Here is a 57,671-nt window from a genome sequence, read left to right as displayed (position 1 = left end):
TGCCCATGGCCATCATGCTGTGGCCCACCAATGAGGAAAGCATCGTCTTCATCACCTTCCTCGGCTCCTTCTTTCCCATTCTCATCAACACCCTGCACGGCATGGCCACCGTCGACGAAGTGCTGGTGCGCGCCGCCCGCTGCCTCGGCGCGCGGGAGACGGCGACCTTCCGGGAAGTCTATTTCCCCTCCGCCTTGCCGCAGATCTTCACCGGCCTCACCGTGGGCATGGGCGTGGCCTGGGTGTCGCTGATCGCGGCCGAGATGATCTCGGGCCAGTTCGGCATCGGCTATTTCACCTGGGAGGCCTATTCCCTGGTGCAATATTCCGACATTGCGCTGGGCATGATCTGCATCGGCGTGCTGGGCCTTGGCTCCTCGCTGGCCTTGCGGGCATTGGGCCGGCTGGTGACGCCCTGGGCCGCGCGCCGGTGAGCGCCCCTTCCCTTCGAGCGGCCGGCGCACGCGGCGGCCTTTTCAGACCCAGCTTCCAGAGGATGCCGTCATGAGCGCCACCGCACAGAAGGGCCTGATCGAGGTCGCCAACTTCTGCCTCAGCTATGACACGCTGGAGGGCTCCGTCATCGCGGTGGAGGAGGCGGACCTGGTGGTGCGGCCGGGTGAGTTCGTTTCCATCATCGGGCCATCGGGCTGCGGCAAGTCGACCTTGCTGAACGCGGTGGCGGGCTTCCTGAAGCCCACGCGCGGCTCCGTCACCGTGGATGGCGAGGCGGTGAAGGGGCCGGGCGCCGACCGGGGCATGGTGTTCCAGCAATATTCGCTGTTTCCCTGGAAGACCGTGCGGGAAAACGTGGAATTCGGCCTGAAGATGCGCGGCATGGGCCATTCCGAGCGCCAGCGGGCCGCGCGCACGCTTCTGGGGCTGGCCGGCCTCACCGCCTTCGAGGACCAGTATCCCGACCGCCTGTCGGGGGGCATGAAGCAGCGGGTGGGCATCGTGCGCGCGCTCGCCACCGGCCCGCGCGTGCTGCTGCTGGACGAGCCGTTCGGCGCGCTCGATGCCCAGACGCGGCAGATCATGCAGCAGATCCTCACCAATCTCTGGCAGCGGCTGGAAATCTCGGTCCTGTTCGTGACCCACGACATCGACGAGGCCATTTTCCTCTCCGACCGCATCTATGTGATGACCGCCCGTCCCGGCGCCATCAAGGCGGAGGTCACCGTGCCCCTGCCGCGCCCGCGCGATGCCGCCGTGATGGTCTCGCCCGACTTCCTGGCGCTCCGGTCGGAACTCGCCGCCCTCATTCGCGAGGAGAGCCTCAAAGCCATGGGCGGGGAGCTAAACGAGGACGCGCTGAAGGGCTTCGCCATCGACCTCCATGGCGGCACGCTGCCCGATATGCTGTGAGGGTTTTGGGACCGCCCACGGGATGCCGCCGCCGCCTTCGGGCGCGGCGGCATTGTCGTGTCGCGGTCCTGCGCGCGATGGGCAGGGGATTTGGTGAGGCACCGCCGGGCGACAACCATGGTCCGATGAGAGCCAAGTCTTTTTGAAATTAGTTGTCGCGATTTTCATCCCTTGCCTGCCAATAACGCTTCAAGCCTTTAGCATCCAGATGAAACAAACCCTGGATGCGCTCATGGCCTATGTCGTCACCGACAATTGCATTCGCTGCAAATTCATGGATTGCGTCGCAGTCTGCCCCGTGGATTGCTTCTATGAAGGCGAGAACATGCTCGTCATCAATCCCGACGAGTGTATCGACTGCGGGGTGTGCGAGCCGGAATGCCCGGCCGAGGCCATCCTCGCCGATACCGATCCCGCCGCCGAGAAGTGGCTCGCGGTGAATGCCCGCTATGCGGCCCTCTGGCCGAACATCTCGGAAAAGAAGGAGCCGCCGGAGGACGCGCAGGCCTGGATGGGCCGCGCCGACAAGTTCGAGACCGTCTTCTCCGAGGCGCCCGGCGCCGGCGACTGACCCCTTTCAAACGGACCCGACCCACATGAGCAACATCGCCCAGGAGACCGTCCTCGACGTCCGCCACTGGACCGACCGTCTCTTCAGCTTCACCACCACCCGCGACACCGCCTTCCGCTTCAAGCCGGGGCAGTTCACCATGATCGGCCTGGAGGTGGGCGAAAAGCCCTTGCTGCGAGCCTATTCGCTGGCCAGCGCCACCCATGAGGAGCATCTGGAATTCTTCTCCATCAAGGTGCCGGACGGCCCGCTCACCTCGCGCCTGCAGGGGGTGAAGGTGGGCGATCCCATCCTGGTGGGCCGCCGCCCGACGGGCACACTGCTCCTGGACAATCTCAAGCCCGGCAAGCGGCTCTATCTGCTCTCCACAGGCACCGGCCTTGCGCCCTTCGTGTCCATCATCAAGGACCCGGAGACCTATGAGCGCTTCGAGACCGTGATCCTGGTCCATGGCTGCCGGGAGGTGGCGGAGCTGGCCTATGGCGAGGCGGTGGTGGAGGGTGTGCGCACCCACGAATTCCTGGGCGAGCTGGCGGCCGAGAAGCTGCTTTATTATCCCACCGTCACCCGCGAGCCGTTCCGCAATCGCGGCCGCCTCACCGACCTCATGGAGAACGGCACCCTCTTCGCCGATCTCGGCCTGCCGGATCTCGACGTGGAACACGACCGGGCCATGCTGTGCGGCAGCCCGCACATGCTCGCCGACACCCGCGCGCTGTTGGAGGCCCGGTCGTTTGAGGAGGGGGCGGGGCATACGCCCAACCATTTCGTGGTGGAGAAGGCCTTCGCCGAGCGCTGAGGCCGGACCGAAGCCCGGTTTGCGAAGGGGCTCGCCCACCATACGAGACGTCATACCCAGGCTTGTCCCGGGTATCCACGCAGATCCGCAAACACAAGCTTAAGGGAGCCCCGTGGATGGCCGGGACAAGCCCGGCCATGACGGTGCACTTTGACCTGGGCGGGCCTCCGATGCCTTCGGCGCCTTCGTCTCAATTCGAAGCGACGGCGGCCCCTAAACCGCCACCAGCAGCGGTTTCATGGGGCGGATCTCCTCGTCGGCCGCCGTCCAGTCCCGCCACATAAAAATGGCGAAGGGGGCGGGGGTGTCGAGCACCGTCAGGGGGGCGTGCCAGGTGTCGGCCTTCAGCGTGATGCCCTGGCCGGGGCCAGGCAGGAAGGCGCGGGCGACGGCAAGGTCCGGCCCGCCATCGGCTGTGTGGGGCGCCACCAGCACCAGCCAGCGGCAGGGCGCCAGGGGCACGAAGCTCTGGGACGAGAAGACGTGCCGCTCGATCTCAACCAGCGGCACCGGCCGGCCCATCACGGGCGCCGCCAGGATGAGCGAGAGGCTTGGCGGCGCGGCCGGGCGCAGATTGGCCAGCGCCCGGTCAAAATAGGTGCGCCGCCCGGGCTCGGTGGGCACCTCCAGCACATCGCCAAAGGGCGCGAACGCCTCGGCCGTCAGCGGGGCGGCGGCAAGCGGCGTGCTCACGACGCCGGCGCCGTCCCGGCCACCGCCAGCACCGCATGGAGGAGCACATTGGCGCCGGCGGCGCAGTCCGCAGGCGTCGCGTCCTCCAGCTCGTTATGGCTCACTCCGTCCTTGCAGGGCACGAAGATCATGGCCGTGGGCACCATTGTGGCGAGGTGAAAGGCATCATGCCCCGCGCCCGAAACCACGGGCATATGGGAGAGGCCCAGCCCTTCGGCCGCCGCGCGCACGGCGCTTGTCATGTCCGGCGCGAAATGGGTGGGGTCCTTGCGCCAGATGGTGTCGAGCTGGATCTCCACCTTCCGCCGCGCCGCGATCTCCTGCACCTTCGCCATCAGGCCCTGATGCAGCTTTTCCAGGATGTCGGCGTCGGGGGTGCGGAATTCGGCCGGGAAGGTGAGGTCACCGGCAATCACGTTCCGCGAGGGCGTGTCCACCACCACGTCGCCGATGGTGCCCACCGCGTTCGGACCCAGCTCCAAGGCCAGCGCCTCGATGGCGAGCACGATCTCGGAGAAGGCGGCGAGCGCGTCTTTGCGCAGGCGCATGGGGGTGGAGCCGGCATGGCTGGCAAAGCCGACGATGCGGCCCTCATACCAGATGATGCCTTGCCCGTGCTCCACCACGCCGATGGTCTTGCCTTCCGCCTCCAGAATTGGCCCCTGCTCGATATGCACTTCCAGGAAGCCCGAAAGCTTCTGCGCGCCCACGGGGTCGGCGCCCCGATAGCCGATGGCATCCAGCGCTTCGCCGACGCTCACACCCTGCGCGTCGGTGCGGGCGAGGAGCTCTTCCACCGGCATGTCGCCCGCATAGCCGCCCGAGCCCAGCATGGCCGGAGCAAAGCGGGAGCCTTCCTCATTGGTCCAGTTGCACACGCACAGCGGGGTCTCGGTGACAATGCCGGCGTCGTTCAGGGTGCGCACCACTTCCAGCGCGGCGAGCGCGCCGAGCACGCCATCGAACTTGCCGCCGGTGGGCTGGGTGTCCAGGTGCGAGCCGATGCCCAGCGGCGCCTTGCTGGCGTCGCGGCCGGGGCGCACGGCGAACATGTTGCCGAGGCCGTCCACGGTCACCGTGCAGCCGGCCTCTTCCAGGGCGGCGCGATACCAGTCGCGCACCTGCCGGTCTTCCTCCGAAAGGGTGAGGCGCCGCACGCCGCCCTTGGGCGTGCCACCGAAGCGGGCGGTGTCGATGATGTCCCGCCACAGGCGGTCGGCATTGATGGACAGATTCGGCAGATGGGCGCTCATGCGGGGATCATAGCCTTTTCTTCCGCCAGCACGCAGCGGACCATGCGGCCCGGCCCCAGCTCCACCTTGGGCGGAAGGGCCTCCCGGCAGCGGGGCTGCACGAAGGCGCAGCGGGGCGCGAAGGAGCAGGCCGTGGGGGCCTTGTCGAGCGAAGGCGGGGTGCCGGGAATGGTCTCCAGCCGCGCGCCGCGCTTGGCCCCATGCACGGTGGAGGCGAGGAGCCCGCGCGGATAGGGGTGCTCGGGTGTCCGCACGATCTGCGAGAGGCTGCCCGTCTCCACGATCTGGCCGGCATACATGACCGCCACCTTGTCGCAGATCTCGATGGCCACCCCGATGTCATGGGTGACGAAGATCACCGACATGCCCAGCTCCCGCTGCAATTCGCGCAGCAGGAGGAGGATCTGGATCTGCACGGTGGCATCGAGCGCGGTGGTGGGCTCGTCCGCCAGGAGGATCTTGGGGCGGCAGGCCAGCGCCAGGGCAATCATGGCGCGCTGGCGCATGCCGCCGGACATTTCGTGGGGATAGGCGTCCAGCCGCCGCTTGGCGGAGGGAATGCGCACCAGCTCCAGCATTTCCAGCGCCCGGGCCAGGCCCGCCGCGCGGCTCGCGCCCTCGTGGCGCATGACGGATTCCGCGATCTGGTGGCCGATCGTATAGACCGGGTCGAGGGCCAGCGCCGGCTCCTGGAAGATCATGGACACCGTGCGGCCGCGAAAGGCGGAGAGGCTCGCCTCGTCCATGGCCAGCACGTCGTGCCCGGCGACCTTCACCTGCCCGGTGATGGTGGTCTTCTTTTTCGGCAGAAGGCGCATGAGCGCGCGCATGGTCACGCTCTTGCCGGAGCCGGACTCCCCCAGCAGGCCCAGAACCTCGCCTTCCTTGAGGGAGAGCGAGACGCCGTTCACCGCATGCACGGTGCGTTCGCCGGAAAAGCGGATGGTCAGGTCGCGCACATCCACCAAGGGGGCGGCGGTGTCCGGAATGGCAGCGTCCGGGGTGGCTTTCATGCGGGCAACTCCGGCATCTCGTCGTGGAAGTCGGTCTCGCGCTGGAAGGCGCAGCCCAGGCGAACGAGCAATGCCTCGGCGAAAGGCTTGCCCACCACCTGCATGCCGATGGGCAGGCCGGTGGCGGAAAAGCCGCAGGGCAGGCTCACCGCCGGCAGGCCGAGATAATTGACCGGCCGGGTGAAGCGGGTGATGCGCTGGATCATGGCCTCCGCGCCCACCGATCCGCCCACGTCCGTCTCGGCGATGGTGGGGGCGGGGGTGGGGGTGGCCGGGGCGATCCAGGCATCGACGCCCGCCACCGCTTCCAGATGGGCGGCCAGCGCCGGCCCGCGCCAGCGCAGCGCCTCCAGATAGGTGACGGCGGGCACGGCGAAGCCGTTTTCCAGCCGGGCACGGGCCTGCGCCCCATAATCGTGCGGCCGCTCCCGCACCCAGTGGGCATGGAAGGCCGCGGCCTCCGCATTCAGCACCAGTTGCGAGGCGGCGGACAGGCGCGCCTGGTCGGGCAAGGTGACCTCGACGATGCGGGCGCCGGCGCGCTTCAAGGTGGCGATGGTGTCTTCCAGCACCCGCGCCACGTCGGCGTCGAGATCGTCCACATAGAAGGAGGCGGGCACGCCGATGGTGAGGTCGCGCAGCGACCCGTCGATCTCAGCGAGATAATCGGGCACGGGCGCGGTGGACGTGGTGGGGTCCAGCGGATCGGCCCCGGCCATCAAAGCCAGCAGCCGGGCGCAATCCTCCACGGTGCGGGCCATGGGGCCGACCGTGTCGAGGGATTGGGAGAGCGGCATGGCCCCGGCGCGGCTGACAAGGCCCGTGGTGGTCTTGATGCCGGACACCCCGCAGAAATGGGCGGGCATGCGGATGGAGCCACCAGTATCGGAGCCGAGCGCGGCAAAGGTCAGCCGCGCCGCCACCGCCGCGCCGGAGCCGGAGGAGGAGCCCCCCGTCACATGGTCGGTGTTCCAGGGGTTCCGGGCCGGGCCGAAATGCACGTTATGGCCGGTCGGGCCATAGGCGAATTCCACCATGTGCAAGGCGCCGAGCCGCACCGAGCCGGCATCCTTCAGCCGCTGCAAGGCGGTGGAGGTGGTGGGGGCGACAAAATCCCGCCGGATGGCGGAGCCGCAGGTCACCACATGGCCTGCGTCGTAATACATGTCCTTGTGGGCCATCGGCACGCCGTGGAGCGGCCCCGTCGCCACGCCCTTGGCCAGGGCGGCGTCCGCCGCATCGGCGGCGGCGAGTGCCGTTTCCGGCTCGATGGAGATGAAGGCATTCAGCACCGGCTGGAGGCGCTCGATGCGGGCAAGGCAGGCCTGCGTCACCTCGCGGGAGGAGACCTCCTTGGCGGCGATGGCCTCGGCCACGGCGGAGAGCGTCATCAGCGCCGGGTCGGTGTCCTGCATGGGGGCGAGCGAGCGGGTGAGGGAGGGGTTCACTTTCCATCCTCCGCGCGGGCGGTGTCTTGCACCAGCTGGAAGGTTGCGGGCTCCAAATCCAGCGGCAGCGTGCCGGCGATCACCGAGAAGCCCTTGAAGGCGGGGGTGAGGGCGGTGGCGATGCGAAGGGCGGTGGCCTCGGTGAGATCGAGCCCGGCGGTGCGGGCGGTGGCGGCGGCATCCGCCGCCAGAAGTCCGTCTTTCATGCAACCTCTCCCAAGGCGGGCGCGCGGCTGTGGCCGGAGCCGGGAATGACCATGTGGCAGGCGGCCATATGCTCGCCCCCCGCCACCGGCGCGAGGGCCGGGCAGACTGCGCTGCACACGTTTTCCGCCGAGGCGCAGCGCGTATGGAACCGGCAGCCCGAGGGCGGGTCAATGGGATTGGGCGGATCGCCGGTGATGGGCGGCACCTGGGTGCGTGCGTCCGGGTCCATGGCCGGCATGGCGGCGAGCAGCGCCTGCGTATAGGGATGGGCGGGGCCGTCCCACACCTCGTCCACGGGGCCAAGCTCCACCACCTGGCCCAGATACATCACCAGCACCCGGTCCGAGATGTAGCGGACCACGTTCAAGTCGTGGCTGATGAAGAGGTAGGTGAGGCCGAACTCGCGCTTCAGATCGGTGAGAAGGTTCAGGACCTGCGCCTCCACCGACTTGTCCAGCGCCGAGACCGCCTCGTCCAGGATCACGAGCCGCGGCTTCAAAGCGAGGGCGCGGGCAATGTTCACCCGCTGGCGCTGGCCGCCGGAGACCTCATGGGGATAGCGGTTGGCGAAGACTTCCGGCCGCAGGCCCACCTTGCCCATCAATTCGCGGGCGAGCGCCCGGGCCTCCTTGTCGGCGACGCCGTGCACCTTGGGGCCAAACGCGATGGAATCCTCGATCGTCAGGCGCGGATTGAGCGAGGCATAGCTGTCCTGGAACACCATCTGCAGGCCGCGCCGGAAGTCGCGCATGGAGATCTGCTCGCCCACCAGCTGGCCGTCGAACAGGATGTCGCCGCTGGTGCGCGGCATCAGGTGCATGATGAGGCGGGCGGTGGTGGACTTGCCGCACCCGCTCTCGCCCACGATGCCCACGGTCTCGCCCTTGGCGATGGAGAAGGACACCCCGTCCACCGCCCGCACCGTCTTCTTGGGCTGAAACAGCCCGCCGCCGATGGGGAAGAGCTTGGCAAGGTCGGTGACGGTCAGGAGCGGCTGGGCGGCGCCGCCGAGATCGGGAATGGGCTCGATGGTGCTCAATTGCGGATGTCCATGGCGCTGCGCAGCCCGTCGCTGAGCATGTTGAAGCAGATGGAGACGGCGAAGATCATCACGCCCGGCAGCGCCGCCACGCCCGGATTGACATAGATGGCGGTGCGCAGCGTGTTGAGCATGAGGCCCCATTCCGGCTCCGGCGGCTTGGTGCCGAGGCCGAGGAAGGACAGGCCCGAGGCCAGAATCATGGAGACCGAGATCAGCCCCGTCGCATAGACGAAGATGGGCCCGAGCACGTTGCCCAGCATGTGCACGCGCATGATGGTCAGGGCATTGGCCCCCGAGGCGCGCGCCGCATCCACGAAATCGAGGCTGCGCACGGAGGTGGTTACGCTTTCCGCCACGCGGGTGATCTGTGGGATGAACACCACGGTGAGCGAGACGATGGAATTGACGATGCCCGCACCCAGCACGCCGGAAATGGCGATGGCCAGCAGCACCGAGGGGAAGGCGTAGAACACGTCGATGGTGCGCATGATCACCGTGTTCACCTTGCCGCCCGCATAGCCGGCCACAAGCCCGAGCCCGGTGCCGATGCAGAAGGCCAAGAGCACCGGCAGGATGCCGATGAGCAGCGACAGGCGCCCGCCATAGATGAGGCGGGAGAGCATGTCGCGGCCCAGCTCGTCGGTGCCGAGCGGGTAATTAGGCGTGCCGATGGGCTTCAGGCGGCGGATCATGGAGCCCTGATAGGGATCGGCAAGGCCCAGATAGGGGGCGAAGATGGCGGCCAGCAGGATGGCCAGCAGGATGGCGGCGCACACCATGCTCACCTTGTCCCGCGACAGGCGGCGCAGCACGGTGGCCCAATAGCCCCGCGCATTCTGGACCGGTGCGGCCTCGGCGGCGTCGGAAACGGCGCTCATTGCCTCAGCTCCGCTTGATGCGCGGATCGATGGACGCCTGGGCGATATCGACCACGAGGTTGAGGAAGACGAAGAACAGCGCCAGCACCAATATGGTGCCCTGGAGCAAGGGCAGGTCCCGCTGGAAGATGGCGGAGTTCAAGAGGAAGCCCGTGCCCGGCCAGGAGAACACCGTCTCGATCAGGATCGAGCCGCCCAGGAGATAGCCGAGCTGGAGCCCCATCACCGCAATCGCGGTGGGGGCGGCGTTCTTCACCACATGGCGGAACACCATTGTCTCCTTCAGGCCCTTGGAGCGCAGCGCCTCCACGAAGTCCTGGGAGAGGATGTCACCGGTGAGCGCGCGCACCGTGCGCGTGACGATGCCCATGGGGATGACCGACATGGTGACCGCCGGCAGGATGAGATGGCGGATATGCGCCCAGTCCCATTCCCAGCCGGCCGATCCGCCGGGACCGGCACCCACCGCCGGCAGCCAGTTCAGCCAGACCGAGAAGATGATGACGAGCACCATGCCCAGCCAGTAATGGGGCACGGACACGCCGGCCACCGCGATGGAGGTGGCGGCCTTGTCGATCCAGGTGTTGCGGAAATAGCCGGCGACGAGGCCGAAGAAGACGCCCAGCACGAAGCCGATGATGGAGGCGGTGCAGGCCAGGATGAAGGTGTTGGAGACCGCCCGCATCACCTCGGAGAAGACCGGGCGGCCGGTGGCGATGGAGGTGCCGAGATTGCCGTGCAGGGCTTTCCAGAGCCAGAGCGCGAACTGGACGGGCAGCGGCTGGTCGAAGCCGTAGGCGGCCCGCAATTGCGCGGCTAGTTCCGCCGAGGCGTCGGGCGGCAGGACCGCCACCAGCGGATCGCCCGGCGTCAGATGCACCAGCAGGAAGCACACCAGCGCGACGGAGATGACGATGGGGATCACATAGATGATCCGCCTCAGGATATAGACCAGCACGACGCGATCCTGCCTGGAGAAAAGAGGCGCGGGGCCGGGGAGGGTCCCGCGACTGAACGGCGAGGGCGGAGAGGGCGGCCGGACGGGCCGCCCTCCATCAGGTCACTTCTCGAAATAGACCGGCGAGAAGTCCACGAACCAGCTCTTGGGCTGCACGAAGCCCTTCAGCTTCGGGCTGAGCGCGCGCGGGCCGACATCGTGGGCCACATAGAGGAAGGCCGCATCGTCCACGGAGGCGGCGTGGAGCTCGGCCAGCGCCGCGTCACGCCCGGCCGGGTCGAAGGTGGACCGGGCCTTCTTCACCAGTGCGTCGAACTCGGGATTGTTGATATAGCCCCAGTTGTTGGAGACCGGCGGTGCCATGGAGGACTGGAGGAAGCGCACCATGGCGAAGAAGGGGTCCATGGCCGCATAGGTCACGTTGGTGGCGTTGGAGCCGTTGGCGGACGGGTCCTTGGCGCCCTTGCGCCAGTTGGTGAAGAGCGTGTTCCACTCGATCACGTCCAGCTGCACGTCGAAATAGCATTCGGCGAGCGCCTGCTGGAGATACTCGTTCATGGGCAGAGGCAGCATCTGGCCGGAGCCGGAGGCCGAGGTCTGGATCTTCACGGGCAGCTTCTTGTTGGGGCCGAAGCCGGCCTCCTGCATCAGCTTCTGGCCCGCCTTCACGTCATACTTGATCTGGAAGGTGGGGTTGCCGCGCCAGGGGTGGCCGGGCTCGAACGTGCCGGTGGCCGGCACCATCAGGCCGCCGAGCAGGCCGTCCTTCATGCCCTCGCGGTCAACGCACAGGTTCGCCGCCTTGCGCACCCGGATGTCGTTCCAGGGCGAGCCTTCCACGCGGGAGAACTGCCAGGGCCACACATGGGGCTGCTCGTTGCTCTCGATCTTGAAGCCGCGGGCCTTGATCTGCGGCAGGGCGTCGGGGGCGGGGGCCTCGATCCAGTCCACCTGGCCCGCAAGGAGCGCGGCGGTGCGGGCATTGGCCTCCGGCATGGGCAGGAGCACCATCTTGTCGATCTTGGGCACGCGCGCCTTGTCCCAATAGGCGTCGTTCTTCGCCAGTTCCAGGCGCTCGCGGGGGACGAAATTGGTCATCTTCCACGGGCCGGTGCCCGAGGCGTTCTTGGCAAAGGCGGTCCAGGCGGCGGCGGACTTGGCCTTGGCGTCCGCGCCCTCGGCGGCGTCATAGAGCTTCTGCCACTGGGCGGGGCTCGCCATGAACAGGTTGGTGAGGTTGTAGGGCAGGAAGGCGTCCGGCTCGGAGGTGGTCAGCTCCACCGTCAGGTCGTCGATCTTCTTGGCCGAGCGCAAGGTCGGCATGCGGGAGGCGGTGACGCCCACCTGGCTGGCGTCGAACTGGGGGGCTTCCTTGTTGAGCACCTTGTCCACGTTCCACACCACGGCGTCCGCAGTGAAGGGCGAGCCGTCATGGAAGGTCACGCCGGGGCGCAGCTTGAAGGTCCATTTGGTCTTGTCGGCATCGTTCACCACCCATTCGGTGGCAAGGCCCGGCACCAGGACGGAGGGCTTGGTGGCCGAGGACAGGTCCCAGTTCACCAGCGCGTCATACATGGTCAGGCCGGTGAAGCGGTTGCCCTCGAAGCCCTGGTCCGGCTGGCCCAGCGTGCGCGGAATATCCGCCGCCGTCATGCCGATGCGCAGGGTGCTCTGGGCGGCGGCAAGGTCCGGGGCCGCGAACGCGCCGCAGGTGGCGAGCAGCAAAGCGGCAAGGGCCATGCGGCCGCGGCCGGCACGCGGGCTTTTCTGGGAAAGCAGCATCTTGGGTGTCCCCTTTGGATCTGACCGGGAACCTTAAGCAACCGCCATGCCAGCGCGGTGGCGCGGGGCTTTGTGGGCTTTCCTTTGGGGAAAGTCGGGAATGAATCGTCGACGGTTTGTCTATGAAAATTTCATTTGCACAAAAATAAGTCTGCTGCCGCTTTAGGCATGCATCACAGTGGCGTTCCGGCCTGTGATCCGCTCCACTAGGGCCGTCAGGCGGAGCGCCGCGCGGGCCGGAGGGAAAACGTGAAGCTTCTGATTTTGAATGCGAATACCTCGCAGGACGTGACGGCCCGCATGGTGAGGGCCGTGGAAGCCCTGTGCCCAGGGAATGTTCACTGCGTCGGCGCCACCGCCGCTTTCGGCGCGCCTTATGTGTCCACCCGCGCCGCCGTGGCGGTGGCCGGCCATGCGGCACTGGAGGCGGTGCGCGCCGCCGTGGCGGCCGAGGCGGCGGCGGGGCGGCCCACCTTCGATGCCTGCCTCTATGCCTGTTTCGGCGAGCCGGGCATCGAGGCCCTGCGGGCGGACAATGCCTTTCCCGTGGCGGGCATGGCGGAGGCCTCCATCCTCACCGCCCTGCAATTGGGCGAGCGCTTCTCCCTCATCACGGTCGGCGCGGCCTGGCCGGGCATGCTGCGCGACCTCATGCGGCGCACCGCCCTTGAGGCGCGCTGCGCCGGCATCGGGCTGATCGCAGGCGACGCCCTCGCGCTGGCGCGGGGGGAAGGGGAGGGCGTCGCGCTGGTGAAGGCCGCGGTGGAGGAGGCGCTGGCCACGACGGCGCCGGACGTGGTGATCGTGGGCGGGGCCTCGCTGTCCGGCTATGCCCGCGCGCTGGCGGGGCAGTTTCCGGTGCCGGTGCTGGATTCCCTCGCCGTGTCCCTGGAGCAGGCCCTTGCCCTTGCGCGGTTGCAAGCGGGGCATGGCACCGGCTCAAGATGACGCGCAACTTGGTTTCGCGGGGGCACGCCCCCATATGCCAAGGCGTCGGAGACCACGGGAAAACCACGGGTTACCCTCGCCGCCGACCTCGTGTATAAGCCGCTACCCCGGCCGCAAAGACAAGAAGCTTAAGGCCCGAGCAGTGTCGGACCGCTTCCGGCCGGAGGAGACTTGAATGGAGAGCGTTATGACGACCCGTCCCGTTTCCGATCGCACCACCGGCGCCGAGATGGTCTCTCGCCGCGCCGAAGGCTGGCGTCCGGATTCGTGGCGATTTTATCCGGTCGTCCAGGTGCCCTCGTATCCAGACCCCGCGCTCCTGAGCGAGGTGGAAGGCAAGATCGCCTCCTACCCGCCGCTGGTGTTTGCCGGCGAGGCGCGCCGCCTCAAGGCGCACCTGGCCAAGGTGGCGAAGGGCGAGGCCTTCCTGCTCCAGGGCGGCGACTGCGCCGAGAGCTTCGACGAGCACTCCGCCGACAACATCCGCGATTTCTTCCGCGTCTTCTTGCAGATGGCGGTGGTCCTGACCTTCTCCGGCGGCTCGCCGGTTGTGAAGGTGGGCCGCATTGCTGGCCAGTTCGCCAAGCCCCGCTCGGCGGACACGGAGACCGTCAACGGCGTGGAGCTGCCGAGCTATCGCGGCGACATCGTCAATGACATCGCCTTCACGCCGGAGGCCCGCATCCCCGATCCGCGCCGCCAGCTGGAGGCCTACCGCCAGTCGGCGGCGACCCTCAATCTGCTGCGCGCGTTTGCCTCGGGCGGCTATGCCAACCTGTCCAATGCCCATCAGTGGATGCTGGGCTTCGTGAAGGACAGCCCGCAATCCCATCGCTACCAGGAACTGGCCAACCGCATCACCGAGGCGCTCGACTTCATGCGCGCCTGCGGGATCGACCCCCAGTCCCACCCGGAGATGCGGACCACGGACTTCTTCACCAGCCACGAGGCGCTGCTTCTGGGCTATGAGCAGGCCCTCACCCGGGTGGATTCCACCTCGGGCGACTGGTACGCCACCTCCGGCCACCTCCTGTGGATCGGCGACCGCACCCGCCAGCCGGACCATGCGCACGTGGAATATTTCCGCGGCATCCGCAACCCGATCGGCATCAAGTGCGGCCCCTCGCTGACGCCGGATGGCCTCATCCGCCTGCTGGACGTGCTCCAGCCCGACAATGAGGCCGGCCGCATCACCCTCATCTGCCGCTTCGGCGCCGAGAAGGTGGGCGACCACCTGCCGGCTCTGGTGCGCGCGGTGGAGAAGGAAGGCCGCACCGTGGTGTGGTCGTGCGATCCCATGCACGGCAACACCATCAAGGCCGCCTCCGGCTACAAGACCCGCCCGTTCGAGCGGATCCAGTCGGAGATCAAGACCTTCTTCGACGTGCATGCGGCCGAGGGCACCTATGCGGGCGGCGTGCACCTGGAAATGACCGGCAAGAACGTCACCGAATGCACCGGCGGCGCCCGGGCCATCTCCGACGAGGACCTGCGGGACCGCTACCACACCTATTGCGATCCCCGCCTCAATGCGGAGCAGGCCATCGAGCTGGCTTTCCTGGTGGCGGAATTGCTGAAGCGCGAGCGCCTCGCGCGCGGACGGCCGGAAGTGGCTGCGGCGGAGTGATCCGCCAGCCATCGGCCGTCACAGCCTGAAACAGGAAACGCCCCGGCCTCGGCCGGGGCGTTTTCGTTTCTGACATGGCGTCTCAGCGCGCCGCGGTCGTGTCCAGGCCAGCCGGCGCCACGCCCCGCGCCGGGCCGTTGACGCCCTGGAAGGCGCCGGGTTCAAGCTCGGCCACCAGGAGCCGGGCAGGGTCCACGGGGCCGGGCATCTGCACGCTGCCATGGGGCACCGGCTTGAACCCGAACCGCCGATAATAGGGCTCGTCGCCCACCAGCAGCACCAGCTTGTGACCGGCGGCGCGGGCCGCGTCCAGGGAGACGGTCATGAGCCGCCCGCCAATGCCCACCGTCCGGAACGGCGGCTCCACGGTGAGCGGGCCGAGCAACAAAGCCGGCGTGTCGCCGATGGCGATGGGGGTCAGCCGCACGGAGCCCACCATCATGGTTCCCACATAGGCGGTGAAGGAGAGCGCCCGGTCGTGAGGCGCCTGTTCCCGCAGCCGGAAGGCAGTGCGGGCGAACCGGCCGGGGCCGAAGGTGCGCCGGTGCAGCTTCTCGATGGCGTCGGCGGCCGAGGGGGATTCGTGCGTGATCTTAAGCGGAAGTTCAGTCATGGGAGCAACCGGGCGAGAACGAGCATCCCGCCCCGGCGCGAGAGGCCGGTCAGGCGGGCAGGAACAGGCGGGCGTGCGCCGCAAGGCGCGCCACATCCGTTCGTCGTCGCAGGCTGACCGGGGTCATCAGGGATCCTTGCCCGGCCCGAAATGCCGGTGAGCGCGCCGATAGCATGCCCGCGAGAGCAGGTCTAGGGCCGGCTCCGTCCCGCGGCCGGCGCGCGGGGGGAGCCGCAGACGCCAAAAAGCAGGCCGGCCCGAAGGCCGGCCTGCGTTTCTCCCGAGGCCGGTGCGCAAGGCCCCGGCGCGGTCTTGAGCCTGAAACGGCGCGCCCTCAGATGAAGAAGTCCTGCTGCGTCGGCGTCTGGTAGTGTCCGTGCATCTCCAGGCTGCCCATCAGGGCGTTGGCGAGGGCCACCAGATCCATCTCCAGCTCGCCATAGGTCGCGTGGTCTGCGTCCGTCGGCGCCCGGCCGAGGAGCGCCTGGTAGACCGTGTCGGCGGTCAGGTGCGCGGCATCCTGCGTCCCATGCCCGGCGTCCACGGCCTCCGGCGAAAGCATGAAGGAGAGGGCGATCTCCCCCTTGCTGGCGCCCGCCTGGTAGTCCGCCAGATGGGCCACCAGACCGCTCTCTTCCCCCTGGCGCCCCAGGACTTGGGTGTAGAGGGCGCCGATCCATTCCAGGTCCGAGCTGTGCGTCAGGTCGACGGTCATGTCATCGAACTGGATATGCTCCACGTTCTTCAGGATGAGTGCGGCGAGAAGGGCGCCATCGTGCGGTAGGTTCGGCAGGATGATCGGCTTCACGGTCCAGTGCACGTCCTTTTCCTCGATGGAATAGTCCGCGCGATTGCCCGAGACCACCACCGTGTCATCGCCGGTGCGCCCGTCCATGACGTCGTTGCCGCCATTGCTGATCAGCAGGTCGTCGAGCACACCGCCCTGGAGCGTGTCGTCGCCGGTGGTGCCGGTGACGATGCCGGCCGTCACCTCGCCCACGCTGAAGTCGAGGGCGTCCAGGCTGGGCACATGCTCGAGCATTTCCGGAGCGTGCACGAAATGGGCGGCCACCTCCGCCATGGTGATGCCTTGGGCGAGCTGGGCCTTGTGATAGGCGAGGCCTTCCGCATCCGGCTCGCGATCGAACAGGGTGCGATAGAGCTGCTCCACGGTCACTTCGCCCGCCGCCGCTCCCGTGCCGTTGGCGATGGCCTCGGGGGAGTTGAAGATGGCAAGGGCGATGTCGCCGGCGGAGACGCCGCGCTCGGCCAGGGCGGCATAATGCTGGATGCCATCCAGGTCGCCCTGCCGGCCCAGCACCTTGAGGTAGAGCGCCGAAATCCAGCCGATGCTCTCGGGCAAGGCCACATCCACCGTGCCGTCCGCGAAGGCGATGTGCTCCACATTCACCAGCGCGTCCACGTCCGTGGCATCGGCAAGCGTGCGCACCACGGTGATGCCGCGGTCCTGGACGATCTCGTAATCGGCCCGGTTGCCGTCGAAGCGGGCGGTGTCGGTGCCGAGGCCGCCATGGAGCAGGTCGCGGCCGGGCCCGCCGAAGACGATGTCGTCGCCGTCTTCGCCGAAGATGCGGTCATCACCGCCGGCCGAGCCCACAATGTCATTGCCGCCGCCGGCATGAAGCTCGTCGTCATCGGCCCCGAGCATGATGGACTGAACCGCGTCATCGGCGAAGACCATCTGGGCGCCCGCGCCGCCGCCGAGCGTCACCGGCCCCACCACGGCGGCGAAGGAGACGTTCTCGAACTGGATCTGGGTGCCCGGGGGCAAGGCGCTGGCATCGATCACAAGGGCCGTGGGCGCGCTACCCTCGGGCACGCGGACGACGATGGGGGTATTGGTGTCGGCGCCCGCCGTGGCGGTAAGCACCAGCGTCTGGACCACCAGGGACGTGTCTGCAGGCAGGTCCGCGAGGAAGCCCTTGCCGCCTTCGGTGAGCTGGACCTGGTCCGAAGAGCCCTCCGGGGTGTGCAGGCGGATCTGGGCGATCAACTCCTCAAGGCTCGCCGCGCTGCCGAGCGGTGCGGTGGAGCCCTCGGCGGTGAGGCCGATGCCGGCGGGGATCCGGGCGGAGAGCAGCGTCTCGGTCGCGTCCTGGACCAGGGGGATGTCCGTCGGCGTGGTGACGTCCTCGGGCGACACACTCACGGTCTGCTTCACGCTGCCGTCCGCCTGGGTTTCCTTGACGGTGGTGACGACGGCGCCCTCCACATCAACCGTGGTGCCAGAGGGCGTGGAGACCTTGAAGACCACCTTGTCCGATGCAAGGCCACCCGCGCCGTCGGAAACGCTGATCTCCACCTCGGCCGCGCCATCCACCCGGGGGGTGAAGAGGGCCCCCTTCAGCAGGGCCTGGATCTGGTCCGCTGTGCCTGAAAGCTGAAGCCCGGCCGTGGTGGCGTCGGCATCCACCAGCCCACCCAGCGTGCCATTCACCGCCTGGAGCGTGACGGTGAACAGCGTGCTGTCCTGATCGGTGAAGGTGAAGGCGGGCAGTGCGCCCGCCGTGCCGGCAGTGGCGGCCACCGCCGTCTGCGGCAGGCCGGCGAGCACCGGCGCATCGTTGGCATCGGTGAGCGTGATGGCAAGCGAGAGGCTGCTATCGGCGATGGTGTCCGCGTCCTCGTCGTCCACCGTGACGTTGAGCGTGAAGCCTGAAACGGCCTCGAAATCGAGCTTTGAGGCGTCGTGCACGGTGATTGTGCCGGTCTTCACGTCGAGCGCGAAGGCGCCGTCGGCGCTCAGCACCTGTCCGTCGGTCTCGCCGCTCATCCCACCGTCAAAGCCGAAGGTCAGGCCGTCCTGGTCGCCGGAGACGGCCAATTGGGCCACCACGGTGCCCGCAGGGCTGTTCTCCGCCAGGGTGACGGCGGACGGGCCGGTGAGCACGGGATCCACGTCGGTGACCGCGATGCGCACGGGCACCGGTTCGGGATCGTCAGAAGCCAGCGCGCCGTCGAAGGCGACCACCGAGAAGGCCTCCACCGTGCCGAGGGTGTTGGCGGGCGGGGTCCAGGTGACCACCGAGGTTTCGGTGATGAGGGTCTCCCCCGCGACGGCCGCGACGCCGTCCACCATGAGCGCGCCCGAGCCGAGCGCCACCAGCTTGAACGAGACCGCGTCCCCATCGGGATCGGAGACGGTGGCGACCTTGAGGAGGTCGTTATAGGTCAGGCGCACCGCCGTGCCTTCCAGCGGAACGGAGGGTGCGAAGTCCTTCTTGCCATAGATGATGTAGGCGGCGCCGGAATAATTCTCATTGGTATTGGGAGCGCCGACAATCAGGTCGTCTATGCCGTCCCCATTCACGTCACCCGCGGCCGAGACGGAGAAGCCAGCATAACTGTAGTATCCGGCCCCCTCAAGCGCGACCCCCTGGTCCGGGGTGAGGGTGGCCAGGTCGAGGGCGCCGCGCTCCCCCTTCGTTCCGAACACCACATAGGTGGTCCCGGAGTAGTAGCCGTTGGGGCTCGTTCTGTTCGCGCCCACCAGCAGATCGTCGATGCCGTCCCCGTTCACATCGCCGGCGCTGGAGACGGAATAGCCCGCCTGCTCCCCGGCCGCTGCGCCGACGATCTTGAAGCCCGTCTCTGCGGTAAGCGAGGCGAGCGCCACGTCGGCGTGCACGCCCGCCTTTCCGTAGATGACATAGGCTGCGCCCTTGCCGTCCTCGGTCTTGTGACCGCCCACGATGAGGTCGGCGATGCCGTCGCCGTTCACGTCGCCGGCCTCAGAGACCGAGTATCCGAGATTGACGACAGCGGAGGGGCCGATGATCGTGAAGCCCTTCGTTCCCATGCCGGTCGACATGTTGAACGTGGCGAGCCCGTCCTTATTGCCATAGACCACGAACGCCGCGCCGACGTTTGACATGCTGTAGGAGGCGCCGAGCGGGCTTTGGAAATCGTAGCCGGGCGCGGCGACGGCAAAGTCGTCAATGCCGTCTCCATTCACGTCACCGATGCCGGAGACCGAATAGCCGACACTGTCGTACGGCCTGCCGCCGAGGGCGAAGCCCTGGCTGTCGGTCAGCTTGGAGAGGTCGATTGTGCCGAGCCCTTCCGTCTTTCCGTAAATGACGTAGGCGCCGCCCGAGAACGTTCCGGTGACCCCCGCCGTACTGGCGCCGACAATGATGTCGTCGATGCCGTCCTTGTTGATGTCGCCGGCCGAGGCGACGGCAAAGCCCAGGCGGCTCGTGGCCAAAGCGGGGATGATCTTGAAGCCGTCGGACGCGGACAGGTCGCCAAGGTCGATGTCGCCTGAGCCCCCCGCCTTGCCATAGACCACATAGGCCGCGCCCGGACCCGCTGAGGCCGCGGTCGCGTTCGCGGGCTTGTCGGCATTCATGGCACCGATGAGGAGATCGTCGATGCCATCGCCGTTCAGGTCGCCGGCGCTCGACACGGAGTATCCGGCCTGGTCCTTCGCCGTCGCGCCGGAAATCTTGAAGCCGTCTGAGGCTGTCATGTCGGCGACCGAGAAGCTGCTCAGCCCGCCTGTCTTGCCGTAGATCACATAGGCGGCCCCAGCACCCTGGTCGGAGCTGCTGTCGGTTGCGCCGACGATAAAATCGCCGATGCCGTCGCCATTCACGTCGCCGGCACTGGAGACGGAAACTCCCAGATACTCTTCGGTCTTCGCGCCGGTGATCGTGGCCACGTCCGTCGCCGGCAGCCGGCTGAGGTCGGTGATCTTGAGGACCTTCCCGGTGGCGGCGATGGTGGGCGCCTCGTTCACGTCGGTCAGGTCTACGGTGAGGGTCAGCGTGCTGTCCGCCATCGTGTCCGCGTCCTCGTCATCCACAGTGACGGTAATCGTGTAGCTGGCTGTCTTTTCAAAATCCAGCTTCGATGCGTCTTGGACGGTGATGACGCCGGTCTTGACGTCGAGGGCGAACGCGCCGTCCGGGCTGATGACCGTGCCGGCATTCGTGCCGGCCCCGACCGTGCCGACCACCGCCACGCCGTCGGGTCCCACTTCCGTCTTGGTGCTGGCGAAGCCGAAGGTGAGGCCATCCTGGTCACCGGAGACCTCCAGGCGCGCCACCACCGTCCCCGCCGGGCTGTTCTCCGCCACGGATGCGGTGAGCGGACTGGTCAGGATGGGGTTCACGTCGGCCACGTTGACGTACACGGTGTTGATCTGGGTGCTCTGGGCCACGCCGTCAAAGGCTGCGATTTGGAAAGCGGGCAAGTTGCCGGTGCTGTTGGCGGGCGGTGTCCACACCAGTTTGGAGTCCAGGCTGATGACGTCCCCGGCCTTCGCGGCGAGGCCATCAATGGTCAGGCCGCCCTGGGGGATGGCCACGATCTTGTAGGTCACCACGTCGCCGTCTGGATCATAGGCGGAATTGGCAAATTTGGAGATGTCGAGGCTGACGGCCTGGCCCTCCTGAGCCCCATACTTCACCAAGTCCGATGCCAGGAAGACCGGAGCATCATTCACCGGGGTCACGGTGAGGCTTTTCTGCGCCTGCGAAATGGCTCCAAGCGGGTCGCTCACGCTGATGGTGACGGTGCGAACCTCCTCCGAAGGCGCGTTCTTGAGATTGGTGTAGCTGACGGCCGCCAGCGCCGCGCGCCACTGCTCCAGGGTGGCCTTGCCCGAGCCGGAGGTCAGGTTGAGCGTGCCGGTGTCCACATTGAAAGTGCCCTGGATGTCCCCCCACACGGAGCTGGCGGACAAGGACAGCTGATCCTCGCCCTTCTTATAGCCATCGGTGATCTGGACCTTTGCGCTCCCGAGGGTGGCGTCGTCCGCATCGGAGAGGGTCAAGCCGCTGTCGAGGGCGGTGGCGACGCCTTCCTCGACGCTCAGGCTGCTGCCCGCGAGCGTGAGCACCGGAGCCGCATCGATCATGATCGTCGCGGCCGCCGAGAGGGAGCCCTCGGCGCCCGGCGCCGGCAGGACCAGGGAGACAGGGCTGCCATCGGCGCTGGTCAGCGTCGCGCCGTCCAGCGACAAGGCATCAACGCCCGCCACGTCCAAGGCAGCGGTCTTGTCGCCCGGCTGGATCTCATAGGTGAAGGTGAGCGTCGTGGACCCCGAGCCCGAGACATAGGTGGCCAGTCGGTCGACGGTGCCGGTCTCCAAGGTGAGCTTCGGCACGCCGCCGGTGGTGTCCACCAGCACCGCGCTATCAAAAGTCACGGTGAGCGTGAGCGCCTGCCCCGCTGCGTAACCGCCACTCTCCGCCGTTGTGCCGACCGAGGTGACGTGGGGGCCATTGGCGAAGCCGTAGACGACATAAGCGGCACCAGCGTCCCCCGCGCTCGAGCCGGATTCGACCGCCTTCTTGGCAATGGCGGTCTCAGCCATTTCAGCTGGTGCTTCGTCGGCGGGAACCTCGTCCCCGGACAGCGGTGTGCTCCGTGTCACGTCGACGCCGAAGGCGCCGACGATCACGTCGTCATAGCCGTCGCCATTGATGTCCCCTGCCGCGCTCACCGCATAGCCGGCCTGGTCGGCCACCGCTCCGCCCACCAGGCGGAAGCCCTGGTCTGCCGTGAGGGCGAAGAGGTCGATGTCGCCGATGCCGCCGGCCTTGCCATAGACCAGGAAGGCCGCGCCGGCGGAGTAAAGGCCGTCGGGCGAGGTGCCGTGGGCGCCGACGATCAGGTCGGCGATGCCATCGCCATTCACGTCGCCCGCGTCGCTGACGGAGACGCCGGCAAAGCTGTAGGCCGCGGGCCCGCGGACGGTGGCGCCCTGGCTCGCCGTGAGGTCGGCGAGGGAAATGTTCCCGATCCCGCCATCCTTGCCGTAGATCACATAGGCCGCACCCGCATAGGGCCGCCCCTCGAAGCTTGCCATGTTGGAGGTGACGGCGAAGTCATCGATGCCATCGCCATTGATGTCGCCGAGGCCGCTCACCGCATAGCCGGCGAAGCCGAAGCCCTCGGCGCCGGAGATCTTGGCCCCGAGCGTGCTGCCCTCTGCGCCATCGAGCGTGGCAAGCGAGATGTTCGAGAGGGCGCCATCCGCCTTGCCATAGATCACATAGGCGGCGCCGCTCCACATATTCGCGCCATTCACGAACGGCGCGCCCACCACGAAATCGTCGATGGCGTCGCCGTTCACGTCGCCGATGGCGGCAATGGAATAGCCGGCCGCCAGGCCCGCCGCCCCGGTGATCTTGATGCCGGGATCGTTGGTGGCGTCATCATCCTCGAACACGGAGAGGTCGATGGCGGACAGGCCACCCGCCTCTGCCGTCTTCCCATAGATCACATAGGCCGAGCCTGGCCCTGCCTGGGCGTACGTGGCGCCGACGAGGATGTCGTCCACGCCGTCCCCGTTCACGTCGCCAGCCGCGCTCACGGAAACACCGGCGAGGCTGCCGGACACTCCGGAAATCCGGATGCCGGGGTCATTGGACGCGTCCTCGTCGGAAAAGACGGAGATGTCGAACGAAGCAAGGCCCGTGGGCGCGCCATAGATGAGATAGGCCACGCCCGCCGCCGCATTGGCATAGGGGGCGCCCACCAGGACGTCGGCATAGCCGTCGCCGTTCACATCCCCTGCCGCGCTCACCGACCAGCCAAGATAATCATCCGTGGTGCTGCTGGAGATCTTGATGCCCGGATCGTTGTCGGACGCCCCATCCTCGAACAAGGTGAGGTCGATGGTGCCGAAGCCGGTCTTGCTGCCATAGATGAGATAGGCTGCGCCGCCATCGCTTGACCCGGCGCCAAATTTGTTGGGGGCGCCGATGAGAATGTCGGCATAGCCGTCGCCATTCACATCCCCCGCATCGCTCACCGCCGCGCCGGCCACGTCCTGGGCCGAAAGGCCGAGAATGGTCAGGCCCTTGGCGCCGAGACTGGCCAGCTCGACGATGGTGTCGGGAGTGTCCGTGACGGAGAGCTGGAAGGAATGGACCGTACTGCTGGCGCTGCCGTCGGTGGCGGAGAGGGCCAGCGTCCGGGAGTTCGTATCGGGGGTATCCGAGATGTTCACATAGCTGACGGCCGCCAGCGCGGCCTGCCATTGTGCGGCGGTGGCGGTGCCGTAGGCCGTCAGCGTGAGGGTGCCGGAGTCGAGGTCGAACCATCCGCCGATGGGGCCGGTCGCTGCGGACTGGGAGAAGGACAGAACGTCCTGCCCGCTCACATAGCCCGCCGTGAAGGCGAGGGTGACGGTTGAGACGGCGCCGTCCGCATCGGTGACGCCGAGGCCCGCGAGCGGGTGAAGGGTGACCTGTTCGGCCACGGCGACATTGGCGGGAGGAGCGGAGAAGACGGGGGCATCGTTCTCGGCAGTAAAGGTGACAGAGTTCATCTGTGACTCCAGCCGATTGCCGGCGGCATCCGCCACCGCATAGGTCAGGGTGAGTTTTCCGCTGAAATTCGGATCGGGCGTCAGGGTGAAGGTGCCGTCGCCATTGTCGGCGAGGGTGCCGTGGTCGGCGGAAAGGTTCTGAATGTGCAGGACCCCGCCTTCGGGGTCGGAGAAGCCCGCCAGCAGGGCGGCGGTGGACAGGAGGTAGGGGGTGTCCTCTGTGCCGGCGGCGAGGCTGGCCGTGGGCGCGCCCGTGGGCGGCTCGTTGCTGTTGCCGGACTTGAGCGTCACCTGGATCGAGAGGATATCGTCGAGGACGGTGTCGGCATCCTCGTCATCCACGCCGAGGCGCACCACGAGGCTGGAGGATGAGATCGCCGCGAACTTGGCGGCATCCTGCACATAGACCTCCCCGGAGGATGAAACGGCAAGGCCCGCATCCACCAGCGCCATCACCGGAGTGCCATCCACGCCGGCCGCGCCGGTGGGCACTGACACATCGACGATCTTGAAGCTCAGCCCATCGGTATCGCCCGCCAGGGCGGGGGTCGCGATGATGGTGCCAGCGGCGGCATTGCGCTGCGCCGTGACGGCCGACGGGCCCGTCAAATCGGGGTTGAGATCGTCCACCTTGGCGCGCACCGTGGCCCAGTCCTGGGACACCGCCGTGCCGTCGAAGGCAGCGATGCTGAACGCATCCAGCTGGCCCGAGGCATTGGCCTGGGGTGTCCAGGTCATTTTCGAGGCGGCGGTGATGACGGTGACCCCTGGCACCGCCGCAACGCCATCCACCAGCAACGTCCCCGAGCCGATAGACATCACCTTGTAGGCAAGCGGGTCGCCATCGGGATCAACGGCCGTTGCGGCCTTCTGCAGGTCGGCAAAGGAAACCGTCGCCGCCGTGTTCTCGCTCACCCCGGAGAGGAACACGGTGTGGGGCGTCAGCACTGGCGCATCATTCTGGCCGGCGACCGAGACGGTCAGGAAGGCCGCCGGGCTGGTGGACCCGAACGGGTCGGTGACGGTCACGGCGATGGCGCGGACGCCGGTTCCGGGCGCGGCTGTGTCGGCATTGGAATAGGCAAGGGCGCGCAGCACGGCCTGCGCCTGCGCGGGCGTTGCGCCGGCAGTGAAGGTGATCTCAAGCGGCACCCCGCCCGTTCCGCCCGAAACCGTCCCGATGGTGGCCCCGTCGAAGGTTACGGACGCGCCCTGGAGACCCACATGGGCGTCGGCGCGCAGCGTCAGGAGATCCTCATCGGCCACCGCACCCGACACGATGGTCGCCACCATCCGGGCGCCGGCGAAGTCGGTGAGCAGGGTGGACAGGGTGGCATCGCCGCCGGCATCGAGCGCCACGGCGGGGCCGTCCTCGGTGAAGGTGACGGCATCGCCGGCCAGGTGCGTCATCACTGGCGGGGTGGAGGGGGAGATGACGATGTCGGCGCTGGCTCCCAGCGATCCCGCCGCGCCCGGATCCATCAGCGTCAGGTGGACGGCCGAGCCGTCCACGCCCACGATGTCGCCGCCGTTCAGGTCCAGGGCCCGGGAGCCGGCAAAGTCCAGGTCGCCGGTCTGGTCTCCCCCCTCGACGGTATAGGCGAAGAGGAGGGTGTCGGAGCCCGAGCCGGAGACATAGGTGGCGTAGCGGTCGGTGGCGCCGGTCTCCAGCTTCAGGCGCGGGGTCCCGCCGCTGGTGTCCACCACCACCGCGCCCTCGAAGGTGAGGGCGAGGGTGATGACGTCTCCCGGCGCATAGGTGCCATTCGCCGTCTGGGCGTCCACCTGAGTAACAAGGGGGCCGGAGCTCTCGCCATAGATCACATAGGCGGCGCCGGCTCCGTTCACGTTGCCCGGGTCGGCGTTGGCCGAGCCCAGCACCAGGTCGTCGATGCCGTCATTGTTCAGGTCGCCCGCTCCGGCGACCGATGCGCCCACCTCATCTCCCGCCGCTGCTCCGATGACCATGAAGCCCTGGGTGGGATCGAGCGCCGCCAGATTCACGCCGTCTGCGATATGGCCGCCATAGAGCACATAGCCGCCACCGGCATTGGTGCGTCCGTTCGGATCAAGTCCTGTCGAGCTTATGAACAGGTCATCGATGCGGTCATGGTCGAGGTCGCCCACATTGCGGACGACGATGCCGGCCGTCTCGCCGGAGGCGCCCGCGATCCGTACGCCCTGAGCGGCTGTCAGGTCGGCGAGGTTGAGGTTCGCCCGGGTGCCGGCCTCGCCATAGATGATGTAGAGGGCGCCGGAATTGGTGCCGTTCGCATCCACATAGGGGGCGGAGACGATGAGATCGTCGATGCCGTCGCCATTGAGGTCGCCGGCGCTGTCCACGCTCGCCCCAGCCGCGTCTGTGGCCGCGCCGCCGGAGATCTTGAAGCCGCGATCCGCCGTCAGGCTGGAGAGGTCCACAGTCGAGAGGTCAGAGCCGCCATAAAGCACATAGGCGGCGCCCGGCCCCCCGAAGGGCGAAAAGGCGCCCACGATCACGTCGTCTTTGCCATCGCCATTGACGTCACCGGCCCCGCTCACCGAGAAGCCGGTATAGTCACCGTAGGCGGCCCCCTTGATGGTGAAGCCGTGCGCCGCGTCGAGGGTGGCGAGGTTCACATCGGTGGGCGTGGCGCTGCCATAGACCACATAGGCTTCGCCCGCATATTGGCGACTGCCGCGCGAGGCCGCATAGGCGCCGATGACCACATCGTCATAGCCATCGCCATTGACGTCCCCGATGCCATCCACCGAGACGCCGGCGTTATCACCATTGGCGACCCCGGAAATCACGAAGCCGCTTTTCCCGGTGAGCTGGCCCGCCCCGACAGAGGCGGCGGCGCCAGTGTCGAGCACCACATAGGCGCCACCGGATGTGACGCCACTGAAGGACACGGCAGGCGCTCCGATGATGACGTCCGTCTGCCCGTCGCCGTTCACGTCGCCGGCCGCCGCGACCGAGATGCCGAAACCGCCGTTCGCCTGCGCGCCCGAAAGGATCGCGCTGGTCTCGGCCGTCAGGCTCGATATGGAGAAGCTCTCCATCCCCCCGGCCTTGCCGAAGATCACATAGGACACACCCGCATCTGCGAGGCTGCCGAGGTCCGTCCCCGGGGCGGACACCAGAAGGTCGTCGATGCCGTCTCCGTTGAAATCGCCGATGCCGCTGACGGCTGCGCCGAGGCTGGCATTGGTGGATACGCCGGAGAGGACGAAGCCCTGGGCGGCGGTGAGGGAGGCAAGGTCGATCACGGTCGTGGTCATGGCACGGCTCCGGTGCGCCGCGGGCGCGGCGGCATGGCGACGGCGAAGGACGGCCTGCCCGTCCTTCCGCTCGGATGTTCGTCAGCCCGCCTCCAGGGGGAGGCCGGGATTGGCTTCGACCGGCGCGCCGGCCTGCCGGAACGGGGCATGCGTCATCGCTGCCGCTGCCCAGGAGGGGCGGCGACCGAGACTGCGACGATGGGGTGGCGTGAGTCATTCTCGGGTCGAAAGACCCGCGAATGACCATGTATTTGGAGGTGTCTTATTCAATCGAGAAAAAGGACGTTGGCACCTTAATGGGTGCCCGCGCGTCGTTTTTCAGGAATCTCTTAAGTAGAGACTGAATGTCTCTACGGAGGTATGTTGAAGGTTTTCCGGTCTAACCTCGCGCGATGGCGCGGACAGCCCGCAAGAACGATTCGCCTCGGGCGTCGGAACCTGAAGATGCTCATACCGTAGGGCCCCATCCTAGCGGAATGTTCAAATCTTAGTCTCGCCTTGCGCGGCGGGTAAAGCCGATTTACCGCGCCGCAATAAAATATTTCCCCCTACCATCTTGCTTCTCGCCGGGCGCGCGCAGGCGGGTGCAATCGAACGGGATAGGAGCGATATAAATGCGCGAAAAGGTTGTAAACTCTCGCGAAAGCTTCACGGCTCGCCCGTCCGCAGCCTCTTTAGCGGGCCTATGTTGCAGCGCCGTTACGGGCGTATGACGGTCCGGCATCACGGGGGCCATCACAGGGGGCCGGGCCATCACAGGTGGCCAGACGCCACGCATGAAAATGGCGGCGCACCCGAGGTGCGCCGCCATGTCTATCTGGATCTCGCTTCAGGATGCCGTGGTCAGAGCGGTTCCACGTCGTAAACGAGGGTGATGCCCGCCCGTACCGTGGTCTCGCCCGCTTCCACCGGCACAGCGGCCCGAGCCTCGGCCTTGAAGGCCATCATGGGCGCCGGCATCGCCCCGCCGGCCTCAACCGGCGCAATGCGGCGCAGGCGCACCAGGCGCAGGCCCGCCGCCTGGGCCAGCTCCTGGGCCTGGGCCTGGGCATCCTTCAGCGCCGCCATGCGCGCCTGCTTTTCCAGCGCGCCGGGATCGGACACGGTGAATCGCAGCCCGCCCGCCTGGTTGGCCCCGGCCTGGACCAGCTTGTCCAGCAGCCCACCCAGTTGCCCGATATCCCGCACCTTCACGGCCACGGTGTTGCGCACCTCGTAGCCCGACAGCTTGGGCGCCTCACGGGCATTGGGGCCGGGGCTGGTATATTGGGGCTGGATGGACAGGCCGGAGGTTGCGATATCGCGCGCCTCGATGCCGGTCTCCTTCACCGCAGCAATCACCGCCGTCATGGTGCGGGAATTGGCGGCCAGCGCCTCGTCGGCGGTCTTGCCCGAGGTCAGGACGCCGGTGGAGAAGATGGCGAGGTCCGGCACGGCGCTGGCCTCGCCCTCACCATTCACCGCCAGGGTGGCCCGCGGCACCTCCTGGGCCTGGGCGGCGCTCAGGGGGAGGCTGGCGCTGGCGGCGAGCCCGGCCAGCGCCAGCCCGAACGCCAGCCGGAACGCGCGCGGGAGCCCGGTTGGCGGGGCCGCGCGCCGGGTGCCGAGGCTGCCCTCCGGGGCGGGGCGGCCGGGGGCGGCGAGGGCGAAGTGCGGGCGGAACATGTGGTGTCTCCCTTTGACCGTGCTGGATCCGAGCCGAACCGGGCGCCGAGGCGCGCGGCTGCGCTGCCTTGTGGTCCCGCTTCGCCCCGCTCCGTCTTCCTTTGGCGCCGCGCGAGGCAGCACCCCGCCCCAAGCCTCCGGTACATTCCGGCGCGGCCCGTGCAGGGTCGGATGAGCCTATCTCCACCGCCGATCACGGCGCCAATGGGGCGGCCCGCCCGGTTGTGCACCGTCTCGCCCCTCCAGCGGGTTGTTCGCCGACGCGCCTGTTGCTAGGAGCAGGGACGGGGGCCTGTAGCTCAATGGTTAGAGCTGACCGCTCATAACGGTCTGGTTGCAGGTTCGAGTCCTGCCGGGCCCACCACATCCACCGTACGCCGCTGTCCGGCGTTGTCTGCAAGAATCGAGAAAATCAAGCGTTCGTAAGGGTTTTTGGTGGGAAAGTGTCCGCCGTCATCCACCCTGGTTCGCTTGCAGCCACATTTTTTGATGGTGCCTTTGATGGTATCTGAAAAGATCATCCGTCCAGGCATCATCAATGCCGCTCACCGACACCGCCGTCCGCAATGCCAAAGGCAAGGAGATGCCCTACAAACTGGGCGATGGAGGGTGGCTCTTTCTGCTGGTGAACCCTGATGGTCGGCGCTACTGGCGCCTCTCCTTCCGCTTTGCTGGGAAGCAGAAGACCCTGGCCCTCGGCACCTATCCGACCGTGTCTCTGGCGGAGGCTCGCAAGCGGCGAGATACCATCAAGAAGCAATTGGCTGGGGGCATCGATGCGAGCGTGGCGCGCCAGGCCGAGAAGCGAACGGCAGCAGTCGCGGCGGGCAACACTTTCGAGCAGGTGGGCGCGAATGGTTCCATATGAAGCTGCCCGGCTGGGTGGCCTCCTATTCTGATCGCCTCAAGAGCCGCCTGGAAGCACATGTCTTCCCCGCTTTGGGGCCCCGCGCCCCATTCAGGACATCGACGCCCCCGAGGTGCTGGAGGTCATCCGGAAAGTTGAGGCGCGGGACGCCATCGAGCTGGCGAAGCGCGAGATGCACGGCTGCGCCGTCTATGAGCGGATCCAGGCACTGCCCTAGGCCGTGATTGCCGCCATCCATGGCTACGCGCTCAGCGGCGGCCTTCTGATCGAGCTCTCGGCTGACGTGCTCATTGCCGCCCGCGATGCGAAGCTGGGCTTTCCGGAGATCAAGCTGGGCTTCTTTCCGGGCAATGCCGGCACAATCCTGATCGAGCATCTGGCCGGGGAGTGCCGGACTTTAACTCGGAGACTGTTCCTGCCATTTTCGGAACAGGCAACGCACCGAGCCCTCGGTTGGCCTTTCGCCCTTGCTGGTGGCGCGCACGATCGACGCGATCGCCGAGTTGAGTGCGCACTATCACCTTACCGCAAAAATGGCCGACCAGAACTTCACCCAGGCCATCCGTATTGCCGACCTCGGCTATGTCATCGTGCATGGCGAAATTCAATTCGAGGGCCAAAGGCCGCTTGGGGCTCAGCGATGACGGAATGCGAGGCTCGACGCCCCTGACGGCCAATGCCTCGCGGAAACAGGCGCTGCCGTCGCCCCGGTGGGCAATCAGGCATTTGGTCGGCGGCAAGGCATCAAGGATGAGGCGGGCGACCTGATGGTCGCTCATCTGGCCGTCCGATAGCACAATGACGATCCGAAGCAACCGGCGAGCGTCCCTAAACGAATGGGCGCGCCGCCTCCGCATCAAGAAACTGCACGAGAATCGGCCCCTTCACTCGTCTACCTGACAGGGGCCTCGTTCGGGCTCCATGGGTCAGGAGCTCAGGGTGAACAAGAAAACCTCCCACGCAATGGTCATGCCGCGGCAATGCCCGCCGGAAGCTCCGCCGCTGGTTGGGAGGCAGGGAAAACGCTGATGTCGGCAACTTCACTCCGGATGTGGGTCTTCATCCACACGTGGACGGGCCTGATCTGCACGGCGTGTCTCTTCCTCATCTGCCTCACCGGCCTGCCGCTGATCTTTCACGATGAGATCGACCACTGGATCGAACCATCTCCGGTGTTCGCGCAGATGCCACCCGACACGCCGCATCTCAGTCTCGACCGCCACGTCCGGCAGGCGAGCGCCATGTATCCGGGCGAGGTCATCGTTTCGCTGTTCAAGGACGATGACGCGCCGCAGGTTCTCGTCTGGATGGCGCCATCATTCGCCGCGCTCGAGGTGAACCCGCACCTTGAGCATTTCGTCCGCTTCGATGCGCGGACCGGCGCGGTGGTCGAGCAGTCAGAGCCGCTGGAACGGCAGAGCACCAGCATCACGACGCTCATGTTCCGGCTTCATGTGGACCTGTTCGCGGGCCTGGCCGGCAACCTCTTCATGGGGGCCATGGGCCTTATCTTCGTGGCAGCGCTCGTGTCCGGCGTCGTCCTCTATGGCCCCTTCACACGCAAGCTGGAGTTTGGTGCGCTGCGCCGCACCCGCGCGGCGCGCACCCGCTGGCTCGACCTGCACAACCTCTTGGGTATCGTCACCGCCTTGTGGGTGCTGGTGGTCGGTGCCACAGGCGTCTTGAACGAACTGGCCTCGCCGATGTTCGACCTCTGGCAGCGCACCGACGTGCGCGCGATGCTGGCCCCATGGCAGGGCAAGGCGCCGCCCGCGCCCGTCGAACTGACCTCGGTTCAGGCCGCCTATGAAACCGCCATCCGTGCGTTGCCTGACATGCATGTGGCCGCTGTCATCTATCCCGGTAACCCGTTCGGAAGCCCGCATCACTATCTGTTTTGGGGGCACGGCAAGACGCCCCTGGCCGAGCGCTTGTTCAGCCCCGTCTTGGTGGATGCGCGGACCGGCGACCTGACGGCCGTGGTGCAGATGCCATGGTATCTAAGGGCGCTGGAAATCTCTCGCCCGCTGCATTTCGGCGACTATGGGGGCCTGCCGCTCAAAATCATCTGGGCGCTGCTGGACCTGGTCACTCTCGTCGTGCTGGGAAGCGGCCTTTATCTCTGGATTGCCAAGCACTGCCGTCGCTCCCCCGCGGGACGCAAGCCCGTTGCACCGCCTGCCTCCTCAAAGGTGCCGGAGGCGGCGGAATGAGGCACGGCCCGTCCCCCTTCACAAGACAATGGGGCTGGCCGCTTGGCCTTGCCCTTCTGACCCTGTTCGGCCTCGTGTCCGCTTTGCTGGGAGAGGGCGGCATCTGGTGGGTTCTCTCCTGGATCGCGCTCGGATTGCCTCTGCTCGTCGCGCTCCGGCACATCCTGCGCACCAGACTTTCGCGAGCCAGGCCGGCGATTGTCTCGGACGATCGAGGCCAACCATCTGAAGACTCGGATGTTTCGCATCTGGCTCTTGCACGCCCGGCCCGCGCTGAGATGCCGCCTTAGAATCGGTATAAATCATTGTTCTTGCGTGATAATTTTCTTTTGCGCTAAGCACCCTCCGCTGTGTCGGATGCTCTTGCGTGACATCCGCCGGCGCGCGACCGGAGGGTGGGGCTTCAGTGGGTTGGGATCTCGCCACTTTGTTCAGGCGGCATGCGAAGGATATTGCGCAGGCGCTGCGCAGGCGTGGCCTGACGGCAGACATGGCCGCGGACCTCACTCAGGACACGTTCGTACGGGTCCTGGTGTCGCCGCCGGCCGACGATGCCCCCGTGAGCAACCCGGCCGCCTATCTCTTCCGGGTGGCACGCAATCTCTCCATCGACCACCAGCGGCGCGAGCGGCTGCTGAACCGTGTGGACCTTGGGAGTGAAGGCTTCGAGGCGATCCTCGATCCCTCCCCGTCGCCGGAGGCGGCGGTCTATGATCGGCAGAAGCTCGCCTTGACGGCGGCGGCGCTGGCCGAGCTGCCGGAAAAGACCCGCCGGGCCTTCGAACTGCACCGGATTGACGACATGACGGTCGCGGAAGTGGCGGCGGAGCTTGGCCTGTCCCGGTCGCGGGTCTGGGCCCTTGTGCGCGAGGCCTACGAGCACATTGACCGGCGGCTGAACAATCTCTGAGCGGCCGGCCTCTCGGGCGCTGAACAGTCGCGCGGGCCTTTCGTATAGTGATAGGAAGCCGGCGATCCTGCCGTCTTGGCAGCCGCCTGCACGAGGGATGTCCATGAGCGAAGGTCCGGAAGAGCGCCTGCTGTTTCGGGAAGCCGCCGACCTGGCCATCCGGCTGCAGAATGATCCCGGCAATGCCGTCTCGCGGGACATGATCCGCACATGGATCGCGCGTAGCCCCAAGCATGCGGCGGCCTGGGCGCGGGTCGCGCAGATTCATGGCATGACGGGCAAGGTCCTGGGCCAACAGAGAAAAACGGCGGATGGGCAGGGATTGCTGACACGCCGCACGCTCATGATCGGTGGGTTGATCGGCCTCGGCGCTGCCGCCGCGGGAACGTGGCTCGGCCCTCAGGCGATCCGCCATGCCCGCGCAGACCAGGCGACGTCCACTGCCGAGATCAGGCGCGTTGCACTCCCAGATGGAAGCGCGATCACGCTTGGCCCGGACAGCATGGTGGCCATCCATTTCTCTGAAGACAGGCGGGAGATCACGCTGCTCGACGGGATGGCCTTCTTCGAGGTCGCCCGTGACCCGGCACGGCCATTCCGCGTCCTGTCGGGACCGGTGTCGGCCACGGCGATCGGCACGGCGTTCGATGTGTCCACCGATGGCGGCTCCACATCCATTTCCGTCGACCAGGGGATCGTGGAGGTGCACGCCCCAAATGCGATGCCCGGCCCCGGGGAGCGCCTGACGGTCGGCGACTGGATCACGCTCGATCCCGCCTTGCACAAGGTCTCCCGCGGCGTGCGCGATGCTTCCCAGATCGCCGCGTGGCGGGAGGGCATGGTGATCGCCGATGGGGAGACCGTCTCGGCCATGGTGGCCAAGATCGCCCGCTGGCAACCCGGCCGCGTCGTGATTGCTGACCCCTTCCTCGGGTCGCGCGTGGTGAGCGGGGTGTTCGACCTCAGTGATCCCGTCCGTGCCCTTGAGGCGGTGGTGCGCCCCTTCGGCGCAAAGGTGCGCCGGATCGGCCCCTATGCGACCGTGATTTCGCCGGTCTGAGAAAAAGTGCCCGGACCGCAGGAGGTTTTGGACCTCCGCTCGTAAGGCCCTACAGGGGCGACAGCAACGAGCCACCTGGCCATGCCAGCCCTCCTTTGAGCGCGACGGAGAGGTGGGGCATGCGGCCAGGGTCTGGGACACGTGGTTTCGCCGGCATTGGCCGGAAGGTCATGACAGCTGCGCTGCTGACGACCACCGCACTCTTGGTGAATGGAGCGCTGGGCGGGCTCAAGGCTCACGCCCAGGCCAATGTGCAGATCGCCTTCAACATCCCTGCCGGCCCCCTGAACCGGGCCCTGGCGGCCTTCGGAAGGCAATCGGGGACGCAAGTGTCCTACGAGGCCGCGATCGCGAACGGCAAGACCTCGTCCGGATTTCAAGGGTCCGCGACGCGCGAGCAGACCCTGGCGCGGCTTCTTCAGGGATCGGGGCTTGCATACACATTCTCTGACGCCACCAGCGTCGTGATCACCCTTCCTCGCCCGCAGGCCGGAGCGAGCGGAAATGGGAGCGCGTTCGACCTCGATACGATCACCGTCGAAGGGGAGGGCATCAACGATTGGGACACGCCGCCGTCCTATGCCGGGGGACAGGTCGCCACCGGCGCGCGGCTGGGTGTGCTGGGCCATGTCAGCATCATGGATGCCCCCTTCAGCATCACCAGCTACACGTCCAAGGTGATCGAGGAGCAGCAGGCGGTGACGGTGGCCGATGTGATGGCGAATGATCCGTCCGTGCGTGTCTTTACCAACGGCATCAGTTCCTCGGCGGGCGCGGGCGAAGTCTTCTTCATTCGCGGCTTCAGCGTCACCAACCAGAGCATCCTGATCGACGGTTATGGCGGCATCTCTCCCGACCGCCTCATCCCGGTGGAAACCATGGAGCGCGTGGAGGTCTTGAAGGGGCCTAACGCGCTGCTGACTGGCTACACCCAATATGGCTCCCTCGGCGGGTCCATCAATGTGGTGCCCAAGCGCGCCACGGACGCGCCCATCACGCGCCTCACGGCGAGCTATTTTTCCGACACCCAGCTCGGCACCCAGGTCGATGTGGGGCGGCGCTTCGGCGCCAACAAGGAATGGGGCGTGCGCGTCAACGGGATCTTCCTGGATGGCGACACGTCGGTGGACGGCCAGTCTGCCCGGCTCGGCGCTGGCACATTGGCCCTCGACTATCGGGGGGATGACCTGCGGGCGAGCTTCGACGCCGGCTATATCGACCAGAAGACCTATGCCCCCACGGGCGCGGCCGGCTTTGGCTTTGCCTCCGACATTGCCATTCCCCGCGCGCCGGATGCCAGCAAGCAGATCTACCAGAATTGGGAATATTCCGGCACCAAAACGGCCTATGGGCTGGCCAAGTTCGAGTATGACATCAATTCATCCTGGACGCTCTATGGTGGCATCGGCGGCAGCACCTACCGGCAGTCCATGCTGTCCACGGACATCTTTGTTCTCGATGCCGCAGGGAACGCAACGGCCACGGCCTATTACAGCCCCATCAACGGGAATTCCGTTTCCGCGCAGGCCGGCCTTCGCGGCGAGTTCGCCACCGGCCCAATCGGTCACAAGATCAACCTCAACACGTCCTACCTGTACCAGAACCTGTACCAGGAAAGTAATTATTACGGCTTTTTCTCCTTCGACACCAACATCTACAACGCCCCAACGGTGGCCGCCCCGTCCACCTTCGGATTCAGCGACGACCCGCCCAAATATTGGGACATCAACGCACCCGCGGTGACGCTGACCGACACGCTCTCCGTCCTGGACGATCGCATCCTGTTCACCGCCGGAGTGCGCTACCAGCAGATCAAGGTGGATGTGTTCAACCCGGATGGCAGCATTTCGCAGGCCTATGACGAGCAGGCGGTAACGCCCGCCTTCGGCCTGGTGGTGAAGCCCGTCGACCACTTGTCGCTCTATGCCAATTATATCCAGGGCCTGCAGCAGGGACCGATCGCCTACCAAGGCACGGTGAATGCCGGCGAGGTCTTCCCGCCCATGATGACGGAGCAGATGGAAGCTGGCATCAAGTATGATTTCGGCGCCTTCACCGCCACCGCCAGCATTTTCCAGATCACCAAGCCCAGCAGCATCATCTCCACCAATGCGGCGGGCGAGTCCGTCTTCAGCGTCAATGGCGAGCAGCGCAACCGAGGCGTCGAGGTCAACGTCTTCGGCCAGCTCTGGCCGGGCCTGCGCTTGTTGGGCGGCATCGCCTATACACAGGGCACGCTGACCCAGACGGCGGATGGCCTTTATGATGGGAATTCGGCCGTGGGCGTTCCCGCCTGGCAGACCAATATCGGCATCGAATGGGACCCCGAGCCCATTGCCGGGCTGACGCTTTGGGGCCGCATGATCACCACCAGTTCGCAATATGTGGACCAGGCGAACACCCAGCAGATCCCAAGCTGGGTCCGCTTCGACCTCGGGACGCAATACAAGGCCCACGCCTTCGGCAACCCCCTTGCCCTGCGCTTCGCGGTGGAGAACGTCTTCGACAAGAGCTATTGGGCGGCCGTGAATGATGGGTGGGTCTCGACCGGCCTTCCGCGAACCTTCAAGTTCTCAGCCGTAATGGATTTCTGAAGCTGGAGCTGGCCCGTGGGCGGCCCGGCATGCCCGGTTGTTCGGCGGCCGATGCGGTACTCTGTCCCCGCATCATCTGCGCTAACGCCTGCTCGGCCCCCGGCTGTATCACCTGTGCCCACGAAGCTGCGTCACGCGGGAAAGGCGGAGGCGTAGCGGCCTGTGGTGTTGATCCACACGCTCTTGGTTTGGAGATAGGCGTCGATCATGGCCTGCCCGCCCTCGCGACCGACGCCGGAGAGGTCATAGCCACCGAAGGGGCTGGTCTGAGAGGTCATGCGGTAGGTGTTTACCCATACGGAGCCGGCCCGAACCTTGGCCGCCATGCGATGCACCCGGCCAGCATCCTGGCTCCAGATGCCGGCACCCAGGCCGAAGCGGGTATCATTGGCAAGGGCAATGGCCTCGTCCTCGCCCTTGAAGCGGAGCACCACCAAGACAGGACCGAACACTTCCTCGCGCACAATGGTCATGTCCGGCCGCACGTCGGCGAAGATGGTGGGGGTGACGAAGAGGCCGCCCTCCGCCCCGGTCATCGCGGTGCCGCCGCACACCAGCCGAGCACCTTCAGCCTTCGCGGCCTCGATCATTCCCATGATGCGCTCGAACTGCGGGCGGTTGGCCACCGGGCCAACATGGGTTGCCGGATCCATGGGATCACCAAGGCGGATGCGCCGCGCTGCCTCCGCGAGGCGGGACACGAACGCATCGTGCACCTCATCCGCCACCAGGAGGCGCGAGCCCGCGACACAGCTCTGGCCACCGGAAGCAAAGATGCCGGCCAAAACGCCGTTCACCGCCGAATCCATGTCCGCATCCTCGAACACGATGTTCGGCGACTTGCCGCCCAGTTCCAGCGTGGCCGGGCGCAGCCGCTTGGCTGCGGCCACATAGACGGCCGTGCCGGAGCCGACGCCACCGGTGAAGGCCACCTTGGCCACGTCGGGATGGTCGGTCAGCGCCGGGCCGATCTCGGCGCCAAGGCCGCTGACCACATTCACCACGCCATCCGGAATGCCCGCCTCCTTCACCAGACGGGCGAAGATGAGGGTGGAGGTGGTGGCGAATTCGGAGGGCTTGATCACGCAGGTATTGCCCGCCGCCAGCGCCGGGGCCAACTTCCACGCCAGGAGCCGCACCGGCGAGTTCCAGGGGATGATCATCGCGATCACGCCCAGCGGCTCGCGCAAGGTGTAATTGAGATGGCCGGGGGCCTCCACGGGGATGACTCGGCCCTCGATCTTGTCGGCAAGGCCCCCATAATAGCGATACCATTCCGCCGTGTTGCGCATCTGGCGCACCATCTCGCCGAAGGTCTTGCCATTGTCGCGGGTCTCGGCGGCGGCGAGGGCGTCCGCCTCGCGCTCCACCAGGTCGCCCAGCTTGCGCAGGAGGCCGGCGCGGGCCGTGGCGGAAAAGGTGGCCCATGTGGAGTGCCGGAAGGCCTGTTGGGCGGCGGACACGGCCGCATCCACGTCGGCGGGCGAGGAGCGGGGGATCTCGGCGAAGGGCCGGCCGGTCCAGGGGTTTTCGGTCGGCAGATAGCGGCCGTCCACCGGAGCCACGTTCTGGCCGTCGATCAGGTTGGCGAAACGCTCCATGATAACCTCTGGCATTTGTATCAGCTTGTCTTGAAGCGGGAGCCGTCGCCGGCGAGTTCGGCGAGGCGCTTCACCAGGGCCTTGCCCACGCGGGCGGCCGCCTGTTCCAGGTGTCTTTCGCACAAGGCGCGGGCGCGGCCGGCATCGCGCTTGAGCAGCGCGTCCACCAGGGCGTCCTTCTCTGCGACGCTCTCGCGGGCGGCGGCGGCATCGGACAGCGCGGCCCGGCGGAGCCATCCGAGCCAGCGCCCCTGCTCCTCCAGCGCCGCATCGAGCCGCGGATTGGCGGCCGGCGCACGCAGGGCCGCATAGAAACGGGCGATGGCCGCCGTCTGGTCCTGAGGCGCGCCTCGCTGCGCGGCATCCTTCATCTGCGCCAGCGCCGAGGTGAGGGCCTCGTCATCGGCCTGCGTCGCCCGGGCGCAATATTGAGCCGCCGCATAGCCCTCCAGCGCCGCGCGCAGGCCGTAGAGGTCGGCCACGTCCTGCGGCGAGATGGAGCGGATGGACGGGCCCACATAAGGCACGTTGTCCACCCAGCCCTCGGCCGCCAACTGGCGCAGCGCCTCGCGCACCGAGGTGCGGGACACGCCCAGCCATTCGCATAGCCGCCGCTCCACCAGCTTCTCGCCCGGCGCGAAGGTGCCGTCGAAGATGGCATCCCGAATGGCGACCACGGCGCGATCCCGCAGGGTCTCGGTCTGCTTGGCGATGGGCTGGAGCATGAAGGGCCTTCTCATCAAGATTGTCGTACAATATACTGACAGACATTCCGGCGCAAGCTGAGCCGGGTGGACGGCCTCGGACGGCCCGGGGTGTCGAGCGGAGCAGGTGCATGCGGTACACGGCGGCCCATTGGGGCATCTACGAGGTGGCGGAAACCCCCAAGGGACCTCGCCTGCAGCCTTTCCGTGAGGACCCGGATGCCTCTCCCATCGGCCTGCACCAGCTTGCTCCCGAGCTGATGGCCCTGCGGGTCAAGCGCCCCGCCATCCGTCGAAGCTGGCTGGAGGGCGGGCCGGGGGCGGCGCCGGAATTGCGGGGCCGCGAGCCGTTCGTGGAAGTCAGCTGGGACGAGGCGGCCCGTCTTGTGGCCACCGAGATCGACCGGGTGCGAAAGGCCCATGGCAACGCGGCCATCTTCGGCGGTTCCTATGGCTGGGCCAGCGCCGGCCGCTTCCACCACGCGCAGAGCCAGATCCACCGCTTCCTGAATTGCACCGGTGGCTATGTGGCCCATCGCGATAGCTACTCGCTGGGCGCCGCCCGCGTGCTGATGCCCCACATCGTCGCCGGCATGGACACACTGATGAAGGAGCACACCTGCTGGAAGGTGCTGGCGGAGCATTGCGAGCTGTTCGTCGCGTTCGGCGGCGTGCCGGCCAAGAATGCGCAGATTGCGTCGGGCGGCGTCGGCCGCCATCAGGTGCGTGCGGGGCTGCGCGCCATGGCAGGCAACGGCGTGGAATTCGTCAATGTCTCGCCCGTTTCGGACAATCTGGAGACCGGGGGTCCCGTGCAATGGATCCGCATCCGGCCCAATGGCGACACCGCCATGCTGCTGGCGCTGGCCTACGAGGTGCACAGAGCCGGCCGGCATGATCTTGATTTTCTCCAGCGCTGTTGCGTCGGCTGGGACACCTTCGAGGCTTACCTCACCGGCGCCGCCGACGGCATCCCCAAGACGCCGGACTGGGCGGCGCCGCTGTGCCAGGTTACGCCCGCGGCCATCCGGGCGCTGGCCGCGAAGATGATGGCCAAGCGCACCATGATCAACATCGCCTGGGCGCTCCAGCGCGCCGACCATGGCGAACAGCCGTTCTGGATGACAGTGACGCTGGCCGCCATGCTTGGGCAGATCGGCCTGCCCGGCGGCGGCTTCGGCCTGGGCTACGGGGCCGAGAACACCATGGGCAGCCCCCACGCCCGCCTCTCCGGCCCCTCCTTGCCGCAGGGCCGCAACGGGGTATCCGCGTTCATCCCCGTGGCCCGCATCGCCGACATGCTGCTCAATCCCGGGGCGCCCTTCCGCTACAATGGCGGCACCTACACCTATCCCGACATCCGCTTGGTCTATTGGGCGGGCGGCAATCCCTTCCACCATCACCAGGATCTCGCGCGGCTGGACATGGCGTGGCGCAAGCCGGAGACCATCGTGGTCCACGAGCAGTTCTGGACACCGACCGCCAAGCGCGCCGACATCGTCCTGCCGATCACCACCACGCTGGAACGGGAGGACATCTCCTATGCCACGCTCGAAGGTATGCTCGTGGCTTCGCGGCCGGTGATCCCGCCCGTGGGCGAAGCCCTGGATGACTACGAAGCGTTCCGCCGCATCGCCGCCGTCCTGGGGTGCGAGGAGGCATTTACCGAAGGCCGCACCGGCGAGGCATGGCAGCGCCATCTTTACGACGTGATGCGCCAGAGCTGGAGCGCCCACGGCGTGGAACTGCCGGACTTCGCCACCTTCCGCGACAGAGGCAAGATCGATCTGGCGGCCCATGATGTCGACCGGGTGATGCTCGCCGAGTTCCGGGCCGACCCGCAGGCCCATCCGCTCCCCACGCCCTCCGGCAAGATCGAGATCTTCTCCGAGACCATCGCCAGCTTCGACATTCCCGACTGCCCCGGCCATGCGGTGTGGATCGAGCCGCGCGAATGGCACGGCAGTGCGGGCGCGGCGCGCTATCCGCTTCACCTCATCTCAGATCAGCCGGAGCGGCGGCTGCACAGCCAGCTCGATCCCTCGCCCCACAGCCGCGCCGGCAAGGTCGATGGCCGCGAGCCGCTCATCATGCACCCCTCCGACGCCGCCGCGCGCGGGCTCTGCGAAGGGGAGCCGGTAGAGGTCTATAATGATCGCGGCCGGTGCCTGGCGGGGCTGAAGATTTCCGGCGAGGTGATGCCCGGCGTGGTGCGCCTGTCCACCGGCGGCTGGTATGATTTCGACCATGCGTCGGGGCAGGAGCGCCATGGCAATCCCAACGCCCTTACCGCCGACCGGCCGGCCTCCGGGCTGAGCCAGGGGTGCTCGGCGCACTCTTGCCTCGTGGACGTGCGCCGGACCGTGGGGCCGGTGTCCGCGCCCCGCGCATTCGACCTGCCGGCCTTCGCCGCGCGCCTCTGAGGTCCCGTACCCGATCGGAGCGGGGCCGGGAGCGCCCGGCCCTTCTCATTGCAGTGGCGTGTCAGAGCAGGCGGAGCATCCGCGCCAGCTTCCAGGTGGGTTCGATCAGCAGGTTGCTGAGCACGACACGCACCAGATGGAAGCCTAGCACCAGCGGCACCGAGGCGCCCAGCGCGTGGGCCGTCACCGTCATTTCCGGCATGCCGCCCGGCGCCATGCCTAGAAGGGTGGCACTCATGGGCAGGCCGCTGCCATAGGCCACCAGCGCGCCCAGCGCCAGCAGCAGCGCGGACAGGCCGAGGGAAGAGACCAGCGAGGCCAGGACCAGCTTGCCCGAGCCGCGAAAAAAGGCTGGCGTCATGCGCGCGCCGAGCGAGACGCCGAGCACGATCTGGCCCACTACCAGCAGGCTGTCGGGGAGCATGGCAGGCAGCGCGTCCAGCGCGGCGAGGGCGATGGCGAACACGCACGGCGCCAGCATCCACGGATTGGGCAGGCCGATGGTCTTGCCGATCTGCGCCGCACCTAGCCCCGCGCAGCACCACATGACGAGGGTGGTGAGGGTGGAGGGCTGGATCATGACCGCGTCCTGCGTCAGCGCGGCGGCATCCGCCGGGAGAATGGAGGCGATCAGGGGTGGATAGAGCACCACCACCACGAGCAGGCGGACGGTCTGCGCCAGGGTGACATGGCTTTCCGAAATGCCGGCGCTGCGGGCATGGATCGCCATCAGCACCACGCCGCCGGGCACACCGCAGAAGAAGGCGGTCTTGGGATCAAGCCCAGCGATACGAGTATAGGCACGTGCACCAAAAATGCCGGTGGCCATGGTCAAGGCAGAGCAGGCGAACAGAAGCGGCAACGTCCCCGCCAGGGCAGCAAGCACAGGCGCGGTGAAGGACTGGCCGAGGCCGAGGCCGAGGATCACCAGCGCATAGTGCCGGGAAATGCCGACCTCGATTTCGCGGCCGGTGGCGGCGAGGCCGGCGGCGGCGAACAGAGCACCCAGCAGCCAGGCGAGCGGCAGGTGCGCCAGATGCGCCAGCCAGCCCCCCGCGCTGCCGAGTGCCAGGGCAACCGCCAGCCACAGCAGCGCGCCAGCGCGCCGCCGGAGGGGATGCGCTCCGCTTTTGAGCTGTGCGCCGTCAGCAGCCGGCAAGGCATCCTCGGCCCGCCCATGAGGGGAGCCGTCGAGTTCCATCTCGCTCATCCTGCCGTCCCGGTCGCGCTTCCCTCGTTTGTGGTTGCGCTGTTTCAGGTCCACACGTCCGACTTCTCGGGATCGATCAAACGCAAGGCGGCGGTCCAAGCCATGTCCACCCAGTGCGGGATCTCGTCGTGGCAATACTGGGCCGCCGTGTGCTCGCGGATTTCCTCGTCGGGCAGCAGCACCAGCTCGGCGCCGCCGGACTGGGCGGCAAGCTGCGCCTCGCAGGCTTTTTCCAGGAAGTAGATGTGGTCGAAGGCTTCCGGAATGGTGCGCCCACCCACTAGCAAGCCGTGATTGCGCAGGATCATCGCGCGGTGGTCGGGGCCGAGGTCGCGCACCAGGCGCTCGCGCTCGTCTAGGCCGAGGGCGATGCCCTCATAGTTATGATAGGCCAGATGGCCGTAGAATTTCAGCGCGTGCTGGCTCATGGGCAGCAGGCCGCATTTCTGCGAAGCCACCGCGATGCCCGCCCGCGTATGGGTATGCACGATACAGACAAGATCTTCGCGATTGGCGTGCAGCGCCGAATGGATGACGAATCCGGCGCGGTTGACGACTTGGTCAGGGCGGGCTTCCTCGTCGATCTTGTTGCCGTCGAGGTCGATCTTCACCAAATCGGACGCGCGCATCTCATGGAACATGCGGCGATAGTCGTTGATGAGGAAATGGTGCCCCGCGCCCGGCAGGCGGGCGGAGATGTGGGTGTAGATGAGGTCCGTCATCCGGTAATGCGCGACAAGACGATAAAGCGCGGCGAGATCGCAGCGGATCTCCCATTCCTCCGGGCTGATGTCGGCCGGACGGTTGACTTGGCGGTCCATGTGCAAAATCCTCATTTCACAATGCTGGCGACGTCGTCGAGGGCGCCGCGGAAACGGTCGAACATGTCCTCCACCTCGGCCGCGGTAATGATCTGCGGCGGGGAAAGGGCGACGCGATTGCCGATGAGGCGGGTGATGAGGCCACGCTTGCGGGCGGCGGCATCGAACAGCGCCATCACCTTCTGGCTCGGCTCGTGCGTGGCCTTGGTGGTCTTGTCGGCAACGATCTCCGCCGCGCCGATGAGGCCGACGCCGCGCGCATCGCCCACCAGGGGATGATCCCTGAGCGCCTCGAAGCCGGCGAGGAAGCCGGTGGACACCGACTTGACGTGGCCGACGAGGTCCATTTCCTCATAGATGGTCAGCACCTCATGCGCGACGGCGCAGGCTACCGGATGGCCGCCATAGGTGTAGCCGTGCACGAAGGTGCCGAAGCGGTCGCTCTGCGCCAGCATGGCCTCGAAGACCCGCTCGCCGATGATGACGGCGGAGACCGGCACCATGGCGGCGGAGAGCGCCTTGGCGCAGCAGATCATGTCCGGGCGGATGCCGTAGGTCTGGCTGCCCCACATCTCGCCGGTCCGGGCGAAGCCGCAGATCACCTCGTCGGCGACGAACAGGATGTCATACTTGTCCAGCACCGCCTGGATCTTCGGGAAATAGCCCTCCGGCGGCGTAATGGCGCCGCCCGAACCCATCACCGGCTCGGCCCAGAAGGCGGCGATGGTCTCGGGGCCTTCCGCGAGGATCATGGCCTCCAGCTCGGCGGCCAGCCGGTCGGAAAAGGCCACCTCGCTCTCGCCGGGCTCCGCCATGCGGTAGTGATAGGGCATGGCGGTGTAGAGGAAGCCGTCGAACGGCAACCCGAAGCCGGCGTGGAAATTCGCCTTGGCCGTGAGGCACGAGGTCAGCGTCCCGGTGCCGTGATAGGCGCCCATGCGGGAAATGATCTTGCGCCGCGCGGGCATGTCCTTGGCGTTCCAGTAGTACCAGACAAGCTTGAGCGCGGTGTCGTTGGCCTCGGTGCCGGAGGACTGGAGCAGGATCTTGTCCATCCCCTCGGGCGCGAAGGCGGCGAGCTTGGCGGACAGCTCGGCGGCCGGCACCGTGGAGGCGCCCCGGAAGTTGTGATAATAGCCGAGGTCCGTCATCGCCTTCTTGGCGACCTCACCGAGCCGCGCGCTGCCAAAGCCGAGCGAGGCGCACCACAGGCCCGCCGCGCCTTCCAGGTAGCGGTTGCCGCTCTCGTCGAAGACATGGATGCCTTCGCCGCGTGTGATAATCAGCGGCCCGGTGTCCAGATGCTTGCGCAGGTCGGTGTGGGGATGCACCGAATGGGCGGCGTCGAGCTGCGAGGCGGTGTTGCGGAGAAGCTGCTGCATCATCGGAGGAAACCTTCAGGAATAGCGATAGTCGCGGGCAGCGCCCGAGGGCGTGACGTAGCCGTCTGCGAGATCGGCCTCGATGCGGGCGCGTTCGCGCTCGGAGGCGGGGCCGTAGCCGCCCGCCCCCGCCAGCCGTAGCTTCAGGATGTCGCCGCGCCTCATCTCCAGCATTTGCTTGGAAATCAAAGCGGTCTCCTCCCCGTCGCGCAGCAGGGTGGAGGATGCGAGCGCCCCCGCGCCGCCGCCGAAGAAGCCGTGCGGCGGCTTCACGTGGCGGTCTCCGAGCAGGGTCAAGGTGCCGGCGGCGGCGAGCAGCTCAATGTCCTTGGCGATGCCGCAGCCGCCCCGGGTCGCACCAGCCCCTCCGGTGTCGGGCCGGAAGGCCAATTGATGGACGATGACCGGATTGTAGGTTTCGTGCACCTCCACCGGGATGTTGGCGCAATTGATCACCGGCGCGACTCCTTCCAGCCCATCGGAAGCCTTGCGGGCGCCGTAGCCGCCGAAGATCAGATCGTAATAGATGAAGCGCTTGCCGGTCTCCTCATCCAGGCCGGACAGGATGGGGTTGGACCAGTGCGAGAAGGCGGCCATCACCCGGTCCGGCAGGGCCTTGGCCATGGCGCCGTTGATCAGCTCGAAGATTCGGATCTGGATCGCCGCGCGACCGCCGGAGGGGGCGGGAAAGAGCGGGTTGAAGAAGCAGCCTGGCCGCGCCTTCACTTCGATGGCCCGAAGCCCGCCCTCGTTCTGCGGCAGTTCGGGATCGGTGAATACCTTCACCGCGAAGAAGCCGTGGGCGCGGGTATAGTTGAAATAGGCATTGATGGCGGCGGCCACCTGATCGCCGGACCGAGAGAAATCGATGACCATTCGGTCGCCGCTCACGGTCACATCCACGGCCACCGGGATCAGCCCGTCCGCGCCGGCGCCGATGCCGTCGAGATAGTCGTCGAAGCCATAGGTGCCGTCCGGTATCTCCGCGATGCGCTCGCGCATGCGCGCCTCGGAAGCCGCCAGGATGGCGTCGATGGCCTCGTCCAGCGTCTCCCTGCCCACGGCGCGGACAAGGTCAGCGAAGCGGGAGACGCCCACCTCGTTCGCGTTGCGCTGGGCGGCCAGATCGCCCTCCACCGCCGCGGGGATGCGCACATTGCCGGTGATGATGCGCATCAGCTCGGCATCGAACACGCCTTCCCGCACCAGCTTCACGGGCAGGATGCGGAGGCCTTCCTGGTAGGCCTCCGTGACCCCGATCACCTTCTGCGAGCCCGGCGCCGCGCCCCCCACGTCTACGTGATGGGCGATGTTGACGATCCAACCGGAAAACAGGCCATCGACGAAGGCAGGTGTCACCATGTAGAAATCTGGGAAATGGCCGGAGCCCAGACCGCTGTCGTTGAGCACCACCCCATCGCCCGGGCGCAAGGTCTCGCCCGGATAGAGAGCTGAAACGGTTGCCACCACCGCTGGCATGGAGCCGAGGTGGCCGGGGGTGAAGTTGCCTTGCGCCAGAAGGCGGCCGTGGCGGTCGAACACGCCCGTGGAGAAGTCGTCTGCCTCGCGCACCGCCTCGGAGAAGGCCGTACGGCGCAAGGTGGAGCCCATTTCCTCGGCGATGGAGACGAGGCTGTTCCAGACCAGCGACTGGGTGATGGGATTGACGCTCATGCCTGCCCCCCGATGGCGATGACGAGGTTGCCGCAGGCGCTGATCTCGGCGCGGTCGCCGCTGAGGAGCACGATGGTGGTCTCCGCCTCTTCGATGACGCAAGGACCGATCACGGCCACGCCGGGGGTCATGCGGTAGCGGTCATGGATGTCGATCTCGATGCCCTCCGAGCCCGGATCGAACCATGCGCGACGGGTGCCGATGACGCTGCTGCCGTTCCCGGTGCCGGAGGCGGCGGACAGGCCGGCGCCGATGCCGAGCGCGGCATGGAAGGTCCAGTCCACCGCCTCGATGGCACGCTCCGCGTCGTGATAGCCGTAGGTGCGCTTGTAGGCGGCGCCGAAGGCGGTGCGGAAGGCGGCGAGGAACTCTGCCTCCGGCAGGTCGGGATCGGGCACTGGCACGGTGATCTCGTAGCCCTGTCCGGCATAGCGCGCCGAGGTGACGAGGCCATGGCTGCGGTCGGCCGTGCGCGACAGGCGGTCGAGATCGCTGTCGGCGCGGGCGCGCAGATCGTCGCGCAGCCGACGGATCTGGGGCGTGCATCCGGGCACGAGGGGGATGAGGCGGGTGAGCGAATAGTCCACCTTGGGATCCGCCGCCAGGAGGCCCACGGCGGAGCCGACGCCCGCGCCACGGGGCAGGATGAGCCTTGGAATGTTCAGGCTGCGGGCGAGGCGCGCGGCATGCACCGGGCCGGCGCCGCCGAAACCCACGAGGGCGTATTGGCGCGGATCGCGCCCGCGCTCCACGGAGACGATGCGCAGAGCCCGGTCCATATTGGCCGTGGCCATCAGGTGGATGCCGAGCGCGGCCTCCTCGATGGACAGGCCGAGCGGCTCGGCCAGATGCAGGCGGATCGCCTCGCGGGCACCCGCCAGATCGAGACGCATGTTGCCGCCATTGAAGGCGCCGGGATTGAGATAGCCGAGCACCAGATTGGCATCGGTGACGGTCGGCCGGGTGCCACCGCGGCCATAGCAGACTGGGCCCGGTTCGGAGCCGGCGCTCTCGGGGCCGATGCGGATGCCGCCGAGATGCGGGACGGCGATGGAGCCTCCGCCGGCGCCGATCTCCAGGAGTTCGATGGCGGAGATGTTCAGCGGCAGGCCGGATCCCTTGGTGTATTGCACCTGATCGACCTCGAAGGTCGGCAGGATGGCCGGCTCGCCATTGTCGATGGCGCCGAGCTTGGCGGTGGTGCCGCCCATGTCGAAGGTGAGGAGGTCCTTGATGCCCTCCTCGATGCCCACCGCCCGGCACATGAGCACCCCCGCCGCCGGGCCGCTCTCCACGATGCGCACCGGCGCGCCGGTGGCCAGTTCCGGCGAGACCAGACCGCCATTGGACTGCATGACGTACAGCGCGGCGCCGATGCCTTCCGCCTTCAGGGCAGTCTCCAGGCGCTTCACGTAGCGCGCCACGATGGGCTTCACATAGGCGTTGGCCACCACGGTGGAGGTGCGCTCGTATTCGCGATAGCGGGGAGAGACGTCGCAGGAGAGGGAGACGTCGATGGCAAGGCCAAGGGCAGCGATCCGCTCCGCCACGAGGCGCTCATGGGTGGCGTCCAGGTAGGCATGAAGCAGGCAGACCGCCACCGCCTCATAGCCGGCCTGCACGATCTGGGCGAGCAGCGCGTCGATCTCGGCCGCATCCGGGGCCCTGGGCGCGCGCCCCTTCACGAACATGCGCTCGTCCAGCTCGAAAATATCCCTTCGCTGGATCAGCGGCTCTGGCTTGGCCAGGTGCATGTTGTAGGTGGAATAGCGCTTCTGGCGGCCCAGGAGCAGCACATCCCGAAACCCTTTAGTGGTGATGAGGGCGGTCTTGGCGCCCTTGCGCTCCAGGATGGCATTGGTGGCGACGGTGGTGGCGTGCAGCAGCATGCCCACGCGCGAGGCCGGGACGCCTTCGGCGTGCAGCAGGTCCCTCACACCCTGCACCACCGCCTTCTCGGGAGAGTGGGGCGTGGACAGGGTCTTCCAGAAGCGCGTGCGGCCGCGGGCGGGGTCCTGCAGCACGAAGTCGGTGAACGTGCCCCCGATGTCGAACGAGAGGCGGACGGTGTCTGTCATTGCTTTTCCGGGCAAAAGAGGCGGACCGGGACGATCAGTGTCCGTTGAGGCTGGAGAGGAATTCCCTGGTGCGCGGATGCTGGGGCGCGCCGAAAATCTGCTCTGGCGGTCCCTGCTCCACGATCACGCCGTCGGCCATGAAGATTACGCGATCGGCGGCGTCGCGGGCGAAGCGCATCTCGTGGCTGACCACCACCATGGTCATGCCTTCCTCGCGCAGCTGGCGCATGACCTGGAGCACGCCGCCCACCAGCTCGGGGTCGAGCGCCGATGTGGGCTCGTCGAACAGCACCACCTTGGGGCCGAGCGCCAGCGTGCGGGCGATGGCCACGCGCTGCTGCTGGCCGCCGGACAGGGCGGAGGGATAGAAGTCGGCGCGCTCGGCGAGGCCCACGCGGGCGAGGAATTTCAGGGCCATGGCTTCCGCCTCGGCCTTCGACTTCTTCTGCACCTTGCGCAGCGCCAGCATGACATTCTGCTTGGCCGTCATATGGGCGTAGAGGTTGAACGACTGGAACACCATGCCGATGTCCTGCCGCAGCTTGTTGAGGTTGGTGGAGGGCGCGCAGATGTCCACGCCGCCAACCCAGATCTTGCCGTCGGAGGGCTCTTCCAGCCGGTTGCAGCAGCGCAGCAGGGTGCTTTTCCCTGAGCCGGAAGGCCCGATGATGAAGACCATTTCCCCCGGCATCACCTTCAGGTCCACCGCCTTGAGGATGTGGGTCTGGCCGAAGGACTTCGTCAGGCCGCCAAGCTCGAGGATGGGCGCGACATAAGGCGTGGAGGATGGGGGGAGGCTCACGTAGCGGGTCCTCTGCTGCCAGATGCAGGCGATTGTTCCACTGAGTGAAACAAGATATTGTAAAATGGAACGCCTTTGATGGGGTTCGTCAAGCTGAAAAATGAGGCTTGCCGTTTTCCGTGGCGATTTCCTGTGGCGTTTCGGATGCGGGGTCGGCGAAAGCTCGCCTTTTTCTGATCGAGGTGTCGGGAATCTGGGGCCGGGAATGCGCCTGAAGCAGACGAATCAAGAAGCATGCCATTCCATTGTTCAGAACACTGCGTCGGAGAGGAGGCCCGTCGCTCTTCGAATTTCATATTCGTCCGGCTCTTGCCAAGTGAGGCCTGACGGCGTGATTTTCTTTTTCATCGCGGCGGTCGGCGTGGGGATGAGGCCTCGCTCTCCAGCCGATGTGCGGGCGTCGCGTCGCGCATGCAGGACCTTCGCACAAAGTGACGATGTCCATCTTTCGGTCCACAGTGCAGAACGCTATGCTGCTCATCGAAAATGGTGCGCGCCGGTCCATGCGCCGTCAAAGACTCAGTGGGAGGCCAGATGTCGGAGTTGAAGACGAAGTCTGTTGATGCCGTTGTCCGTGCGCTACAGATTCTGAAGAGTTTCGACACCAACGCAAAAGATATGTCGCTGGCGGACATTTGCCGGCGTACCGGGATCGTCAAGAGCACAACGCTGCGCATGCTGCTGTCCCTGGCGGAAGAGGGTATGGTCACCATCACGCCCGATCGCCGCTACGCGCTGGGCCCCGAGCTGTACCGCCTCGGCAAGCGCTATGCCGACAATGTGGATTTCGAGGACCACATCCGACCGGTGATGAAGGATCTGGTGGCCAGCACGCAGGAGTGCGTGTCCTTCTTCCAGCGGGTCGGCAACAAGCGCATGTGCCTGTTCCGCGAGGACAGCGACCAGTTGCTGCGCGAACATGTGGCGGAGGGGGACACTGTGTCCCTCGACAAGGGGGCTGCGGGCCGGGTCCTCACTCATTTTACCAAGCATGACGCCTTGGCCCCGGCTCCAGGCAAGACATTGGAGAGCCTGCCTTTCGTCTCCATCGGCGAGCGTGATGCGGAGATTGGCGGCATCGCCGCGCCGGTGTTCTCGAACGTCGCCGGCCTCGTGGGGGCCATGACCATTTCCGGTCCCCTGACGCGCCTGACGCCGAGCCGGATCGCGGCGCTTCAACCCCTGGTTTACGAGGCGGCGGCCCGGGTGTCGAAGGCGCTCGGCGCGCGCTTCTACGGCTGATCCTGTCCGGGGAGTGGGTGCCTCGCCTGCCCTCTGCTGCAGCATTGCCTGGCCCAATCTGGCGCCACGTGCCGACCGAATGGGCATTTTTATGAGTGGGGCGCTTTTTGTGCAGTCGGATGCAGATGGAGTCTTGACCCAGCTTCCACATGTGTTCCAATTAACGAAAGATCGTTCTACACAATGAAACGATCATTTCCCTTCCAGTGACAGGAGAACCACGTTGAAGCTTCTGCATACGGTTCTGTTCTCGGCCGCCATGCTGGCCTCTGTCGCAGCGGCCAAGGCGCAGCAGCCCATCGTCGCTGCAGCCGACGTGGGTTACGCCCCCTTTGCCGTGGTGGGCGATGACGGCAAGTTCAAGGGCATCGACATCGACATCGCCGCGGCCCTGTCGAAGGAGATGGGCGTGGAGATCAAGGTCATCGACCAGCCATGGTCCGCCACCATTCCAGGGCTGATCGCCAAGAAGTTCGACATGATCCTCGCTCCGGCGACAATCACCGCCGAGCGGGCCCAGAATATCCTGTTCGCGGAAGGCTATGGGGATGCCACCTACGGCTTCCTGCTGAATGCCAAGGGGCCCGACGTAAAGTCGCTGGAGGACCTGAAGGGCAAGGTGGTCGCCACCAACAAGGGCAATCTCTTCGATCGCTGGATCTCCGCCGAGGCGCCCAAATACAACATCACCGTTCAGCGCTTCGACAAGCATTCCGACGCCGCTGCCGCCGTGGCATCGGGCCAGGCCGATGCGGCTGTGATGTACACCGCCTCCGCCGGCTGGCTCTCCAAGGAGAACCCGATCTTCAAGCCCTCGACCTTCTATGTGGATCGCAAGGAATATTTTGGCTACGCCTTCAATCTGGACGATGCCGCGACCCGCAACAAAGTGGATGCGGCCCTGGAATGCCTAAAGACCAAGGGCGTGCTTGGCCAGATCTTCCAGAAATGGACCGGCCTCCCGCCCGTCAAGGGCGGCATGACGGAGACCGTGGTCCCCGGCTACGGCCCCGAGGGCATGCCCCATTATGACCCGACGCCGCACCCTTTGAACTGCAAAGCCTGAGTGCCCGTCGCCCCGCCGTCCGGCGGGGCGACGTCCACCTGCGCCCGACCGCCTGCGGATCCCGATCGATGAACAAACTCACGCACGCCTTCTTCAACATCGATGTAGCACTGCGCTACCTGCCGGATCTCCTGAAGGGGCTGCTCGTCACCATTGAGCTGTCGGTCATGGTGGTTTGCACGGGCCTTGTGCTCGGGATCCTGCTCGCCATGCTGCGCAGCGCCCGCTGGCGGGGCGTGAACGCTTTGATCGCTGTGTTCGCGGATGTCATGCGCGCCTTGCCGCCCCTGATGATCATCGTGGTCGGCTTCTTCGGCATGCCCTATCTCGGCCTCCGGCTCAGCGGCATGTTCGTCTCCTGGGTTGCCCTGAGCCTCGTCCTGGCTGCCTTCACCGAGGAACTGGTCTGGGCCGGCCTGTCCTCGCTGCCGAAGGGGCAGAGCGAAGCGGCCCGCTCAACCGGCATGTCGCTCACCCAGGTCCTAATTTATGTGCTTCTGCCTCAGGCGCTGCGCCGGGTCATGGCGCCGCTCACCAGCCGCGTCATCGCCACGGTGAAGAACACCTCGCTCGCCTCGGTGGTGGCGGTGCCCGATCTTCTTGCCGAAGCCAGCGCCGCGCTGGGCTATGCCTCCAATGCGACGCCGCTGATGGTCGCCGCCATCGGCTATCTGCTGTTCCTGGTTCCCCTGGTCGCCTTCAGCCGTCGCCTTGAGCGACGCTTCCGCTGGGCTTGAGAGGAGGTCTGCCATGGAGACCTTCATCCATCAGTTTCTGAACCTCGCCATCGCCGAGCGCGTCCTGCCCAATCTCCTGACGGGCCTTCGGATGACGCTGCTGCTGGCGGTCATCACCGTGCCGGTCGGCCTTGCGGTGGGGCTCGCCATCGCCGCGCTACAGGAGGTGCGCGGCCGGGTGCTGACGGGCGCGCTGATCGTCTATATCGACTTCCTGCGTGCCTTCCCGCCTTTGGTGCTGCTCATCTTCATCTATTACGGCATGCCCTTCCTCGGCCTGGAACTGTCCTCCATCCAGGCGGTGTGCGCAGCCCTCATTCTCAACACCTCGGCCTATTATGCGGAAGTGTTCCGGGCCGGCATCGAGAGTGTGCCGAAGGGCCAGGTCGAAGCCGCGCGCTCCACCGGGCTCGGCATGATCTCCACCTTGCGCTTCGTGGTGCTGCCTCAGGCTGTTCGCAATGTGCTACCCGACCTCATGTCGAATATCCTTGAGGCGATCAAGCTCACCTCACTGGCCTCGGTGGTGACGCTGCCGGAGCTGCTGCGCACCGCGCGTATCGCCCAGGGCAACATGTTCAATACCACTCCGCTGGTGGTGGCCGCGTTGCTCTACCTGCTCATGCTCTGGCCGCTCGTCCGTTGCATTACCGTTCTTGAGCGCCGCGCCATCGCCAAATGATAAATGAAGGTCGTCCCTTTATCGTTCATTCGCACTCAGTTTATTATGAAATCTGGTCATCATTTCAGCTCCGTGACCGTGCCCGCTACACATTTCTATTTTTTGAAATTGAATATCCACTTCCAGATACTCGATGTAGCGCCCAGATGATCCACCGTCAAATCGCCCGGACAGCCGAAATGCCGGATATGCCTTGCCATCTTCTGACTGTCGCTTCCTCTTCCTGATGTGTCGAATCGTCAGTCTGCAGCGGTGAAGGAAACCCCAATTCCCTGCCAGCGCTTCAATAACACAACTTTCTTGGAATTCGCCATAATAGCCAATTACCAGAATTAGTTGTTACATTTGTAATTGAGAGAATTCTGATTCGATCAATTGATACTTATGATCGGGAGGCCGCTCCGAAGATGAGCGCGGCGTTTTTTAGGATGTCGCGCTCCATCCGCAACCGCTCGTTCTCCCGCCTGAGCCGGGCGTTCTCCGCAGCAAGGTCCGCCGGCGACGGGGCCGCCGCCTACGGCATCGGGCGCTGCGCCGCTCCCCTCGCCTGGGGTGCGAAATCTCTCACCCACCGCCGCAGAACCGTCTCGTGCAGTTCCAGCTCCTGCGCCACCTGAACGGTGGAAAGGCTGCTGGAGGTCACCCGGTCAACGGCCTCCTGCTTGAGCGCCTCTGGAAAAACCCGACGCCGTGGGCCCATTGAACACTCCTGTGAAGCTCGCAAAAGCTAACAGGGGTGTCCACAAAACCGAGGAAGATCACGTCCCGCCCGCCAACGCGGCAAGAACACGGACCCGAATATCAAATGACAGAGCCTTCACCCTACCTACCGGCCTCCACCTCCGACAGGCAGCTTGAATAAGGTTCTGCGTGATTTGGAAAGCTCTGCTGCTTCACGATGATCGCTACCGCTCTAGGACAACTGAGCGCGGCCTCGCTGCCCATCGGCCCGTTGTGCGTAGGCGCCGCACGGGAGTTTTCCACCGCCCGCCAACGGGTGGGGCTGGTGGTCTCCTCCGCGGCGGTGAAGTTTCTTCTGATGCCGGTGGCGGCCCTGTTGCTCGCCCCTTCGACCACACCGGCAAGGCGCTCACCATCGCGCTCCTGTTTCAAATCCTGCCCCACCGCCTCCTCCGCCTATATCATGGCGCGGCAACCGGGCAGCGACGCACCGCTGATGGCCGGCATCACCGCCCCGCAGACGATGGTGGCAGCAGCGATCATTCCCCTTGTGCCGTCCGTTCTGGCCGGCGGGGTCCGCGCTTGAGGGCAGACTCCCGTTCTCCATAGGCCGAGGGCCGGAAGGGGCGAAGGCTCCATTCCGGGCCGAGGCCACGCATGCCCAGCCGGGCATAGAGCAGCAGGAAGGCGAGCTGCGCTGCGCTGCGGTCCTGCGGCTGGTGGAGCATGGCGATGATGTCGGCCCAGTGCCGGTCGACCTCCGTGCGCATGGTTACGGGCACGGGCATGCGGGACGGCAGGGTGCCGAGCGCCTCGAATGCCTGCGACCAGCCCTCGAACAGAAGCTCAGGGGTGCCGCGATAGGTCAGGAAACCCGCCAGCCGCCGCGCCGGACGCTCGGCCACGACCAAAGCAGGCACGTCATAGGCGGACGCGACGATGCAGCCGTGCAGTGACTGCCCGACGAAAGCCGACGAAAACGCCAGCGCCGCCGTGATCTCCCGGAGCGATGCGGGGGCATCCAGCAGGATGTGAGGGCAATCCAGATACGCCGCAGTGTGGCGCGCCGCCTCGTCATCCCGGAGCCCCGGGCCGATGGCCACCAGGATCGGCACGAGGCCGCTGGCCCGCGCATGGGCGGAAATCTGCGCCGCAATGTCCGGGAAGGCCTCCATCTTCAAGAGCCGGCGCACCTGGATGGCCAGGAAGCGCTGTCCCGGGTCGAAGCCGGCTCGGGAGACAAGGCCCGCGAAGTCCTTGGCCAGGCCCTCACGCGGCCAGAGGGCGGAAATGTCGAGCACGGTGTCGGGGGACACGCAGGCGCGCCCCTCAGCCTGGGGCCCCAGAAGCCGCTGGCTCTCCGCATCGCGCACGGCGACCCGCTCCGCCACGTTCATGGCCGCCAGGGCGAGCGCGCGGATCTCGCTGCGGATGAAGGGACGCATCACGCCGGGCGCGTTCCAGGCGATGGGCACGCCGGTGACGCAGGCCTGAAGGGTCGCCCCCAGCCACAGGCCGGAAAAGTAAGTCTGCGCCCAGGTGCCGCCCGGATCGTCCTTCACGTCCGAAATGCCGAAGAAGTCGGTCACCGGCATGTCGGAGATGATGTGCCCCCCGCCCACCAGGATGCCGGCGCCGGGTGCGCCCGCGAACAGGTCCTGAAGCGAGAGGGCGGGCAGGCTGTCCGGCCAGGACCGGCGCGCGGTGGGCGCGACGGGCACCACCTCATAACCGGCTGGGGCGAGACGGTGGCGGGCGACGAGCGGAAAGAGCACATCGCCATAATTGAAGATGTCGAAGTTCCCGCACACATGGACGCGCCGAGCGGCGCCTTCGCCCTCAGTCATGCGCGGGCTCCCGTCGGGCCTTGGATGCGGCCCCCGCGGCGGCCTCGATCACGCGCGCCACGAGGGGATGGAACAGCCCCTGTGCGATCAGGTCCGAGGCGATGAAATGATCGTCCGAATCCACCGGGATGGTCACCACGTTGGGCACGTCGCGCAATTCGTTGGCGTGCTGGCCGTCGCGCAGATGCTGGGCGCCGTAGGCATGGAAGATGGTGGTGCCTGGAGCCCCGCGCACCAGGCCGGCCAGATCCCGGGCATGGGGCGGTAGAACCGATGCGATATAGCGCCGGCTGAGCCGCATGGGGGCATTGCCACTCTCATCGGTCGGATCCATCACCGGCGCCGACAGAGACAGCGCCGCTGGCGCGCCCATGAGCACGGCGAGGCGGATGGCCGACCAGCCGGCGAACGAGCCGCCGAAGGGAATGGCGGGCACATTGTCGAGCGCGTCGCAATGGCGGCGCAGGGCGGCGATCATGCTCGCCTCGTCCGCGCCGAGGCTCGGCAGGCCGCCGGTGAAGGCGCGGCGGCTGTTGTCGCGCAGATAGATGACGTTGACTGGGTGGTCCGCCAGCAGCACGTCCACATGGGTGAAGGGCAATCCGCCCAGGTCTCCCCGCACGCCGCTGAGCACCAGGAAGGTGGCCCGTGCGCCCGGCTTCGTCACCACGCGGAAGTCGCACATGGTGTCATTGTCGAACCGCGCCGTGGCGTCCCACGCCTCCAGGGGCTTCGATTGCAGGATGGTCAGCACGCGCTGGGCGAAAAAGCCGATCTGCGGCTTGTCCACGATCTGCTGGAGAATGGCATAGCCCTGAGGCGTGTCGCGATGGCGCAGACACGCAAGGGCGTATTGGTACTGCCAGTGGGCCTCGGCCTCCTCGGTGCGTGCATGGGCCTGAAGGCGATCGAACAGCGCTCGGTCGACCTCGCGGGGGAAGGCGGCGCGATTGTAGCGTTGCAGCAGGAGATGGTCGTCCGGCCATTGCTCGATAGACCGGATGATGGACTGCGTCACGTCCTCCTGGGAATTGGCGACGCTGCCGGTCAGGTTGATCCGCCGCAGCATGGCTTTGCGGGTAGGGTCGGCGGCGAACACACGCTTGGCCAGAGCCAGCGCCTCCTGGAACTTGCCGGTGAACATCAACAGGTCCACCTGCATCGCCTCCGCCTCCCGCGGCAGCGGGCCAAGGGAGAGGGCTTGGTCCAGCATTGCGAGCGCTTCCGGAAACGCCCGCTGCTTCATGGCATGTCCGGCGCGCTTGGTGAGGACGAAGCGGTCGTCGGGCCCGCCGGTCATCAGCTCGGCGAGCGCCTCGTCGAGACCCAGTGAATCGGTCCAGGCCCGGGTGAAGGCACCCAGCGCCCGCCGGCGCGTGGCCTCCGGCAAGGGGGAGGACCAGACCTCGGCGCGCAGAAGTGTGCCAGCCGAGGTCAGGCGCCCGGCGGACAGATCCAGGTTGAACTGGCGCAGCGCCAGCCAGGGATGGCGCGGGAAGCGGGTGCGGGCGGCTGCCAACGTCCGGGCAAGGGCCTCCCGCTCACCGCGCGCCTCGTGAAAATCGCACTTGAGGGTGTGGAAGCGGGGCAGGTCGGAGTGACGCTCCAGCGCGCCGTCCAGCAGCGTACCAACGGTCTCGTCCGCCTGCCCGGCCTTTAGGCGCGTCTCGATCTCCAGAAGCCAGGCGGCCTGTGGCACCTCGCCGAGGGCGCGTGCCGCGCCGAAGCGCGCCAACCCCGCCTCAGTGCGCCCCACCGCTAGGTCCAGTTCCGCGAGCTTCAGGAGGGCGAAGCGATCCTGCGCGCCGCCCTTCAGGAGGCCGCCGAGAAAGGCAGCACGATCGCCTTCATCGCCGATCGCGGCGCACAGGCTTTCGAGCGCCTCCAGCCGGTTTCCCTCGGGCAGGCTCGCGCACCAGATCTGCGCCTCGAACAATGCGCGCGCGTCCGCTCCGTGGCCGGTTGCCAGAAGCCGTCGGAAGGCGTGAAGGGCGATGCGGGCATTGCGGGGAAAGCGGCGCCGCGCCTCGGCGAGCTGCGCGTCCAGCGCCAGGCCGTCGCCCAGGGCGTCCAGTTGGCGGATCCGCAACAGGTGAAGGCGGGGATCGGAGGGCCAGGTCTCAAGGCAAGCGAAGATGTCCCCGTCCACAGCCTTTGGCCCCTCGGCCGACAAGGCTGCGGCAAGCCGTGCCAACTCTTCGTCCGGGCACCGGGGCAAAACTCGGGCGGCATCCGAAGTGGGTGCGGTTTCCACCTTCCCTGACCTGTCCTGCTGCGCCATGGACGGTCAGACCTCCTCTTCCTGCGCCAGGCGCCGGCCGAGGATGGCCACCACGCCGTTGATGGTGGGATCGTCGAAGAACCAGCTGGGATCGATCTCGATCTCGAAGGCTTCCTCCATCACGCCTGCCATGACGATCACTTCGACGGAATCCAGGCCGTACGTGTCGAAATTGGCATCCAGCGGGATGTCTTCCTTGCCCATGCTGAGTGAGGTGGCCGCATAGTTCACCAGCCAGTCCCGCAGGGCCTGGGGAGAAAGCGTGGTCATGAGGAAAGCCCCTTCTTATGGGCGGACGTGATCCGCATCGGCAGGCGGGCCGGACGGCGGACGCCGAGCTGCATGTGCCAGTCCGGCCGGC

At 66.8% G+C, this 57,671-nt stretch carries 43 protein-coding genes, 1 tRNA gene and 2 pseudogenes (2 of these 46 running past the window's edge); 20 read left to right on the top strand and 26 right to left on the bottom strand.

Translation table 11 applies throughout. The features are described from left to right. The 4 genes from PV781_RS07765 to PV781_RS07750 form a co-directional block, all read left to right on the top strand. Nucleotides 1-434 carry the end of an ABC transporter permease gene (locus PV781_RS07765; protein ID WP_274775058.1) on the top strand. Its footprint begins 553 nt before the window's first position, so only the last 434 of its 987 coding nucleotides appear in the window; its start codon lies off the left edge, out of view; its stop codon occupies nt 432-434. Between the two features lie 70 nt (nt 435-504). Further along, nucleotides 505-1,368 carry an ABC transporter ATP-binding protein gene (locus PV781_RS07760; RefSeq protein ID WP_209102220.1) on the top strand — a complete coding sequence of 288 codons (864 nt, stop codon included), beginning with the start codon at nt 505-507 and terminating at the stop codon, nt 1,366-1,368. Between the two features lie 232 nt (nt 1,369-1,600). Then, entirely contained in the window at nt 1,601-1,939 is a 339-nt protein-coding gene (gene fdxA / locus PV781_RS07755; protein ID WP_209102222.1) for a ferredoxin FdxA, read from the top strand. A 25-nt stretch (nt 1,940-1,964) separates the two neighbouring features. After that, nucleotides 1,965-2,738 (top strand): ferredoxin--NADP reductase, encoded by a 774-nt coding sequence (locus tag PV781_RS07750; RefSeq protein ID WP_274775057.1) that lies wholly within the window; start codon nt 1,965-1,967, stop codon nt 2,736-2,738. Nucleotides 2,739-2,951: 213 nt separating this feature from the next. On the opposite strand, the gene PV781_RS07745 is transcribed toward PV781_RS07750, so the two are convergent. The 9 genes from PV781_RS07745 to PV781_RS07705 all read right to left on the bottom strand — a co-directional run bounded on the left by PV781_RS07745 (nt 2,952) and on the right by PV781_RS07705 (nt 12,012). Beyond that, on the bottom strand, nt 2,952-3,431 hold the full coding sequence (locus tag PV781_RS07745; protein WP_274775056.1) for an ureidoglycolate lyase: 480 nt from the start codon (nt 3,429-3,431) through the stop codon (nt 2,952-2,954). After that, complete coding sequence (locus PV781_RS07740; RefSeq protein WP_274775055.1) at nt 3,428-4,684, bottom strand: Zn-dependent hydrolase; 1,257 nt, start codon at nt 4,682-4,684, stop codon at nt 3,428-3,430. Before PV781_RS07740 ends, PV781_RS07745 begins: the two co-directional genes overlap by 4 nt. After that, nucleotides 4,681-5,697, bottom strand: a complete 1,017-nt coding sequence (locus PV781_RS07735) for an ABC transporter ATP-binding protein (protein ID WP_274775054.1) — start codon at nt 5,695-5,697, stop codon at nt 4,681-4,683. The genes PV781_RS07740 and PV781_RS07735 overlap by 4 nt, the downstream gene beginning before the upstream one ends. Then, complete coding sequence (locus PV781_RS07730; protein WP_274775180.1) at nt 5,694-7,112, bottom strand: amidase; 1,419 nt, start codon at nt 7,110-7,112, stop codon at nt 5,694-5,696. Before PV781_RS07730 ends, PV781_RS07735 begins: the two co-directional genes overlap by 4 nt. A 29-nt stretch (nt 7,113-7,141) precedes the next feature. Next, complete coding sequence (locus tag PV781_RS07725; protein WP_274775053.1) at nt 7,142-7,351, bottom strand: hypothetical protein; 210 nt, start codon at nt 7,349-7,351, stop codon at nt 7,142-7,144. Continuing rightward, on the bottom strand, nt 7,348-8,391 hold the full coding sequence (locus PV781_RS07720; RefSeq protein ID WP_274775052.1) for an ABC transporter ATP-binding protein: 1,044 nt from the start codon (nt 8,389-8,391) through the stop codon (nt 7,348-7,350). The genes PV781_RS07725 and PV781_RS07720 overlap by 4 nt, the downstream gene beginning before the upstream one ends. Next, nucleotides 8,388-9,272, bottom strand: coding sequence for an ABC transporter permease (locus PV781_RS07715; RefSeq protein WP_274775051.1), 885 nt, complete (start codon nt 9,270-9,272; stop codon nt 8,388-8,390). The genes PV781_RS07720 and PV781_RS07715 overlap by 4 nt, the downstream gene beginning before the upstream one ends. A gap of 4 nt (nt 9,273-9,276) precedes the next feature. Then, nucleotides 9,277-10,230: an ABC transporter permease gene (locus PV781_RS07710; RefSeq protein ID WP_274775050.1), complete on the bottom strand. Its 954-nt coding sequence runs from the start codon at nt 10,228-10,230 to the stop codon at nt 9,277-9,279. Nucleotides 10,231-10,332: 102 nt separating this feature from the next. Then, entirely contained in the window at nt 10,333-12,012 is a 1,680-nt protein-coding gene (locus PV781_RS07705) for an ABC transporter substrate-binding protein (protein WP_274775049.1), read from the bottom strand. A 249-nt stretch (nt 12,013-12,261) separates the two neighbouring features. Here PV781_RS07705 and PV781_RS07700 point away from each other — a divergent pair, with 249 nt between their 5' ends. Together PV781_RS07700 and PV781_RS07695 are read left to right on the top strand one after the other, a co-directional pair. Continuing rightward, complete coding sequence (locus PV781_RS07700) at nt 12,262-12,960, top strand: aspartate/glutamate racemase family protein (RefSeq protein WP_274775048.1); 699 nt, start codon at nt 12,262-12,264, stop codon at nt 12,958-12,960. A gap of 229 nt (nt 12,961-13,189) precedes the next feature. Then, on the top strand, nt 13,190-14,587 hold the full coding sequence (locus PV781_RS07695; RefSeq protein WP_274775179.1) for a class II 3-deoxy-7-phosphoheptulonate synthase: 1,398 nt from the start codon (nt 13,190-13,192) through the stop codon (nt 14,585-14,587). A gap of 82 nt (nt 14,588-14,669) precedes the next feature. Here the strand turns inward: PV781_RS07695 and PV781_RS07690 are convergent, their stop codons facing one another. The 3 genes from PV781_RS07690 to PV781_RS07680 form a co-directional block, all read right to left on the bottom strand. Next, nucleotides 14,670-15,200 (bottom strand): GNAT family N-acetyltransferase, encoded by a 531-nt coding sequence (locus PV781_RS07690; RefSeq protein WP_274775047.1) that lies wholly within the window; start codon nt 15,198-15,200, stop codon nt 14,670-14,672. A gap of 334 nt (nt 15,201-15,534) precedes the next feature. Next, nucleotides 15,535-26,769 carry a cadherin-like domain-containing protein gene (locus tag PV781_RS07685; protein ID WP_274775046.1) on the bottom strand — a complete coding sequence of 3,745 codons (11,235 nt, stop codon included), beginning with the start codon at nt 26,767-26,769 and terminating at the stop codon, nt 15,535-15,537. Between the two features lie 843 nt (nt 26,770-27,612). Continuing rightward, a complete protein-coding gene (locus tag PV781_RS07680) occupies nt 27,613-28,434 on the bottom strand; it encodes an SIMPL domain-containing protein (RefSeq protein WP_274775045.1) in 822 nt (273 codons plus the stop codon). Between the two features lie 288 nt (nt 28,435-28,722). Between PV781_RS07680 and PV781_RS07675 the strand changes: the two genes are divergently transcribed. From PV781_RS07675 to PV781_RS24110, 4 genes and pseudogenes are all read left to right on the top strand, one after another. Further along, nucleotides 28,723-28,798, top strand: a tRNA-Ile gene (locus tag PV781_RS07675). A 174-nt stretch (nt 28,799-28,972) separates the two neighbouring features. Beyond that, nucleotides 28,973-29,302 (top strand): Arm DNA-binding domain-containing protein, encoded by a 330-nt coding sequence (locus tag PV781_RS07670; protein ID WP_274775044.1) that lies wholly within the window; start codon nt 28,973-28,975, stop codon nt 29,300-29,302. A gap of 112 nt (nt 29,303-29,414) precedes the next feature. Then, on the top strand, nt 29,415-29,519 hold the full coding sequence (locus PV781_RS24115) for a hypothetical protein (RefSeq protein ID WP_425532368.1): 105 nt from the start codon (nt 29,415-29,417) through the stop codon (nt 29,517-29,519). A 3-nt stretch (nt 29,520-29,522) separates the two neighbouring features. Continuing rightward, nucleotides 29,523-29,627: pseudogene (locus tag PV781_RS24110) on the top strand (enoyl-CoA hydratase-related protein); the annotation flags it as partial. A 1-nt stretch (nt 29,628) separates the two neighbouring features. Here PV781_RS24110 and PV781_RS07665 read toward each other — a convergent pair. Next, nucleotides 29,629-30,081 carry a hypothetical protein gene (locus tag PV781_RS07665; protein ID WP_274775043.1) on the bottom strand — a complete coding sequence of 151 codons (453 nt, stop codon included), beginning with the start codon at nt 30,079-30,081 and terminating at the stop codon, nt 29,629-29,631. A 201-nt stretch (nt 30,082-30,282) separates the two neighbouring features. Here PV781_RS07665 and PV781_RS07660 point away from each other — a divergent pair, with 201 nt between their 5' ends. The 4 genes from PV781_RS07660 (at nt 30,283) to PV781_RS07645 (ending at nt 36,079) form a co-directional block, all read left to right on the top strand. Further along, nucleotides 30,283-31,515 (top strand): PepSY-associated TM helix domain-containing protein, encoded by a 1,233-nt coding sequence (locus PV781_RS07660; protein ID WP_274775042.1) that lies wholly within the window; start codon nt 30,283-30,285, stop codon nt 31,513-31,515. A gap of 367 nt (nt 31,516-31,882) precedes the next feature. Next, the gene (locus PV781_RS07655; protein ID WP_342455440.1) at nt 31,883-32,425 is read left to right on the top strand and encodes an RNA polymerase sigma factor; all 543 of its coding nucleotides are present in this window, start codon (nt 31,883-31,885) and stop codon (nt 32,423-32,425) included. A 103-nt stretch (nt 32,426-32,528) separates the two neighbouring features. Continuing rightward, nucleotides 32,529-33,485, top strand: coding sequence for a FecR family protein (locus PV781_RS07650; RefSeq protein WP_274775040.1), 957 nt, complete (start codon nt 32,529-32,531; stop codon nt 33,483-33,485). A 170-nt stretch (nt 33,486-33,655) separates the two neighbouring features. Continuing rightward, a complete protein-coding gene (locus tag PV781_RS07645) occupies nt 33,656-36,079 on the top strand; it encodes a TonB-dependent receptor (RefSeq protein ID WP_274775039.1) in 2,424 nt (807 codons plus the stop codon). A 131-nt stretch (nt 36,080-36,210) separates the two neighbouring features. Here the strand turns inward: PV781_RS07645 and PV781_RS07640 are convergent, their stop codons facing one another. Next, nucleotides 36,211-37,680 (bottom strand): aldehyde dehydrogenase, encoded by a 1,470-nt coding sequence (locus PV781_RS07640; RefSeq protein WP_274775038.1) that lies wholly within the window; start codon nt 37,678-37,680, stop codon nt 36,211-36,213. A 20-nt stretch (nt 37,681-37,700) separates the two neighbouring features. Then, a complete protein-coding gene (locus PV781_RS07635; protein WP_274775037.1) occupies nt 37,701-38,405 on the bottom strand; it encodes a GntR family transcriptional regulator in 705 nt (234 codons plus the stop codon). A 110-nt stretch (nt 38,406-38,515) separates the two neighbouring features. Here PV781_RS07635 and PV781_RS07630 point away from each other — a divergent pair, with 110 nt between their 5' ends. After that, nucleotides 38,516-40,807, top strand: a complete 2,292-nt coding sequence (locus PV781_RS07630) for a molybdopterin-dependent oxidoreductase (protein WP_274775036.1) — start codon at nt 38,516-38,518, stop codon at nt 40,805-40,807. Nucleotides 40,808-40,868: 61 nt separating this feature from the next. On the opposite strand, the gene PV781_RS07625 is transcribed toward PV781_RS07630, so the two are convergent. The 6 genes from PV781_RS07625 to PV781_RS07600 are packed head-to-tail and all read right to left on the bottom strand — an operon-like array spanning nt 40,869 to nt 48,774. Then, complete coding sequence (locus tag PV781_RS07625; RefSeq protein WP_274775035.1) at nt 40,869-42,017, bottom strand: AbrB family transcriptional regulator; 1,149 nt, start codon at nt 42,015-42,017, stop codon at nt 40,869-40,871. A gap of 44 nt (nt 42,018-42,061) precedes the next feature. Continuing rightward, nucleotides 42,062-42,838, bottom strand: a complete 777-nt coding sequence (locus tag PV781_RS07620) for a class II aldolase/adducin family protein (RefSeq protein ID WP_274775034.1) — start codon at nt 42,836-42,838, stop codon at nt 42,062-42,064. A gap of 11 nt (nt 42,839-42,849) precedes the next feature. Further along, a complete protein-coding gene (locus PV781_RS07615; protein WP_274775033.1) occupies nt 42,850-44,223 on the bottom strand; it encodes an aminotransferase in 1,374 nt (457 codons plus the stop codon). A gap of 12 nt (nt 44,224-44,235) precedes the next feature. After that, the gene (locus tag PV781_RS07610; RefSeq protein ID WP_274775032.1) at nt 44,236-45,894 is read right to left on the bottom strand and encodes a hydantoinase B/oxoprolinase family protein; all 1,659 of its coding nucleotides are present in this window, start codon (nt 45,892-45,894) and stop codon (nt 44,236-44,238) included. After that, nucleotides 45,891-47,972, bottom strand: a complete 2,082-nt coding sequence (locus PV781_RS07605) for a hydantoinase/oxoprolinase family protein (protein ID WP_274775031.1) — start codon at nt 47,970-47,972, stop codon at nt 45,891-45,893. The genes PV781_RS07610 and PV781_RS07605 overlap by 4 nt, the downstream gene beginning before the upstream one ends. Nucleotides 47,973-48,006: 34 nt before the next feature. Beyond that, nucleotides 48,007-48,774, bottom strand: coding sequence for an amino acid ABC transporter ATP-binding protein (locus tag PV781_RS07600; RefSeq protein ID WP_274775030.1), 768 nt, complete (start codon nt 48,772-48,774; stop codon nt 48,007-48,009). A 534-nt stretch (nt 48,775-49,308) separates the two neighbouring features. Here PV781_RS07600 and PV781_RS07595 point away from each other — a divergent pair. The 4 genes from PV781_RS07595 to PV781_RS07580 all read left to right on the top strand — a co-directional run bounded on the left by PV781_RS07595 (nt 49,309) and on the right by PV781_RS07580 (nt 52,501). Beyond that, nucleotides 49,309-50,016, top strand: coding sequence for an IclR family transcriptional regulator (locus PV781_RS07595; protein ID WP_274775029.1), 708 nt, complete (start codon nt 49,309-49,311; stop codon nt 50,014-50,016). Between the two features lie 223 nt (nt 50,017-50,239). Beyond that, nucleotides 50,240-51,082 (top strand): substrate-binding periplasmic protein, encoded by an 843-nt coding sequence (locus tag PV781_RS07590; protein ID WP_274775028.1) that lies wholly within the window; start codon nt 50,240-50,242, stop codon nt 51,080-51,082. A 68-nt stretch (nt 51,083-51,150) separates the two neighbouring features. After that, a complete protein-coding gene (locus PV781_RS07585) occupies nt 51,151-51,819 on the top strand; it encodes an amino acid ABC transporter permease (protein ID WP_274775027.1) in 669 nt (222 codons plus the stop codon). 13 nt (nt 51,820-51,832) lie between these two features. After that, nucleotides 51,833-52,501, top strand: coding sequence for an amino acid ABC transporter permease (locus tag PV781_RS07580; protein WP_274775026.1), 669 nt, complete (start codon nt 51,833-51,835; stop codon nt 52,499-52,501). Nucleotides 52,502-52,887: 386 nt separating this feature from the next. Here the strand turns inward: PV781_RS07580 and PV781_RS07575 are convergent. Further along, a pseudogene (locus PV781_RS07575) lies at nt 52,888-53,201 on the bottom strand (transposase); the annotation flags it as partial. A gap of 198 nt (nt 53,202-53,399) precedes the next feature. Between PV781_RS07575 and PV781_RS07570 the strand changes: the two are divergent. Next, nucleotides 53,400-53,768: an AEC family transporter gene (locus tag PV781_RS07570; protein WP_274775025.1), complete on the top strand. Its 369-nt coding sequence runs from the start codon at nt 53,400-53,402 to the stop codon at nt 53,766-53,768. Here the strand turns inward: PV781_RS07570 and PV781_RS07565 are convergent. The 4 genes in view from PV781_RS07565 to PV781_RS07550 are tightly spaced (at most 6 nt apart) and all read right to left on the bottom strand, a layout consistent with a single transcriptional unit that may run on beyond the window. Further along, the gene (locus PV781_RS07565) at nt 53,722-55,029 is read right to left on the bottom strand and encodes a polysaccharide pyruvyl transferase family protein (protein ID WP_274775024.1); all 1,308 of its coding nucleotides are present in this window, start codon (nt 55,027-55,029) and stop codon (nt 53,722-53,724) included. The genes PV781_RS07570 and PV781_RS07565 overlap by 47 nt on opposite strands. Further along, nucleotides 55,022-57,310: a tetratricopeptide repeat protein gene (locus PV781_RS07560; RefSeq protein ID WP_274775023.1), complete on the bottom strand. Its 2,289-nt coding sequence runs from the start codon at nt 57,308-57,310 to the stop codon at nt 55,022-55,024. The genes PV781_RS07565 and PV781_RS07560 overlap by 8 nt, the downstream gene beginning before the upstream one ends. Nucleotides 57,311-57,316: 6 nt before the next feature. Beyond that, nucleotides 57,317-57,580, bottom strand: a complete 264-nt coding sequence (locus PV781_RS07555) for an acyl carrier protein (RefSeq protein ID WP_274775022.1) — start codon at nt 57,578-57,580, stop codon at nt 57,317-57,319. Then, on the bottom strand, nt 57,577-57,671 hold the end of the coding sequence (locus tag PV781_RS07550) for a cytochrome P450 (RefSeq protein WP_274775021.1). 1,114 nt of this gene lie beyond the right edge of the window; 95 of the gene's 1,209 nt are visible here — the last part of the coding sequence; its start codon lies beyond the right edge, outside the window — the gene reads right to left on this strand; the stop codon is at nt 57,577-57,579. Before PV781_RS07550 ends, PV781_RS07555 begins: the two co-directional genes overlap by 4 nt.

The sequence above is a fragment of the Aquabacter sediminis genome (assembly GCF_028863665.1).
Lineage (GTDB): Bacteria > Pseudomonadota > Alphaproteobacteria > Rhizobiales > Xanthobacteraceae > L1I39.
This window is presented reverse-complemented; position numbering and strand designations above follow the sequence as displayed.

Excerpts from the sequence above, each read along its gene's own strand:
- fdxA (WP_209102222.1), top strand. The coding sequence starts at position 1,601 with ATGGCCTATGTCGTCACCGACAATTGCATTCGCTGCAAATTCATGGAT.
- PV781_RS07690 (WP_274775047.1), bottom strand. The coding sequence starts at position 15,200 with ATGACTGAACTTCCGCTTAAGATCACGCACGAATCCCCCTCGGCCGCC.
- PV781_RS07635 (WP_274775037.1), bottom strand. The coding sequence starts at position 38,405 with ATGCTCCAGCCCATCGCCAAGCAGACCGAGACCCTGCGGGATCGCGCC.
- PV781_RS07760 (WP_209102220.1), top strand. The coding sequence starts at position 505 with ATGAGCGCCACCGCACAGAAGGGCCTGATCGAGGTCGCCAACTTCTGC.
- PV781_RS07665 (WP_274775043.1), bottom strand. The coding sequence starts at position 30,081 with ATGAGCGACCATCAGGTCGCCCGCCTCATCCTTGATGCCTTGCCGCCG.
- PV781_RS07625 (WP_274775035.1), bottom strand. The coding sequence starts at position 42,017 with ATGAGCGAGATGGAACTCGACGGCTCCCCTCATGGGCGGGCCGAGGAT.
- PV781_RS07660 (WP_274775042.1), top strand. The coding sequence starts at position 30,283 with ATGCCCGCCGGAAGCTCCGCCGCTGGTTGGGAGGCAGGGAAAACGCTG.
- PV781_RS07555 (WP_274775022.1), bottom strand. The coding sequence starts at position 57,580 with ATGACCACGCTTTCTCCCCAGGCCCTGCGGGACTGGCTGGTGAACTAT.
- PV781_RS07730 (WP_274775180.1), bottom strand. The coding sequence starts at position 7,112 with ATGCAGGACACCGACCCGGCGCTGATGACGCTCTCCGCCGTGGCCGAG.
- PV781_RS07580 (WP_274775026.1), top strand. The coding sequence starts at position 51,833 with ATGGAGACCTTCATCCATCAGTTTCTGAACCTCGCCATCGCCGAGCGC.
- PV781_RS07605 (WP_274775031.1), bottom strand. The coding sequence starts at position 47,972 with ATGACAGACACCGTCCGCCTCTCGTTCGACATCGGGGGCACGTTCACC.
- PV781_RS07670 (WP_274775044.1), top strand. The coding sequence starts at position 28,973 with ATGCCGCTCACCGACACCGCCGTCCGCAATGCCAAAGGCAAGGAGATG.
- PV781_RS07620 (WP_274775034.1), bottom strand. The coding sequence starts at position 42,838 with ATGGACCGCCAAGTCAACCGTCCGGCCGACATCAGCCCGGAGGAATGG.
- PV781_RS07680 (WP_274775045.1), bottom strand. The coding sequence starts at position 28,434 with ATGTTCCGCCCGCACTTCGCCCTCGCCGCCCCCGGCCGCCCCGCCCCG.
- PV781_RS07695 (WP_274775179.1), top strand. The coding sequence starts at position 13,190 with ATGGTCTCTCGCCGCGCCGAAGGCTGGCGTCCGGATTCGTGGCGATTT.
- PV781_RS07735 (WP_274775054.1), bottom strand. The coding sequence starts at position 5,697 with ATGAAAGCCACCCCGGACGCTGCCATTCCGGACACCGCCGCCCCCTTG.
- PV781_RS07685 (WP_274775046.1), bottom strand. The coding sequence starts at position 26,769 with ATGACCACGACCGTGATCGACCTTGCCTCCCTCACCGCCGCCCAGGGC.
- PV781_RS07560 (WP_274775023.1), bottom strand. The coding sequence starts at position 57,310 with ATGGCGCAGCAGGACAGGTCAGGGAAGGTGGAAACCGCACCCACTTCG.
- PV781_RS07645 (WP_274775039.1), top strand. The coding sequence starts at position 33,656 with ATGACAGCTGCGCTGCTGACGACCACCGCACTCTTGGTGAATGGAGCG.
- PV781_RS07630 (WP_274775036.1), top strand. The coding sequence starts at position 38,516 with ATGCGGTACACGGCGGCCCATTGGGGCATCTACGAGGTGGCGGAAACC.
- PV781_RS07595 (WP_274775029.1), top strand. The coding sequence starts at position 49,309 with ATGTCGGAGTTGAAGACGAAGTCTGTTGATGCCGTTGTCCGTGCGCTA.
- PV781_RS07615 (WP_274775033.1), bottom strand. The coding sequence starts at position 44,223 with ATGATGCAGCAGCTTCTCCGCAACACCGCCTCGCAGCTCGACGCCGCC.
- PV781_RS07715 (WP_274775051.1), bottom strand. The coding sequence starts at position 9,272 with ATGAGCGCCGTTTCCGACGCCGCCGAGGCCGCACCGGTCCAGAATGCG.
- PV781_RS07585 (WP_274775027.1), top strand. The coding sequence starts at position 51,151 with ATGAACAAACTCACGCACGCCTTCTTCAACATCGATGTAGCACTGCGC.
- PV781_RS07650 (WP_274775040.1), top strand. The coding sequence starts at position 32,529 with ATGAGCGAAGGTCCGGAAGAGCGCCTGCTGTTTCGGGAAGCCGCCGAC.
- PV781_RS07570 (WP_274775025.1), top strand. The coding sequence starts at position 53,400 with ATGATCGCTACCGCTCTAGGACAACTGAGCGCGGCCTCGCTGCCCATC.
- PV781_RS07725 (WP_274775053.1), bottom strand. The coding sequence starts at position 7,351 with ATGAAAGACGGACTTCTGGCGGCGGATGCCGCCGCCACCGCCCGCACC.
- PV781_RS07750 (WP_274775057.1), top strand. The coding sequence starts at position 1,965 with ATGAGCAACATCGCCCAGGAGACCGTCCTCGACGTCCGCCACTGGACC.
- PV781_RS07740 (WP_274775055.1), bottom strand. The coding sequence starts at position 4,684 with ATGAGCGCCCATCTGCCGAATCTGTCCATCAATGCCGACCGCCTGTGG.
- PV781_RS07565 (WP_274775024.1), bottom strand. The coding sequence starts at position 55,029 with ATGACTGAGGGCGAAGGCGCCGCTCGGCGCGTCCATGTGTGCGGGAAC.
- PV781_RS07640 (WP_274775038.1), bottom strand. The coding sequence starts at position 37,680 with ATGGAGCGTTTCGCCAACCTGATCGACGGCCAGAACGTGGCTCCGGTG.
- PV781_RS07705 (WP_274775049.1), bottom strand. The coding sequence starts at position 12,012 with ATGCTGCTTTCCCAGAAAAGCCCGCGTGCCGGCCGCGGCCGCATGGCC.
- PV781_RS07610 (WP_274775032.1), bottom strand. The coding sequence starts at position 45,894 with ATGAGCGTCAATCCCATCACCCAGTCGCTGGTCTGGAACAGCCTCGTC.